Source organism: Streptomyces violaceusniger Tu 4113 (assembly GCF_000147815.2).
In the GTDB taxonomy this organism is placed as follows: domain Bacteria; phylum Actinomycetota; class Actinomycetes; order Streptomycetales; family Streptomycetaceae; genus Streptomyces; species Streptomyces violaceusniger_A.
Genome location: NC_015957.1, coordinates 225,165 through 282,835, shown reverse-complemented (window position 1 = coordinate 282,835; position 57,671 = coordinate 225,165). Strand labels below are relative to the sequence as shown.

The window sequence follows — 57,671 nt, the reverse complement described above, 5'->3', positions numbered from 1 at the left end:
CGACAAGACGACCCACACCCCGCCCGCCGGCCCGGATGCCGCCAACTCCAAGGCGCCCACCGGTGGTTCGGGCGGCGCGCCCGATCCGTCCGCGACCAAGCTGGACACGACCGGCGACGTGCCCACCGAGTATCTGGGCGCCTGGGAGGGCGAGATCAAGGAGAGCGGCTCATCCACCGGCAAGATCCGCCGGATCGTCCTCTCCCAGGGGCCGGTCGGCGCGTTCGTCGCCGAGACCCTGACCTCCGACTCGGACTCGTTCTGCCAGGACTCGGCCAAGCTCAAGTCGGCGGACAGCCTGCTGCTCATCGAGGACGACGAGGTCACCACCAGCATCCCCGAGGACAGTTGCAGCACGGTCGGCGAGCAGACCCTGCGGATAGGCAACGACGGCACCCTCGCCTGGAGTACCACGGACGGCTCCTACGAGGCGACGCTGCGCCCCTCGAAGAGCGGCGGCAAGCCGATTCCCTCCTCGTACGAGGGCACTTGGCTGGCGAAGGCCGCGTTCGGGAAGCAGGACGCCACGCTGAAAATCACCATCAAGCAGGGCGCGATCGGCAGCGCGGTGGCGCAAGAGGTCGCGGACAGTAAGAAGTACCACTGCGAGGGTGACCGGGTGCTGGCCTCGGTGGAGAAGGGCCTCGTCCTCAGCCCCTCGAAGTTCACCGGGGGTACCCCTAAGAATCTCTGTGGGCCCGGCACGTCACTGACGTTCACCTCTTCCGGACATGACAAGCTGCGTGTCGAGTATGACGACCCGGACGATTACAGCGATGAGACGATGACACAGACGTTCACCCGCCTCGACTGATCGGCCGATCGGCGCAGGGACTATCGGCACAGGGACAGGAGCCACACCGCGATGGAGAACCTCGGGGCCCAGGACCCGCGGTGGATCGGCGAGTACCGGCTGCTCGGCAAGCTTGGCGAGGGCGGAATGGGCCGGGTCTACCTCGCCCGCTCCGCCCGCGGCCGCACCGTCGCAGTGAAGCTCGTACAGGCCGAACTCGCACGACAGCCCGACTTCCGCGGCCGCTTCAAGCGGGAGGTGGAGGCGGCCACACGGGTCGGCGGCCAGTGGACCGCCCCCGTGCTCGACGCCGATACCGACGCCGAGGTGCCCTGGGTGGCCACCGGCTACATCGGCGGTCCGTCCCTGCACAGCGTCGTCGCCGAGGACTTCGGAGCGCTGCCCGAACGCTCGCTGCGGATCCTGGCGAACGGACTGGCCCTCGCGCTGCGCGACATCCACGGCGCCGGGCTGATCCACCGCGACCTCAAGCCGTCCAACATCCTCATCACCATCGACGGTCCGCGCGTCATCGACTTCGGCATCGCGCGCGCCCTGGACCCCGTGGGCTCCACCGCGGGCGGCAATCTGACGATGACCGGCGCGGTCGTCGGCTCGCCCGGGTTCATGTCGCCCGAGCAGGTGCGCGGCGAGCCGGTCACCGGCGCGAGCGATGTCTTCTGCCTCGGCTCGGTGCTCGCCTTCGCCGCCACCGGACGTCAGCCCTTCGGCAGCGTGGAGAGCGGTATCCATGCTCTGATGTACCGAATAGCCCAGGAGGAGCCCGATCTGACGGGGCTCCCCGAGGGGGCGCGCGGGCTGGTCACCGCGTGTCTGAACAAGGATCCGGCCAAGCGGCCCTCGGTGGACGATCTGGTCGCCGCCACCCAGCCGGTGACCGACGACGGCGAGCCCTGGCTGCCGGGCGGGTTGCTCGCCCGGCTCGGCCGGGACGCGCTGCAGTTGCTGGAGGTGGAGGCCGAGAACGCTCAGCCGGGCGCCGTGGCGACGCAGCAGGGCCCGTCGGCGTACGGCCACCCCCAGACCGGCCAAGTCCAGGCCGCCCCGCACACCCCGCCCGGCCCCTCCGCGTACGGCACGCCGTCGGCGTACGCGACACCCCACGCACACGCGGCCGGGGGGCCCGCATACCAGGTGCCGCCGCCCACCCAGCCCTGGCAGGGCGGCTATCAGACGCCGGTGGGCTATCCCGCCCCGGGCACCAGGCTGAAGCCGATACGGGGTCTGGCCACCGCCTTGATGAGCATGTTCGGCATCTGGCTGGTGCTGACCCTGCTCGATATGGCGCTGAACATCTCGCTGCTCGACACCTACTTCTCGCTCGACTCGGTCAACGACAACATGCTCAACAGCAAGAAGAGCGACGTCGAAGCGATGGACAGCGGCACGAGTGTCGCCGCGCTCGTGCTCGTCGTGCTGTGGCTGGTCTGGTTCCGGACCGCCTACATCAACTCCACGGTTCTCAACCCCGGCCGGCAGCGGTTCGGCAGCGGCTATGCCGTGGGCGCCTGGTTCATCCCGGTCGCCCAGTTGTGGCTTCCCAAGCAGATCGCCAACGACATCTGGACCTCGAGCACTCCCCCGGGGCCCGGCCGTCGCGGACGCGGGGTGCTGCACTGGTGGTGGACGTTCTTCGTGATCATGTTCCTCATGTTCCCGGTGAACGGGGCCAGCGAGATCGTCGGCGACAACATCCGGGAACAGCGGCCCAGGGTCGCCGTCAGCATCGCCGACGACCTCATCGGCATTCTGACGGCGCTGCTGGCCATCGCGGTGGTGCGGCGGATCACCAAGATGCAGGAGCAGCGGGCCACGGCCCCCGTCGGTCAGGCGCAGCAGCCCGCCGGAGTGTTCGGCCCGCCCGCGGCGTAGTGACGCCGACGGCCCGCCCGCGGCGTGGTGACGCCGGCGCGCGGGCCGCTCTCCCGTCCGAGGGTCAGAGGGATCAGAGGGTCAGAGGGTCAGAGGAACGAGTTGATCTGGATGGTCTCGTCGCGGCCCGGTCCGACGCCGATCGCCGAGATCGGGGCGCCCGACATCTCCTCGAGCGCCTGGACGTACTTCTGCGCGTTCTTCGGCAGCTCGTCGAAGGTCTTGGCCTGGGTGATGTCCTCCGACCAGCCCGGCAGGGTCTCGTAGATCGGCTTGGCGTGATGGAAGTCGGTCTGGCTGTACGGCAGCTCCTCGACCCGCTTGCCGTCGATCTCGTAGGCGACGCACACCGGGATCCGCTCCCAGCCGGTGAGCACGTCCAGCTTGGTGAGGAAGAAGTCGGTCAGGCCGTTGACCCGGGTCGCATAGCGCGCGATGACCGCGTCGAACCAGCCGCAGCGCCGGTCGCGCCCGGTGGTCACACCGCGCTCGCCGCCGATCGTGCGCAGCTTCTCGCCGTCCTCGTCGAGGAGCTCGGTGGGGAACGGGCCCGCGCCGACGCGGGTGGTGTACGCCTTCAGGATGCCGATCACGCGGTTGATCTTCGTCGGGCCCACTCCGGTGCCGGTGCAGGCGCCGCCCGCGGTCGGGTTGGAGGAGGTGACGAAGGGATACGTGCCGTGGTCGACATCGAGCAGGGTGCCCTGGCCGCCCTCGAAGAGGACGACCTGGCCCTGGTCGATGGCGTTGTTGAGGAGCAGGGTGGTGTCGGCGACATAGCCGCTGAGCGGGTCCGCGTAGCCCAGCAGCTCCTCGACGACCTGGTCGACCGCGATGGCACGACGGTTGTAGAGCTTGGCCAGCACCTGGTTCTTGTGGTCCAGGGCCGCCTCTACCTTCTGGCGCAGGATCGACTCGTCGAAGAGGTCCTGGACCCGGATGCCCACGCGGTTGATCTTGTCCGCGTAGGCCGGGCCGATGCCACGGCCGGTGGTGCCGATCTTCCGCTTACCGAGGAAGCGTTCCGACACCTTGTCGAGGGTCGTGTGATACGGCGTGATCAGATGGGCGTTACCGCTGATCAGCAGCTTGGAGGTGTCGACGCCGCGCTCATCCAGTCCGCTCAGCTCGGAGAGCAGGACCGCAGGGTCCACGACGACACCGTTGCCGATGACCGGGGTACACCCGGGCGACAGGATTCCGGACGGGAGGAGGTGCAGCGCGTACTTCTGGTCGCCCACCACCACGGTGTGGCCGGCGTTGTTACCGCCCTGGTAGCGCACTACATAATCGACGGAGCCGCCGAGCAGATCGGTGGCCTTCCCCTTGCCCTCGTCACCCCACTGAGCACCGAGCAGCACAAGTGCGGGCACAGGCGTACACCCCTTCCGGGCGGGGCATGTCCAACGTGCATGGTGACGTGCGCCACCACAAGAGCCGTCGAACCGGTGCCCCGGATAGACGAAGCCCCTGGCGCAACAGCGACAGGGGCTCTTGCACCGAGAGATTACCTGAGGAAGGACCGAGGTGTCGGCTCCAGATCCCCGGCCCCCTGCGCCGGACACCGTCCGGGGGCGCCCGCTGCTCATGGTCATCGACCCCAACGCCCGGCGAACGGACGGGGAGTCGGTGCGGATCGCGAAAGATGTGCTCTGCGCGGGCGCGCAGACGAAAATCTGCCTGCCGGACGGCCCGGAGGAAGTCGAGCGGGCACTGGCCCGCCGGGGCGCCCGCCGGCCGGTGCTGGTGGGCGACGACCGCGCCCTGCTGCGGATGGTGGAGCTGCTGCACCGGCGGCGGGAGCTGGCGGACGCGACGCTGTCGGTGGTCCCGGTCGGCGGCTCCGCGACGGTCGCCCTGGCCCATTCGCTCGGCGTACCGACGGACGCGGTCGCCGCGGCCCGTACGGTCCTCGACGGGACCGCGCGCCCGCGTGATCTGCTGGTGGACGAGAGCGGCGGGGTGGTCCTCGGCGGCCTGCGGATCCCCTCCGGACGCGCTTCTTACGGTGCGCACGGGACGCCGGGCGGCGGATGCGGCGCGGCGGCCGGGGCGGACGGGCACGACCCGGGCCCGCACGACGGCGGGGCGAGGGGCCGGGACTGCCGCTGCGATCCCTGCGACCGCGACCGCCGCCGCCGGGCCGAGGAGGATGGGGACGGCGGAGGCGGCGGAGACGGCGGGGGCCCGCCCGGCGGCGATCCGGACGGCGACGGCAACCAGCCGTGGTGGACCCCGGCGGCCCGCACCGCCCGCACCGCGCTGACGCTGCTCTCGCTCCCCGTGATCGGGTTGGCCGGCGGCGCCCGGCGGCCGGCGCATCCGCCGCCGCAGCGGCTGCGGATCGAGGCGGACGGGGTGCTGCTGACCGATCTGGACCGGCCAGTGGAGCGGGTCTCGGTGTCGACGGCCGCACCGGGCGGCGGACTGGCCGAGGTCGTCGTCCATCCCCACGCGGCGGACGGCCCGCTGCGCACCCGGGCGCGGGCCGTCACCGTCTCCGGCCCGGACTTCCGCTATCACGCGGACGCGCTGATCCGGGGCCCGGTGCGCAGCCGCACCTGGACGGTCCTGGCGGAGGCGTGGTCTCTGATGCTGCCCCACCGCCCTTGAGCCCCACTCGCGCCACCACCGGGCGGACGGCGCGATCGGGACACGAGGGCCACCGGCACCGGACCGGACACGACCGCCACCGGCACCGGCACCGGCACCGGGCCGGACAAGACGGCCCCCGGCACCAGGCCGCAAGCGACGGCCACCTGTGCCGGGCCCCACGCGACCACCACTAGCACGCGGCCACGGGCGACCGCCTCCGGCACCGGACCCGACACGACCGCCACCGGCACCAAGCCGCACGCGACGGCCACCTGTGCCGGGCCGCACGCGACCACCACTAGCACGCGGCCACGGGCGACCGCCTCCGGCACCGGACCCGACACGACCGCCACCGGCACCAAGCCGCACGCGACCACCACTGGCGCGCGGCCGGACACGACGGCCACCGCCGCCGGGCCGCATGCGACCACCACTGGCGCGCGGCCACGGGCGACCGCCACCGGCACCGGACCCGACACGACCGCCACCGGCACCAAGCCGCACGCGACCACCACTGGCGCGCGGCCGGACACGACGGCCACCGCCGCCGGGCCGCATGCGACTGCCACTTGCGCGCGGCCGCGGGCGACCGCCACCGGCGCGGGGCCGCGGGCGACCGCGTCCGGCGCCAGGCGGGACCGCCCGGCGACCCGCCCCCGGGCCGGGCGCCCCCGGCCCCGGCGTCTACGGGCCCGGGGGCGCCGCGCTCGGGGCGCCGCCCCGGCCGCTAGCCCGCCTCCGCCTCGCGCGCCTCGCGCGCCTCGCGCGCCTCCGCGGCGCGGTCCGCGGCCTGGTGGACGCGCCAGCGCTCCAGCATCTTGGGCAGCTCCTGCTGGACGAACTCGAAGAAGTCGGCGGTCTCGGTGATCCGCAGCCCCGCCGGGGTGCCCGGCCCGAGCACCTTCACACCGTCCCGCATGGTGCTCTCCCAGCGGGCCATCATCTGGTCGCGGCGGGTCAGGGTCTCGTACCAGACCTCGCTGTAGAGCCGGTAGCGATCGCGGCGGGAGCCCGGCTCGCGCTCGCGCACCACCATGTCCACCTGGGCCAGATAGCGGATCGCGCCCGAGACCGCGGCCGGGCTGATCCGTAGCTGCTCGGCGAGCTCGGCGGAGGTGAGGGCGCCGGCGTCGGAGACGAGAAGCGCCGCGAAGACCCGCGCCGCCATGCGCTGCATACCGGCCTCGGCCAGATCGGCCGCGAACCGCTCGACGAACCTGGACACCGCCGTTTCGTCGCGCGCGTCACCGGGCGCGTCCTCCGGTTCGATCATCTCCCTCACCGCTTCATCATCTCCTCTCTTCGTCACATCATCATAAGTTTATATGGTTCCTTAACTTCACAATTTTGTGAAACTAGCGTAGCTTCGAAATCATGAAAACGGCAATCTCCGTGTCCGGCCTCCACAAGTCCTTCGGCCGGACCCACGCGTTGGACGGCCTCGACCTCGAAGTCGAGGCAGGTGAGGTCCATGGCTTCCTCGGGCCCAACGGCGCCGGGAAGTCCACCACCATCCGGGTCCTCCTCGGTCTGCTCCGCGCCGACTCCGGTGCGGTGCAGATGCTCGGCAAGGACCCCTGGCACGACGCGGTCGACCTCCACCGCCACATCGCCTACGTCCCCGGGGACGTCACCCTGTGGCGCAACCTGAGCGGCGGAGAGGTCATCGACCTGTACGGACGGCTGCGCGGCGGGCTGGACTCCGCACGCCGTGCCGAGCTCCTGGAGCGGTTCGAGCTCGACCCCACCAAGAAGGGCCGTACGTACTCCAAGGGCAATCGGCAGAAGGTCGCCCTGGTCGCCGCGTTCGCATCCGAAGTGGAGCTGCTGATCCTCGACGAGCCCACCTCCGGGCTCGACCCGCTCATGGAGGAGGTCTTCCGCGAGTGCGTCGCCGAGGAGCGCGACCGCGGCCGTACGGTCCTGCTCTCCAGCCACATCCTCAGTGAGGTCGAGGCGCTCTGCCGGAGAGTGAGCATCATCCGCAAGGGCAAGCGGGTGGAGTCCGGCTCGCTCACCGAGCTGCGCCATCTGACCCGTACGTCGGTCACCGCCGAGCTCGCCGAAGAGCCGAACGGCCTGTCCGGCCTCCCCGGTGTGCACAACGTGGACATTCAGGGCCGCCAGGTCAAGCTCCAGGTCGACACCGACAAGATGGACGCCGTGCTGCGACAGCTCACCCAGGCCGGGGTGCGCAGCCTCATCTCCACCCCGCCCACCCTGGAAGAGCTCTTTCTCCGCCACTACCAGGACGACATCTCGCACACGGAAGCCGAGGCGATCGTCCGATGACCGCCGTAGCCGACGCCCGGGTCTCCCCCCGCACCCGCGGATCGGCCCGCGATCTGGCCGGCACGGGCACGCTGCTGCGGCTCGCCCTGCGCCGCGACCGGATCATGATGCCGGTGTGGGTGCTGTGCCTGGGGCTCACGGCCAGCAGCACCGTCGGCCGTCTGAAGAGCGCGTACGACACCCCCGCCCGCCGCGCCAACCTCGTCCACGACATGAACGGGAACGGCTCGACACGGGCCCTGTTCGGCGCCGCCTTCGACGATTCGCTCGGCGCGCTCACCGTCTGGCGCGTGGGTGCCTTCCTTACCGTGTTCGCCGCGATCATGAGCCTGCTGATCGTGATCCGGCACACCCGTGAGGAGGAGGAGACCGGTCGTCAGGAGGCGCTCTCCGCCGGCATGGTCGGCCGCCGCGCCGGTCTCACCTCGGCCCTGCTCGCCGTGGGCATCGCCAACGGCGCGGTGACCCTGCTCATCGCGGGCGGCCTCGCGGGCCAGGGCGGCACCGGCGCGCTCGCCCTCGGCCTCGCCGTCGGCCTGTCCGGTATGGCCTTCGGCGGGCTGGCCGCCGTCGCCGCCCAGCTCACGGAGAACGCACGGCTGGCCCGGGGCCTGAGCTCCGCCGCGGTCGGTGTCGCCTTCGTGCTGCGCATGGCGGGTGACGCCGCCGAGGACGGCACCAAGGGCTCCGGCCACGTCCTGGTCTGGCTCTCGCCGCTGGGCTGGGCCGAGTACGCCCGGCCGTACGGGGGCGAGCGCTGGTGGCCGCTGCTGCTGATCGCCGTGCTCGCCGCGGCCTCGATCAGCCTCGCGTACTCCCTCGCGGGCCGTCGCGACGTGGGCGCCAGCTTCTACGCCAGCCGTCCCGGCCCGCCGGCCGCGGGCCCGCTGCTGAACGGCGTGTACGGCCTGGGCTGGCGGCTGCAGCGCGGTGCCCTGCTCGGCTGGGCCGCGGGCTTCGTCTTCGCGGGCGCCATCTTCGGATCCATCTCCGACGGTGCCGACGACTTCCTCGGCGACAGCAACCAGACCCGCGACATCATCCAGCGGATGGGCGGCGCCCAGGGGCTCAACGACGCGTTCCTGGCCGCCATGGTCGGCGTCCTCGGCACCATCCTCACCGTCTACACCGCCAGCTCCGTGCTGCGGCTGCGCAGCGAGGAGACCGACCAGCGCGCCGAGCCCCTGCTGTCCAACGCCGTGGGCCGGCTCCGCTGGGCCGGGAGCCATCTGGTCATCGCCTACCTTGGCCCGGCCGTCATCCTCGCCATCGGCGGTCTGGCACTCGGCCTGGGGTACGGCGTCGCGGCGGGCGATCTGGCCGACCAGCTCGGCCGCTGCATGGGCGCCGCCCTCGCCCAGCTCCCGGCACTGTGGGTGCTCACCAGCGTGACGCTCTTCCTCGTGGGCGTCTTGCCGAAGTACTCGGCCGCGGCCTGGGCCTTCGTCGGCTGGGTGGTCGCCCTGGGCTGGATGGGCCCGGCGCTGGAGCTGTCCGATTCCGTCATGAACACCTCGCCCTTCAGCCATCTGCCGAAGCTGCCGGGCGATGAGGTGACGGCCGCACCGTTCCTGTGGCTGCTGCTTCTCTCGGTCGTTCTCGCCGCCGGAGGACTGGTGGGTTTGCGCCGCCGTGACATCGGCGGCTGACCCCCGTCGGCCCACCACACCCCGGCAATCGCCCCCTGTTGTCCACAGGCTGTGGACAACAGGGGGCACTTTCGTCTGCGCTATCTGCAGGGTGCTGTGTCTGCTGGCTGCTGTCTGCGTGTCTGCTGTCCGGCCGTCGTCGTCCGCTCAGAGCTCGACCAGCAGCTCCCGCAGCCCGCGGATCACGAAGTTCGCCTGCGGCTCCGGCTCCTTGACCAGCCGCATCCCGGGCGCCTTACGGAGCAGGGCCCCGAAGGAGGCGGCGAGCTCAAGACGGGCCAGCGGGGCGCCGAGGCAGTAGTGGATCCCGGCGCCGAAGCTGACATGCGGGTTGTCGGCGCGGGAGAGATCGAGGGCGTCGGGGCGGTCGAAACGGGCCGGGTCGCGGTTGGCCGACCCGAAGAGCAGGGCGACCTCGCTGCCGCGCGGGATGGCCGTGCCATCGACCTCGATGTCCTCCAGCACCCAGCGCTCGAAGAGCTGTAGCGGGGTGTCGAAGCGCAGGAGTTCGTCCACGGCGGTGGGCAGCAGCGCGTCCGGTTCGGCGCGGAGCCGGGCGAGCTGCTCGGGGTGGCGGAACAGCGCCCACCAGCCGTTGCCGGTGGAGTTGACCGTGGCCTCATGGCCCGCGTTGAGCAACAGCACACAGGTGGAGATCATCTCCTGCTCGGTGAGCCGGTCACCCTCGTCATGCGCGGCGATGAGCCCGCTGATCAGATCGTCCCCCGGGGCCTTGCGGCGCGCGCCGATCAACTCGCGCAGATAGCCGGAGAATTCGAGCGACGCGCGCACCGCCCGGCGCGCCGTCTCCTCGCTCGGCCCCAGCTCGTACATCCCGCAGATATCCGCCGACCAGGGCCGCAGGGCGGGGCGGTCGGCCGGTGGGATGCCGAGCATCTCGGCGATGACGGCGACCGGCAGCGGTTCGGCGACCGCCGCGATGAGATCGCCGCCGCCCGAGGCGACGAGGGAATCGACGAGTTCGTCCGCGAACCGCCGGATCGTCGGCACCAGCGCCTCGACCGTCCGCGGAGTGAACGCCTTGGAGACGAGCCGCCGCAGCCGGGTGTGGTCCGGCGGTTCGAGATCGAGCATGCCGTGGTCGTTGAGGGTGTGGAACGGCTCGTGCTCGGGCGGGGGTGCGGTGCGGCCGAACTCCTCATGGCTGAAGCGGTGCAGATAGGTGCGGCCGAGCCGGCGGTCCCGCAGCAGGGCGCTGACATCAGCGTGCCGCGGGATCAGCCACTGACGGGAGGGCTCGAACCAGTGCACGCGGCCGCGCTCGCGCAGGGCGGCGTACGCCGGATACGGGTCCGCGACGAACGACGGCTGCCACGGATCGAAGGCGGGGGCTTCCGCACGGCTGCTGCTCATCCCCGGACGCTACCGCCGGGGCCCCGCGGCCTCCAGGGCATGCTCAGCCTCTGGCGGCATGCTCAGCCTTCGGGGCCTGCTCAGCCTGGATCTGCTCAGCCGCCGGGGCCTCCTAGCCTCTGGCCTGCTCCGCCTTCGGGACCCGCTCAACGCTTGGGCCCCGCTCAGCCTATGGGGGCCGCTCAACGCTTGGGCCCCGCTCAGCCTATGGGGGCCGCTCAGCGTTTGGGCCCCGCTCAGCCTATGGGGGCCGGGGCCCGCTCAGCCTATGGGGGCCGGGGCCCGTTCAGCCTCTGGGGGCCGCGCAGCCTCTCGGGCCCGCCAGCCTTCGGGGCCTCCTAGGCTCCGGCCCCGCGCTGCCTCCGGGCCCGCGCAGTCTCCGGGCCCGCGCAGTCTCCGGGCCCGCGCAGTCTCCGGGCCCGCGCAGTCTCCGGGCCCGCGCAGTCTCCGGGGGGCCTCCTCAGCCTCCGGGGGTGACCAGGCGGGCCTCGTAGGCGAAGACCGCCGCCTGCGTGCGGTCGCGCAGCCCCAGTTTCACCAGGATCCGGCTGACATGCGTCTTCACCGTCGACTCGGCGACGATCAGCCGCTCGGCGATCTCGGCGTTGGAGCAGCCCTGGGCGACCAGCACCAGGACCTCGTTCTCCCGCTCGGTCAGCTCGGCCAGCCGCCCCTGCGGAGAGGGAAGCGGCCCACCGAGCCCGGCGGCCTCCCCGATCCGCGAGAACGTGGTGATCAGACGCTTGGTGACGGTCGGGGCGAGCAGCGCCTCGCCCGCCGCGACGACGCGTACCGCCTCGCCGAGCTGACGGGCGGAGGCGTCCTTGAGCAGGAAGCCACTCGCTCCGGAGCGCAACGCCTGGTACACGTATTCGTCCAGGTCGAAGGTGGTCAGGACGAGCACCTTGGCGTCCGCGTCCGCCGCGACGATCTCCCGGGTGGCCTCGAGGCCGTTGAGCTCCGGCATGCGGATGTCCATCAGAACGACGTCGGGGCGCAGGGCGGCGACCTGCGCGATGGCCTGGCGCCCGTCGACCGCCTCGCCGACGACCTCGATATCGGGCTGGGCGTTCAGCAGCACGGAGAAGCCCTCGCGGACCATCACCTGGTCGTCGGCGATCAGCACGCGGATGGGAGGGGGGACATCGGTCGTCATGGCTTCATCGTCTCCCCTTCCGGGGCGGGCCCCTTCGTCAGCCCCGGTGCCGCCGGTCCGGACGCCTCTGATCCGGAGGACCCGGAGGACCCGGACGGCCCGGAGGACCCGAACGACCCGGACGCCTCCGCTTCGGGAAGGGCCGCGGCCGGGATGAAGACCGCGACCTCGTAGCCGCCGTCCTCCTCCACCGTTCCCGCCGTCATCTCCCCGTTCAGCATCGCCACGCGCTCCCGCATCCCGAGCAGCCCATGGCCCATGCCCGGCGAGGGGCGTACGGGCTGGGTGGGCGGGCCGTTGACGATCCGCAGGCCCAGACCTCCGAGGACATACGCGATCTCGACGCGGGCGGTGGATCCGGGGGCGTGGCGCAGCGCGTTGGACAGCCCCTCCTGGACGATCCGGTAGGCGGACAGCTCCACACCGGAGGGCAGCGGGCGTACGGCTCCGGTGATGACGTGCTCGACGGTCAGCCCCGCCGCCCGGACCCCCGCGAAGAGCGTGTCGAGCGTGGCGAGGGTGGGCTGGGGCGCCTCGGGGTCGGCGTCGGCGTAGGCATCGGGGTCGTCGGCGCGGACGACGCCGAGGACGCGGCGGAGTTCGGTGAGCGCGGCGACCGCGTTCTCGCGGATGGTCGCGAAGCTGGTGGCCAGCTCCTCGGGCGGGTTCGCCACCCGGTAGGGGGCCGCCTCCGCCTGGATGGCGATCACGGACATGTGATGCGCGACGACATCGTGCAACTCGCGGGCGATGGTCGCGCGCTCCTCCAGCAGGGTGCGGCGGGAGCGCTCCTCGTAGGTGGCCGACTGCTGCACGGCCACCTGCTGCTTGGTCTCGCGCAGACTGCGCCGGGCGACGACGGCGCCCACGATGACGCAGGAGGCGACCACCATGGGGAAGGCGTTCGTGGGCCGCGCATTGATGCCGAGTTCACAGGCGAATCCGAACCCGGCCGTGAGCAGCAGCATCCGCCCGGCCACACGCGGGCGGTTCTGGGTCGCGACGATCACCATCACCGCGATGTGCGACGCGAAGAGGGTCGTCGGCCAGGGCCACATGCTCCCGCCGTACATGTCGGCGCCGCCCAGGCCCCAGACGAGGCTCGCCGCGAACGACAGCCACCAGGCACCGATCGGCCGGTAAAGCGCCAGCAACAGCGGCACACCACTGAGCAGGGCCAGCGCTGCGCCCTCGGTCTCGCCCGCCACGGCCATGAGATAGAAGGCGCAGGCCACGATCGCGGCCTGCGGCAACCACGGCGCGTACGGCCGCACCGCCCGGGGCATGTGCCGCACCAGCGGATGCGTGGCGGCCAGCGGCGGCACCGGGCGGAAGGCGAAGGCCCCGGTAATCATGTCCTTCCGCAGATGGGACAACGCCCGGCGGATGGTGCGGATTTCGGTCCGCGGAATCGTCTGGGTCACGCCGTCCACGGTAGAGAGCGCCTGCGGCGCCGTCGTCCCCGGGAATGTGGATTGTGCGGCATCCGCCTCAAGTACTACGCGACGGGGCGCGCGCCGCGGTGGGGCGTGGCCGGGGTGCGATGCGGCGCTGGGCGCCGGGTGTGCCACGGGTTGCGTGGCCGGGTGCCATGCGGCGCTGGGCGCCCGGTGTGCCACCGGTTGCGTGGCCGGGTGCCATGCGGCGCTGGGCGCCCGGTGTGCCACCGGTTGCGTGGCCGGGTGCCATGCGGCGCTGGGCGCCCGGTGTGCCACCGGTTGCGTGGCCGGGTGCCATGCGGCGCTGGGCGCCCGGTGTGCCACCGGTTGCGTGGCCGGGTGCCATGCGGCGCTGGGCGCCCGGTGTGCCACCGGTTGCGTGGCCGGGTGCCATGCGGCGCTGGGCGCCCGGTGTGCCACCGGTTGCGTGGCCGGGTGCCATGCGGCGCTGGGCGCCCGGTGTGCCACCGGTTGCGTGGCCGGGTGCCATGCGGCGCTGGGCGCCCGGTGTGCCACCGGTTGCGTGGCCGGGTGCCATGCGGCGCTGGGCGCCCGGTGTGCCACCGGTTGCGTGGCCGGGTGCCATGCGGCGCTGGGCGCCCGGTGTGCCACCGGTTGCGTGGCCGGGTGCCATGCGGCGCTACGGGGTGTCCGGCGAATCTTTTCCCCTCCCCGCCCCTTCCCGTAACCAGGGGCTTCGCCCCTGGACCCCAGGGTCTGGGGCGGAGCCCCACCACGCGGCGGGGCCGCAATCGATGTGCGGGAAAGGGCGGGGAGGGGAACAGCCCGTCGCAAGCCTCAAGGTCCGTCGGACACCCTCTAGGCGCCGGGTGTGCCGCGGGTCGCGTGGCCGGGTGCGCCCGGATGCTGGGTGGCCGGGAGCGCCCCGGTTACCCGGCCGGGTGCGCCCCGACACCACGTGGCCACGTACGCCCCCGGCACCACGCGGCCAGACGCGTCCCCGGAACAACACGCCCCATTGCCACGCGGTAATGCGCGGCCGGGCGCGGGCCGGTAGCACGCGCCGGGTGCGCTGCGGTGCTGCGCGGTCGGGGGCGCTGCGGTCTGGGGTGCGCCAACTACCTTGCCGGGCCTGTCCCGGCCACGTGGGCGATTTCCTCGGCGACGGTGTGGGCGACGGGCGTGGTCGGGTCGATGGGTGGGAAGTGTCCGCCCTCCGTCCTGACCAGCCGGACGTCCTGTCCGGCGCGGGTCGCGGCCGTCGCGAAGGCGTCCGCGACCGCCGGTGGCACGTCGATGTCGGTGCCGCCCTGCACGATGGTGGTGGGGATCGCGGTGGGCAGCAGCGCGGCGGGGTCGGCGAGGGCGAGCCGGGCCGTCAGTTCATCGCCGTCGCCGCCGAGTTCACCGAGGAGTTCGCCGACGGCGCCGGAGCAGACGTCCAGCGCACGGGCCGTGGCGAGGTCCGCGATCGGGGCGAGGGCGACGACACCGCGGAGCGGGGAGGGGGAGGGCAGATGCCAGGGAGTGCCGGACGGCAGCCGATGCCGGGCCGCCGCCCACAGCACGGCGTGCCCGCCCGCGGAGTGCCCGGTGAGCACCACGCGGTCCGGGTCGGCCCCGGGGAGCCCCAGCTCCCGGGCGAGGCCCGGCACGGTGTCCACGGCGGCCGCGATGTCGTCGAACGTCTCCGGCCACCGCCCCGCCCGCGCGGGTTCCGCCCCGCCCCGGCGGTATTCGACCGACGCCACCGCGAGCCCCCGCCCCGCCAGGAAGGCGGCGAAGGGCGACACATGGCGGCGGTCGTAGGGGGCGCGCCAAGCCCCGCCGTGGAAGAGGAGGACGAGCGGGGCGGGGCGGGCGGCCCCGCGCGGCCCGCGCGACCCGCGCGGAAGGTAGAAGTCCGCCACCTGGTCCGGGTGTTCGCCGTACGCGGCGGTCCGGTCCGGGGCCACGGGTGTGAGCCCGAGGACCGACGTCTCCTCCGCCGCTGCCCCGCCCATCGGTCAGCCCTCCTTCAGCAGCACGTCGGCCAGCACCCGCGCCGCCCGCTCCACCTCGGCGAAGCCCGTGTACAGCGGGGTGAAGCCGAAGCGCAGCACATCGGGGCGGCGGTAGTCGCCCACGACACCGCGCCGCGTCAGCTCCGCCATCACCTCCCCCGCGTCCGCGCACCGCAGCGCCACCTGGCTGCCGCGCTCGGTGTGCGCGGCGGGGGTGACGGACTGGACGCGGCCGGCCGGGACGTAGTCCTCGACACAGCGGAGGAAGAAGTCCGTCAGGGCCAGGCTCTTGGCTCTGACGTCCTCGATCGTCACGTCGTCCCACACCTCGAGGGCGGCCTCCAGCGCCAGCATCGAGAGGATGTCCGGGGTGCCGACGCGGCCGCGGGCCGAGCCGTCGGCCGGGGTGTAGGCGGAGGCCATGCCGAACGGGTCGGCATGCGAGTTCCAGCCGGGCAGCGGCGAGTCGAAGCGGGGCTGATGCGCACGGGCGACGTACAGATACGCGGGCGCGCCGGGCCCGCCGTTGAGGTACTTGTACGTGCAGCCGACCGCGAGGTCGACCCCATGGGCGTCCAGCCCGACCGGCAGGGCGCCCGCGCTGTGGCACAGGTCCCATACGACGAGTCCACCCGCCGCTTGTACGGCGGCCGTGGTCCCGGGCAGGTCGTTGAGGCGGCCGGTGCGGTAGTCCACGTGGTTGACGAGCGCGACGGCGGTGCGCGCGCCCACGGCGCTGGGCACGTCGCCCGCCGCGACCGGGCGCAGGGTGCAGCCGGTCATCCGGGCGGCGGACTCGGCGATATAGCCGTCGGTGGGGAAGGTGGTCTCGTCGACCAGGATCTGATCGCGGTGGGCGCCGCGCTCCTGGGCCATCCGTACGGCCGCGACGACCGCCTTGAAGACGTTCACGCTCGTCGAGTCGCCCACCACGACCTGGCCGGGGGCGGCGCCGACGAGCCCGCCGACGCGGTCACCGACCCGCTCCGGCGCGGTCCACCAGCCGCTCTCCTCCCAGGAACGGATGCGCAGCTCGCCCCATTCGCGGGCGACCACATCCGCCAGGCGGGACGGGACGGCACGCGGCAGCGCGCCCAGCGAGTTGCCGTCGAGGTAGATGACGTCGTCGAGGGTGAAGGCGTCGCGCTTGGCGCGCAGTCGGTCGGCCGCGTCGAGCGTGGTGGCCTCGTCGCTCAGCGCGGAGCGCGACAGCCGGGGCTCGACCGGACCGGCCTCGGCCACACCAGGCGCGGCCGGACCGGCCGCCGCTGCACCAAGCGCGGCCGGACCGGACTCGGCTGCACCAGGCGCGGCCACACCGGGTTGGACGCCGGTCGGCTCGTGCCCGGTCGGCTCGGTACCGGCCGCCGCGGTCTTGGTACCGGCCGCCCCGGCCCCAGTGCCGGTCAACTCCGTACCGGACGACTCGCCCGAAGTCGGCTCAGTACCGGCCGCCGCGGTCTTGGTACCGGCCGCCCCGGCCCCAGTGCCGGCCAACTCCGTACCGGACGACTCGGCCGCAGCCGGCTCGGGCCCAGTCGACTCGGCCCCGGCACCGGTCGGATCACCCGACTCCGTACCGGACGACTCGCCCGAAGTCGGCTCAGTACCGGCCGCCCCGATCCCAGTACCCGCCGCCCCGGCCCCAATGCCGGCCAACTCCGTACCGGACGACTCGGCCGCAGCCGGCTCGGGCCCAGTCGACTCGGCCCCGGCACCGGTCGGATCAGCCCCCGTCGCCCCGCACTCGGCACTCCTCGGCCTGGCGCCCGCCGACTCCGTCGGGATCGTCGCGTCAGACATGGCTGCGCGCCGTCCACAGCTCGGGGAAGACGGTCTTGCCCGCGCGCTTCTCCAGCCAGGCGACCCCGGCCGAGCCGCCGGTGCCGGTCTTGGCGCCCATCGCCCGCCGGGTCGCCACCAAGTGGTCGTTGCGCCAGCGCCACACCAGTTCGGCGACCTCGGTGAGTGCCTCGCCGAGCCGGACCAGCTCACCCTCGCGCGGACCGGAGTAGATCTCCTCCCAGACCCGCTCCACCCCCGGATCGGGCTCGTAGCGCAGGGCGGGATCGCGGTCCAACACGGCGGCCGGGACGGCGAGGCCGCGGCGGGCGAGATAGCGCAGCACCTCGTCGTAGAGGCTGGGCTCGGTCAGCGCCTTCTCCAGCTCGGCGTGGACCCGCGGCGCTCCCCGGTGCGGGACGAGCATGGACGCGGACTTCTCGCCGAGCAGGAACTCCAGCCGCCGGTACATCGCCGACTGGAAGCCGGAGCCCTCGCCGAGCGCGGAGCGGTACGCGTTGAACTGGCCGGGGGTGAGATGGGCCAGCGGCGTCCAGGAGGCGTTCAGCGACTCGAGCTCGTAGGCCGAGCGCTGGAGCGCGGCCATCGCCGTGGGCAGATCGTCCTCGCGCAGCGCCTGCGCGGCGGTGTGCCACTCATGGACGATGACGGTGAACCACAGCTCCATAACCTGGGTGGTGACCAGGAACACCATCTCGCCGGGGTCGTCGGAGAGGGGGCGCTGGAGGTGGGTGAGCACGGACGCCTGGACGTAGTCTTCGTACGGGGTGGTGCCGTCGAAGTCCAGATGGGGGGCCTCGAGTTCGGCCCCGCCCGGTGCGGTCCCGCTTGGAGCGGTCGGGCCTGGGGCGGTCGGGCCTGGTGCGGTCGGGCCTGGTGCGGCACTGCTCGGCGTGGTCCCGCTCGGGGCGGTCCGGCCGGGGGCGGCCCCACTCGGCGTGGCCTCGCCCGGTGCGGTCCCGCCCGGTGCGGTCCCGTCTGGGGCGGTCCGGCCTTGAGGGGTCCCGCCTGAGGCGGTCTGGGCCGGGGCGGCGTGGTCAGGGACAGGCTGCTGCGACATCGCATCTCCTGAGTACTGCTCGCTACCGGGTAGCGGTCCGCCCCATCCTTTCGGTCTCGGAGCCCCGGTCCCCTCGGGGCCCACATCCGAAGGGGCCCCGCACCGCATCATCCGCGCCGCACGGACGATCGGCAAGTACGGAAGGGGCCCGTGGGGCGTACGACACCCCACAGGCCCGGTACGCCTCGTTACGTCTCAGGAGAGCGTGTCCGCCGCGGTCGGGGAGCTCTCGCGCAGGAAGGTCGAGCAGCGCTCGTACTCCTCCTGCTCGCCGATGGACTGCGCGGCGCGCGCGAGCGCGTGCAGGGCGCGCAGGAAGCCACGGTTGGGCTCATGCTCGAACGGCACGGGACCGTGGCCCTTCCAGCCGCTGCGGCGCAGGGAGTCGAGTCCACGGTGGTAGCCGGTGCGGGCGTACGCGTAGGACTCGACCACCCGGCCGGCCTCGAACGCCTCGTCGGCAAGCTGGGCCCAGGCGAGCGAGGAGGCCGGGTACTTCGCGGCGACCTCGGACGGGGCCGCGCCGGAGGCGAGCAGCTCCCGTGGCTCCGGGTCGTCGGGCAGATGGGTCGGGGGCGGTCCCCCGAGCAGGTTCTCGTGAATGGCCATGGGTTCCAGTCTGCCTGGTCCGGGGCCCCACCCGACACGCTCAAGCCACGTGGTCCGCAGATCGGGGGGCACGTCCCGGGGCGCGTCCGGCGCGAAGCGGGGTGAAGAGGGCGCCGGACAGGTAGGTCAGGTATCGGAGCGTCTCTCGCCCGGGTTCAGGGGCGGCGGTGTGGACACGTCGCCCGGGTCCAGGGGCGGCGCCGCCACACCGCAGTGGTACGCGCACTCGGGGCGGCACAGCAGCCCCTCCGGCCGTACGGCGCCCTCGGCACGTTCCGCCGGCACGGCAGCCGGCTCGGCCCGCTCCGGCGCCGGGCCCACCTCCGCGCCCGCTTCGGCCCCTACTCCCGCGCCCGCCTCCAACCCCGTCGCCTCCAACCCCGTCGGCTCCAGCCCCACCGGCTCCAAGGCGTCCGAGCGCACCGTGCGCCACGCGAGGACCGCCCCCAGCACCAGCACCCCGGCGCAGATCGGCATCGCCCGCCGGAAGGTGTCCCCGAACGCGTCCGCCGACCGGTACGCCTCCGGGCCCATCCCCGCGAGCAGCGGCAGCGCCGCCACCGCGATCAGGCCCGCCGCGCGCGCCGCCGCGTTGTTGACGCCGCTGGCCAGACCCGCGCGGGCGACGTCCACCGAGGCCAGGACGGTCGCGGTGAGCGGGGCGACCACCACCACCATGCCCATGCCCAGCACCAGCAGCGCGGGCAGGATGTCCCGCCAGTAGACCGCTCCCACCCCGGCCCGGGTCATCAGCAGCATCCCCGCCGCGCACAGCAGCGGGCCCACGGTCAGCGGGATCCGCGGGCCGATGCGCTTGCCCAGCTCTCCCGAACGGGCCGACAGCAGCAGCATCAGCGTGGTCGTGGGCAGCAGTGCGGTACCGGCGGCGAGCGCGGAGTAGCCCACGACCACCTGAAGGTCGAGGACCGAGAGGAAGAAGAAGCCGCCGAAGGCCGCGTAGACGCACAGGGTCACCGCGTTGACGGCGCTGAACTGGTGGGAGGAGAAGATGGAGAGCGGCAGCATCGGCTCGTGCCGCCTGCGCTCCACGGCGACGAAGACCATCCCCAGCGCCAGCCCGGCGACGGCCGGAACCACCACGGCGGGCGAGGGGCCCTTCTGCGGCGCGGCGATCAGCGCATAGGTGATCAGGCCGAGGGTCGCCGCCCCCAGCAGGGCGCCGAGGACGTCGAACCGGCCGTGCGCCCGCGGATTGCTGGTCTCCGGTACATGGCGCAAAGCGACCGGCACGCACACCGCGGCCAGCGGCACATTGATGAAGAACACCCAGCGCCAGCCGGGCCCGTCCACCAGCCAGCCGCCGAGGAACGGCCCGATCGCCGCCCCGACGCCGCCGAAGCCGGACCACAGCCCGATCGCCCGCGCCCGGTCGTCGGGGTGGATCACCGACTGGATCAACGCGAGCGAGCCGGGGGTGAGCAGCGCCCCGCCGATGCCCTGCAGCGCCCGCGCGGCGATGAGCACCCCGGCGTTCGGCGCCAGCCCGCACGCCAGCGAGGCCAGCGAGAACCACACCACCCCGATGACGAACACCCGCCGCCGCCCGAACCGGTCCCCGAGCGCCCCGCCGAGCAGGATCAGCCCGGCGAGGGTGAGCATGTAGGCGTTGACGGTCCACTGCAGTACGGGGAGGTCGGCACCCAGGTCCAGCCCGATGCGGGGCAGGGCGACATTGACGACGGTGCTGTCGAGCAGGGCCATGGCGGAGCCCAGCACGGTGGTGAACACCAGCCACCGCCCGGCCGGCACGGAAAGCCTGACCGGCTGTCCGTTACCCGGAGCGCGGTCCGCTCCGGGCGTGGCGCCGCCCATACCTGGATCATCCCTCGGGCTGGCCCCGCGGGGCCAGCCCAGAACGCGAACGGGCCCGGCGACTCGCCGCATGGGCGAGCGCCGGGCCCGTAAGGGCGAGCCGGAGAACGAACTACTTCAGCTTCGTCCCCGTGGACCGAAGGTTCGCGCAAGCCTGGGTGACCCGCTCCGACATCCCCTTCTCGGCCAGCTTGCCCCAGCTCCGCGGGTCGTAGTGCTTCTTGTTGCCGACCTCGCCGTCGACCTTCAGCACCCCGTCGTAGTTGCGGAACATGTGGTCCGCGATCGGGCGGGTGAAGGCGTACTGGGTGTCCGTGTCGAGGTTCATCTTCACCACACCGTTCTCCAGCGCGGTGCGGATCTCCTCCTCCGAGGAGCCGGAGCCGCCGTGGAAGACGAAGAAGAACGGGTCCGGCTTGCCGTACTTCGCGGCCACACCGTCCTGGAGCTCACGCAGCAGCTCCGGGCGGAGGACGACATTGCCCGGCTTGTAGACGCCGTGGACGTTGCCGAAGGAGGCGGCCAGCAGGTAGCGGCCCTTGTCGCCCAGGCCGATGGCCTCGGCGGTGCGCAGGGCGTCGTCGACCGTCGTGTACAGCTTGTCGTTGATCTCGTGCGTGACGCCGTCCTCCTCGCCACCGGTCGGGGTGATCTCGACCTCGAGGATGATCTTCGCCTTGACGGCCTCGGCGAGCAGCTCCCGCGCGATGCGGAGGTTGTCGTCGAGCGTCTCGGCGGAGCCGTCCCACATGTGGGACTGGAACAGCGGGTTCTGACCGTTGGCGACGCGCTCCTGGGAGATCTTGAGCAGCGGACGGACATAGCCGTCCAGCTTGTCCTTCGGGCAGTGGTCGGTGTGGAGGGCGATGTGCACCGGGTACTTCTCGGCGACGACATGCGCGAACTCGGCGAGACCGACCGCACCGGTCACCATGTCCTTGCTGTACTGGCCGCCCAGGAACTCGGCACCACCGGTGGAGATCTGGACGATGCCGTCGCTCTCCGCCTCGGCGAAGCCGCGGAGGGCGGCGTGCAGAGTCTGCGTCGAGGTCACATTGATCGCGGGGTAGGCGAACTTGCCTGCCTTCGCCCGGTCGAGCATCTCGTTGTAGATCTCAGGGGATGCGATGGGCATCTGACCGCTCCTTGTATGTGCGGGTTAGTCGTACTCGGCCCTGACCTAGGGGCGACGTCATCGTCGGGGCCATAATCCCAGACTCCGTCGATTGCTCCACACGGCGCACGCGGAGACCACACGGACGGGGGTGGGTGGTTTCACGTGAAACGTCCGACCGCCCCACCCACCACGATTCAGCTCAGCTCGAGGTCGGCGAGCGAGTATGCCGGGAGGTACGGCAGCCCGGCGTCCGCGATGGCCGGCGCGGCGCCGCGCTCGACGATCGTCGCCACCGCGACGACCTCCGCGCCCGCCTCCCGTGCCGCCTCCACCGCGGTCAGCGGCGAACCGCCGGTGGTGGAGGTGTCCTCGACCACCAGCACCCGGCGGCCCGCGATGTCCGGGCCCTCGATCCGCCGCTGCATCCCGTGTGTCTTCTGGGCCTTGCGGACCACGAAGGCGTCGAGCCGGCGCCCGTGCGCGGCCGCCGCGTGCAGCATGGACGTGGCCACCGGGTCGGCGCCCAGCGTCAGACCGCCCACGGCGTCGTACTCCAGATCGGCCGTGGCCTCGAGCATGACCTGCCCGACCAGCGGCGCGGCCTCGGCGTCCAGGGTGATCCGGCGCAGGTCGATGTAGTAGTCGGCCTCACGCCCGGAGGAGAGGGTCACCTTGCCGTGGACCACGGCCTTGTCCTTGATCTGCTGCAGCAGGGCGTCACGCGCATCGCTCATGCGCATGAGCTTAGGCGGTGGCCCTCGGAACCCCTCAAGCCGCTCCGATCCGTCGGGCCGAGCCGCCCCGCTCCCCGCCCAAGCGCTCCGTTCCCTCAGGCCAGTGTGCGCCAGCTCCAGGTCATGGAGAGCTCCAGCGGATCGATGGGGGTGACCAGGCGCGGCAAGAGGTTGAGGCCGTTGGGCGGGCCGGACTGCGGTTCGACGCACACCGCCTCCGCCTGCTCGTCGTAGACGACCACCCACTCCGTGCGGCTGGTGACCTTCAGCTCGAGCCGGCCGGGCCAGGTGAGCGTGACGTCCACCCCCTGCGGCATCCCGAAGCAGTCGTCCCAGGGGCCGGGCTTCGGCGCGATCCGGCGGCCGGTGGGGAGGTGGTCCTCCCCGCGCTCCTCCTGCCATGCGGCGTCGAAGGCGATCTCGGCATCGGCGCCGCCGTCGCCCAGGTTCCGCAGGAACCACGGATGCCAGCCCGCCTGCGCCGGGAAGGAATCGCCCTCGGTCTCCACGCTCATGGTGACGGTCGCGCTGTCCGGGGAGAGCTCGAAGGTCTGGGTGACCCGGCCCTCGTACGGCCAGGGGTCGGCGAGGTCGTAGGTGAAGGCCGCGCTGGACTGGCCGCTCCTGACCTGGCTCCATGCGACGTTCCGGCCGGTCCCGTGGATCGCGTGCGGCGGGGAGTTGATGGGCAGTTGGTGGGTCTGCCCGCCGTTGCGGAACCGGCCCAGCCCGGTCCGGCCGCACCACGGCACCATCGGGAAAGCCCCGAACCGCGGGCCCTGTCGCAGCAGCTCCGTACCGCCGATGCGCAGTGAACCGATACGGCAGCCGTTCTCGGGTGAGACGGTCAGCTCGGCGTCCCCGGCGGTCAGCCGTACGCCCTTGGTCTCCGGTGTCTCTTCGGTGGTCACAGCTACCGACCCTATGCGCACACGCTCATCGGCGGCGGCGAAGTACGCGACGGCCCACGACGACGACGGAGGCGAGCACCACGGCCGCGGCGGGCGCGGCCCAGCGCAGCGTCGCGCTGGTGGAGACGGTCTGGGGCGCGGGGACGGGGGCGTAGCGGCCGCGCGGCGGAGCGTGGTCGACCTCCTCCGTGGAGCGGCCGATCATCGTGCGGCGGGCGTGGGCGGCCTCGGCCGGTGGCTCGTCGTCCAGATCGTCGAGATCGGCGAGGTTGCCGAAGCCGACGGGCTCCTCGACGGCGTCCGCGTCGTCGACGTCCTCGAGATCGCCGACGTCGTCGATGTCCATGTCGTCGGCCGACAGCGGAAGCTCGGCCTCGGTCGGCAGCCCGGACTCCTCCGCGGCGGCGGCCGTACCGGCGTCAGCGTCCCCGTCACCGGCCTCGTCGGTGGGCCTGCCAGGGGCCTCGTCCTCGGTGGCCGCGGTGATCGGGGACGTCTGCAGCCCGGCGGTGAGCGTCGAGGCGAACCGGTCCAGCATGCGGCGGGCCACGGTCGTGGACGCCTCGTCGTCGAACTCGGCCAGCCGCCCCTCGCTGTGGACCGTCCCGGCGCAGCTCAGCTCCGTACCGCCCTCGACGGGCTTCGGCGTCACGGTCAGGGCCAGCTTCACCGAGCCGCTGCCGCGCGCCTCGGTGCCCTCGCCCTCGATCTCGAAGACATCGGCGCGCCGCCCGACGCGCAGCACACCGCGGTAGGTGATGGTGGACCCGCCGATGCGCAGCCGCAACCGGCCGGAGAGCGGCCCGGCGGCCTCATCGGCGTCCCGCTGGAGCCCGGGAACGCAACGGGCGACGCGATCGGGCTCCGCGAGCGCCAGCCGGACGGTGTCGACGGGAAACGGAACGAACACCTCATGCTCCATAGCTCAAGACACTACCCATCGCTCGTTACCTGAGACCCGTTCCCGGTCAACTTTCCGCACCGGGCGCGCCGCCCACGGCCGGGCCACGGCGGCCTTGGCCCTGCAGCCTTGCCCCCTGCGGGGGCCTGCCGCGGCCGGCGGCGCGCACCCCGACAGGCACGCGCCGACGACGCACGCCCCCGGCGTGCGGGCGAGCACTCGCGCCCAGCCCCCGGAGGCTCAGCGCCCCCGGAGAGGGGTGCAGGGGCACACCACAAACGCGAGGTGTGCCCTGCCAAGACGCCTCACTCCCCATACCGCGGATGCATCAAGGTGGAGGGAGGCAGCCCCGCCTCCCGATGCCGCTCGGCCCTGCGGCGGGCCGCCCGCAGCCCCTCCTCCGTCAGCGAGCGCGGCCGCGGATCGTGCGAGGCCAGCCGCAGCCCCACCGGGGAGCGCGCCGCCAGCACAAAGCCCCAGTCGTGCGGGGAACCACGGCCGGGGCGCGGGGAGCCACGGCCCGGGCGCGGGGTGTCGATCACGTAGGGCGCGGTCCGCAGCCCGACCGAGCGCATCGTCGCGTCCACCGTCCAGAACGCCCGCGGATCGGGCCGCAGCGGCCCGGCGTGGACCACCAGCCGCCCGCCGGGCGCCAGCACCCGCTCGGCCAGGCCGTAGAACTCCTGCGAGTAGTACTTGGTGCTCGGGGTGAGCTCGCGGGCGGGCAGATCGCAGACCACCACGTCGTACGCCATGGACCGGCGCAGCCAGTCGAAGGCGTCCGCCGTCACCGCCCGCACCCGCGGATCGCGGTAGGCGCCGCCGTTGAGCTCGGACAGGCCCGGATCGCGCCGGGCCAGCCGCGCCACCTCCGCGTCGCGCTCCACGACGGTCACCGAACGGACCCCCGGGTACCGCAGGACCTCGCGCGCCGCGAGCCCGTCGCCCCCGCCCAGTACCAGGACCCGGCCGTGCGGTCCGGCGGCCATCGCCGGGTGGATCAGCGCCTCGTGGTAGCGGGCCTCGTCGCGCCCGCTGACCCGCAGCCGCCCGTTGACGAAGAGGGCCAGCGGCCGCCCGCTCGTTCCGCCGCCCACCAGCACGATCTCCTGCTCGCCGGTGTGCAGCGCGACCCGCACCCCCGGTCCGTAGACGGCCTGCCGGGCGGCCCGCTCGAAGGAGGGGGTCAGCACGGCACCGGCGGTCAGCGCGGCGAGCACCAGCCCATTGGCGACGATCAGCGTCCACCGCGCCCGTACGCTCAGATCGCGGCGGAACAGCCAGAGCACCAGCGCGCCGCCCGCGACCGCGTTGACCGCGCCGGTGACCAGCGCGCCGGTCAGCTCCCCGAACGCGGGCAGCAGCAGAAAGGGAAAGGCGAGCCCGCCGACCAGCGCGCCCACATAGTCCGCCGCGAACAGATCGGCCACCGCGCCGCCCGCGTCCTGCCGGCGCACCCGCTGGATGAGGGTCATCAGCAGCGGCACCTCGGCCCCGATGAGCACACCGATCGCGAACGAGAAGCCGACAAGCGCGGAGCGCGAGTGGCCTCCCCATGCGAAACACGCGTACAGCGCCATCGCCGAACAGCCACCGACGAGCGCGAGCACCGCCTCGACCGCGCCGAAGCCGACGGCGGCCCGGCAGCGCAGCCGCTTGGCCAGCAGCGAGCCGACGCCCATGGCGAAGACCATCACGGACAGCACCACGGATGCCTGGGTGACCGAGTCACCCGCCAAGTACGAGGCCAGCGCGACGAGTTCGAGCTCGTAGACGAGGCCGCAGGCGGCACAGACGAAGACGGAGCCGAGAACGAGGAAGCGGCCGAGCGCCGCCCTCACGGGCAGCCGCGCCGGAGGGCCGGACTCCGGCGACGACGGCGCATCCGAGACGGCAGACATCGGCGAATCGATCACAAAGGGAACGCTACGTTACATATCGCTTACACCTCGTCCCCCACACGAGTGCATTGCCGTTCACGCATCGGGCATCGATGGCCTCGCGAACACCTGGACCCCCTTTAGGCACACGGCACTTGAGGTGACCGCCCATCGGGCAGGCCACCTATCTCGAGCCCGCCCGCACCCGGCGGCCGGAGCGCGGCCGGCACCCGGGCCCCCACGCAGGTGCGGGTGGTGACCAACCGCCCCTCCTGGGGATAGGCATGCCAGGTCCGCCACCCCACCGTGCCCTCGTGCCACTGCGCGAGCAGCGCCGTGAACGCGTTCGGACTGCCGGGAAACGTACCGGCCAGCCCGTGCGGATGGTCGGCCACCAGCGCGAGCAGCTCCTGCGCGCGCCCGGCGAAGGCCCCTTGCGACAACTCCTCGACGCGCGCCGCGAATTCGTATTCGCGGCCGTCGACGAGCGTGGAAACCCCCAGCGGAAGCGCGGTGCTGTTGCCGGACATGCAGGCCACGGTCTCCGAGCAACGGCTGCCCTCCCCTTCGAGGAGGACCTGATGCGAGGCTCCCAGGAGCCTCAACTGGACGTCGAAACCATGAAGTTGAAGATCAAGCACGGCGAGGGCGGGAAGCGGTTCCCGTCCCAGGCCCCAGGCGAGGTCAGCGGCGCGGGTATCGGTGTAGGCAGTCTTGAGGGTCGTGAGCATGGATCGGCTCCGCAAGCACGCAATGGAAAAAAGATGGGCCGACTCGCCCCGCGGTGGGCCAGGGGCATGCGCATACGCCGGCTCGTGCCCACGTGGGGCCGTAAGGTCGATGGTGGTATACGGAATCATGAAATGCTGGGCGCCACATCGTTTTTACCCATCTTCGCCGGGTTTCCACCCCCTAGGGCGCCTTCTAGGTCAAGTGTTCAACAAGCCCGCGCCCGGCGCACGTTGGCGCGCCGGGCGCGGGCTCATTGCTTCACGGCCGTAAGAACGGCGTGGCGACCATATGGACGGCGTGACCGTAAAGACGGCATGGCGACCGTAAGGGCGGCGTGACCGTCAGCACGGCGTGGCGAGCGTAAAGACGGCGCGACCGTCAGCACGGCATGGCGACCATAAGGACGGCGTGGCGGCCGTAAGGGCGCGCAGTGGCCAGGGGGTCAGGCGCCCCCTCCGCAGCCACCGCCGCCACCACCACCACCGCAGCCGCCTCCACCACCACCGCCGCAGCCACTTCCGCCGCCGCAGCCGCCGCCACCGTGGTGCCCACCCCCGTGATGGCCACCACCGCCGTCGCCACCGGCCCACCAGCTACCACCGGCCGCCCCGCCGGACCCCGCGCTCCAGGACCGCTTGCGCCGCCCGCTGTACCCCTTCGACCGACCGGCGCCCAGCGCGGCGAGCGCCGCGAACGTGAACGCCACCACGACCAAGATGACGACAGGACCCATGGTCCTCACTCTCCTTCCCATCCCCCGTAGCGAGGTACCGCTTCGTACCTGTCGTCTCCCCTGCCCGACCTCGTCCGGGTCGAAAGCGAAGTTGAGGAAGTCCAGAGGTTCGGCGAGGCGCGACTGACCGTCGGCTCAGGTGGGTAATTTGCCGTGCATGCACAGGAGCCGTGTGTACGCCGTATTGATCGACACGCCCAAAGCCGAGGCCGACCGGGCGACCGCCTTCTGGTCCGCGGCTCTCGGCGTCACCGCCGAGCCGTTCGCGCCCGAGCCGCAGTTCACCACGCTCCATGAGGCTCTGCCGGGGCTGGTCACCGCCGTCCAGGCGGTCGACGACGCACCCCGTATCCACCTGGACTTCGAGACCGACGACGTCGAGGCGGAAACCGCGCGCCTGCTCGCCCTGGGCGCCGAGCAGATCGCGCAGTGGCAGGAGTGCCGGGTGCTCCGCGTCCCCGGCGGCCACTTGATGTGCGTACTGCCCCTGGAGACCGACCCCGAGACCTTCCGGGCACAGGCCAATGTCTGGCGCTGACACCGGCGTGAGGACGCGCCGCTAGCGGTGCTCCCAATGATGCGGGTCGGCTTCCAGCACTGCGCGATCCCAGTCGGCCAGTTCGGCGGCCGCCTCGTATGTGCTGTGCAGGAATTCGCTCAGCGTCCGGTCCGGATCGGCCGCGGTGGCGACCGTTTCGTAGGGCAGCACGAACTCACCGACGTCCCGCCGGTACGAGGCCGTCGCGGGCTGGACCGGCTGGTCGGCGAATCCGGCGGGCTCGGGGTAGGCATAGGAGTAGAAGCCGCCCTCATCGCCGCCGCCGGGCCAGAAGCCGCAGCTGGACAGCTCGACGGAGTACGCCTCCTGTGTCACCCGGTCCGGCAGATTCGGCACACCTCCGGGGGGATGCGGCGGCGCGGTGCGGCCGGAGAAGCGGGTGACGGCCAGGTCCATCGCACCCCAGAAGAAGTGCACGGGGCTGGCCTTGCCGACGAAATGGGACCGGAATTCCCCGAACACCCGGTGCGCGTTCAGCAATTGGCCCCAGAAGAGCCGGGTGGCGTGTGGGTCGTACGCCGCGTGCCGGTGATCCTCCGGGAAGGGGATCGACACGGGCACCTCGTTCGGGCGGGGGTACACCCGGGTCTGGATGCCCAGGTCTCCCAGCACACCCATGATCTCGGAGTAGAACTGGGACACCGGTTTGGACTCCAGCGTCAGCTCGCGCCGACTCCCGTCACTGACCCGAATCCCCAGCCGCTGATCGACAAAGTCGAACTCGATATCGAACGCCCCGCTCCGGTACGGAATCGTCGACGTACTCAGCCCGCGCGGGGTGACATACAGGGTCACCTGCCACCACTGATTGGCCGGTGGCGCATGATCCAGCCGGATCTTGCCGACGATCTGGGTCCACATATGCAGCGTGTCCCGCGCCTCGGCCCAGTCCTCCAGCCGAAGCCGCGGCCAGGCGCCCGCCTGCTGTGTCATGTGCTCGGCCATCTCGCCTCCCGCGGGGCCTCACGACTCCGGCAAACGCGCAATCGATCGCAGTCAATACATTCCGACCCGGCCGAATACCCGTCCATCGCGCCGATGAAAACCCCGGATCGACGCCAGGTGCCCGAGTCCGTCGGTGAGCTGCCGCGACCCGGGCAAAAGCGAGGTTGAGGAAGTCCGGATGTTCGGCGGAGTATGGGCGCCATGGGACGACCGCCGCTCAATCGCCGACTGGCCGCCTTCGGGACCACGATCTTCGCCGAGATGTCCGCCCTCGCCGTGCGCACCGGCGCCATCAACCTGGGCCAGGGCTTTCCGGACACCGACGGGCCCGAGGAGGTGCGCGAGGCCGCCGTCCGGGCGCTGCGGGACGGGCGGGGTAATCAGTACCCGCCCGGGCCGGGGGTGCCCGAGCTGCGTACCGCCGTCGCCGAGCATCAGCGGCGCTGGTACGGGCTGGGCTTCGACCCCGACACGGAGGTGCTGGTCACCGCGGGCGCCACCGAGGCCATCGCGGCGTCGCTGCTGGCGCTGGTGGAGCCGGGGGACGAGGTGGTCGCGCTGGAGCCGTACTACGACTCGTACGCCGCCTGCATCGCCATGGCGGGCGGGGTGCGCGTCCCGGTCACCCTCCGCCCCGACGGAGACACCTTCCGGCTGGATCTGGACGAGCTGCGCGCCGCCGTCACCGATCGCACCCGGCTCATCCTGCTCAATACCCCGCACAACCCCACCGGCACCGTGCTCACCCCCGATGAGCTGGCCGCGGTCGCCGAGCTCGCCGTCGAGCGCGATCTGCTGGTGGTCACCGACGAGGTCTACGAGCATCTCGTCTTCGGCACCGCGCACACCCCGCTCGTCTCCTTTCCCGGGATGCGCGAGCGGACCGTCACCATCAGCAGCAGCGGAAAAACCTTTTCGTTCACGGGGTGGAAGGTCGGGTGGGTGACCGGCGCTCCCGAGCTGGTCACGGCGGTGCGCTCGGCCAAGCAGTACCTCACCTATGTCTCGGCGGGGCCCTTCCAGTACGCGGTCGCCGAGGCGCTGCGCCTCCCCGACGCCTATTTCCACGGCATCCGCGAGGATCTGCGCGCCAAGCGCGATCTGCTGGCCGATGGGCTGACCGACGCGGGCTTCCAGGTCTTCCGCCCCTCGGGCACCTACTTCATCACCACCGACATCCGGCCCCTCGGCGAGACCGACGGCTTCGCCTTCTGCCGCTCCCTCCCCGCGCGCTGCGGCGTGGTCGCCGTCCCGAACGCGGTCTTCTACGACCACCAGGACCAGGGCTCCCCCTTCGTCCGCTTCGCCTTCTGCAAGCGCGATGAGGTCCTTACGGACGCCGTCGCCCGCCTGAAGACGCTCGGCGCCGGCTGACGCGGCGCCTCCGGTCACCCGGGTAGGCCCGTCACCCGGGTAAGCCCGGGAAGCCTCCCCCGGATGGGCCTGCCAGGTCGCGGGCAGCCGCGGCCTGGCGGATGGTCGGTGTGTCCGCCGAGCCCCCTGGTCCGTCCCCTCCTGGGGGCTCGGCGCATGTCCGTCGAGGGCCCGCACCGGAGGTTTCCGTGTCCACCGACACCGCCGCGTCCACACGGGCCCCGGAGCCGCCAGGTCGACCGGCCACCCGGCGGGGTGTGCGGGCGTCGCTGGCGCGGGCGTGGCTCGCGCTGGCGGTGTACGCGACGGTGCGGGCCGCCGGGATCGGGTGCGTGGCGGTGGAGGCCTGGCGGACCGGGAAGCATCCGCGGACGCAACTCGGGCACTACTGGGACAGCCTCTGGTACGTGGGCATCGCCCAGCATGGCTACGGCACCAGCCGGCCCTCCGTCACCCACCCCGGCCTGACCTTCAGCGATCTCGCGTTCTTCCCGCTCTACCCGGCGCTGATCAGGGCCGTCACCAGCGTCGTCCCCCTGAGCGCGGTGACGGCGGGGCTGCTGATCGCCTGGGTCACGGCCGGGCTGGCCGCCTGGGGCATCCACGCGGTCGGGGAGCTGCTGTACGGGCGGCGGGTGGCCCTGATGCTGGTCGTGCTGTGGGGGCTGCTGCCACATGCGGTCGTGGAGTCCATGGGGTACACGGAGTCGCTGCTGACGGCGCTGGCCGCCTGGTCGCTGTACGCGCTGCTGACCCGGCGCTGGCTGTGGGCCGGGGCGCTCGCGCTGTGTGCGGGGGCCACCCGGCCCAACGGGATCGCGGTCGCGGCGGCGGTGTGCGCGTGCGCGGCCGCCGAGGTCTGGCGGCGCCGTGGGCGTACGTCCTGGCAGGTGTGGGCGGGCGCGGCGCTCTCACCGCTCGGCTGGCTCGGCTACACCGGCTGGGTGGGAGTGCGGCGCGGCACCTGGCGCGGCTATCTGGATGTCCAGGGCCGCTGGGGCACCTCTCTCGATCTCGGCGCGAGCGGCTTCCGCTCCGCCCGCGGCCTGATCATGGGGGGCGGCTCGCTGCCGCACTACATGTCCCTGATCGTCATCGGCGCCTCGCTGGTCTCGCTGGTCTGGCTCGCGCTGCGCCCGCCGCCGCTGCCGCTGGTCGTCTACACCCTCGTCCTGGTGTTCATCGCGCTCACCGGCTCGCACTATTTCGCGTCCAAGCCGCGCTTTCTGCTGCCCGCCTTCCCGCTGCTGTTCCCGGCGGCGCTGGCGATGGCAAGAGCCCGGCCACGCACCGCCGTCCTGGTGGGCGGCGCGCTGGCCGGGCTCTCCTGTCTCTATGGGGCGTATCTGCTGACCATGGCCGACAGCCCGGCCTGACCGCGATACGGGCGATCCGGGCCCGGGACCGGCCGGGACCGACCGCGCGCCAGGCCCTGGGCCCGCCGCGATACGGCTCGATGCGGCGGGCTCGGTACGGCTCGATACGGCCGGCCCGATACGGCTTCCGGCTCAGGCCTGGCCGTCGCCGTCGCCGTCGTCCGGCTTGTCCTCGCCGTCTGACTCGATGTCGGCCTCCAGACCAAGCTGTTCGACCAGCCAGCGGTCGAACTCGATCGAAGCCCGCACCCAGCTCACCGTGCTGGATACGAAGTGCTCAAGGCTGACGCCGGTGCCGATCAGCATCTGCGCCTCGCCGATCAACCGGACCGTGCCGTCGTCATTGGTGTGGGTATAGACCTTCGGCCACAACGTGCGGCGGTTCCAGTCGTCGAGCGCCTCGAGCAGCCGCGGCTTCTCATCGATGCCATGCGGCCGGTCGTAGAACGTACGGACGGAGAAGACCTGCTGCTCCTCCTCCCCGCGGAACATGAAATAGGTGCGGAACTGCTCCCACGGCGCGGCGAGGTCCCCCTCCTCGTCGACGACGTACTTCAGCTCCATCTGCTCCAGTAGCTGCTTGACCAGATCCTGGTCGGGCAGCACGGGGCCGCTCGGACCCGTCGGTTCGGGCTCGGGCTGACCCCCGAAATTCGGAATCGAGGACGGGTCGATGCTCACCGTGGATTTCCCTTCGTATGGAATACCGCCATCCTCCCTCACACCCGCCCCCGCCGTGCAACCCCGGCCGTACATTGCCCGATCCGGCCGAACAAGGACCGGCGGGACCTATTGCCGGGACGTGACCGGCGGGACCTATTGCCGGGGCTTGCCGGGACGTGCCGGGACCTATTGCGCGGGGCCCACCAGAAGGCCGTCGCCGACCCGGTCCACCCGGACCTTGTCGCCGTCGCGGATCTCCCCGGCGAGGATCTCCTTGGCGAGCTGGTCGCCGATCGCGGTCTGGATCAGCCGGCGCAGCGGGCGCGCCCCGTACGCCGGGTCGTTGCCCTCCTCCGCCAGCCATTCCAGCGCGGCCGGGGTGATGTCGAGGGTCAGCCTGCGGTCGGCGAGGCGGCGGGCCAGCCGGGCGATCTGGAGCTCGGCGATCCGGGCCAGCTCCGGCCCGCTGAGCGCGGAGAAGACGACGAGATCATCCAGGCGGTTGAGGAATTCCGGCTTGAAGGAGGTCCTTACGGTCTCCAGGACGCTCTGCTTCTTCTCCTCCTCGCCGAGCAGCGGATCCATCAGGTACTGGCTGCCCAGGTTGGAGGTGAGCACCAGGATGGTGTTGCGGAAGTCCACCGTCCGGCCCTGGCCGTCGGTGAGCCGCCCGTCGTCGAGGACCTGCAGCAGGATGTCGAAGACCTCGGGGTGGGCCTTCTCCACCTCGTCCAGCAGCACCACGCTGTACGGGCGGCGGCGCACCGCCTCGGTGAGCTGACCGCCCTCCTCGTAGCCGACGTACCCGGGCGGGGCGCCGACCAGCCGGGCCACGCTGTGCTTCTCGCCGTACTCGCTCATGTCGATGCGGACCATGGCCCGCTCGTCGTCGAAGAGGAAGTCGGCGAGCGCCTTGGCCAGCTCGGTCTTGCCGACGCCGGTGGGGCCGAGGAAGAGGAACGAACCGGTGGGCCGGTCCGGGTCGGCGATGCCCGCGCGGGTCCTGCGCACGGCGTCCGATACCGCCCTTACGGCTTCCAGCTGGCCGATCAGCCGCTTGCCCAGCTCGTCCTCCATGCGCAGCAGCTTCTTGGTCTCGCCCTCCAGCAGCCGGCCGGCGGGGATGCCGGTCCAGGAGGCGACCACGTCGGCCACGTCGTCCGGGCCCACCTCCTCCTTGACCATGGTGGGGCGGTCCTGCTGGACCTCGGCCTCGGCCTCCGACGCCTCGGCCAGCTCGCGCTCGACGGCCGGGATCTCCCCGTACAGCAGCTTGGAGGCGGTGTCGAAGTCGCCGTCGCGCTGGGCGCGCTCGGCCTGGCCGCGCAGCTCGTCCAGCCGCTCCTTGAGCTCACCGACGCGGTTGAGGCCCTGCTTCTCCTTCTCCCAGCGGGCGGTGAGCCCGCGCAGCTCCTCCTCCTTGTCGGCGAGGTCGCGGCGCAGCTTGTCCAGCCGCAGCTTGCTGGCCTCGTCGGTCTCCCGGGCCAGCGCCATCTCCTCCATCCGCATCCGGTCCACCGACCGCTGGAGCTCGTCGATCTCCACGGGGGAGGAGTCGATCTCCATCCGGAGCCGGGAGGCCGCCTCGTCGACCAGGTCGATGGCCTTGTCGGGCAGGAAGCGGGAGGTGATGTACCGGTCGGAGAGGGTGGCGGCGGCCACCAGCGCGCCGTCGGCGATCTGCACCTTGTGGTGGGCCTCGTAGCGGCCCTTGAGCCCGCGCAGGATGGCGACGGTGTCCTCGACGGTCGGCTCGGCGACCAGCACCTGCTGGAAGCGGCGCTCGAGCGCGGCGTCCTTCTCGATCCGCTCGCGGTACTCGTCGAGGGTGGTGGCGCCGACCATGCGCAGCTCACCGCGGGCCAGCATCGGCTTGAGCATATTGCCCGCGTCCATCGCGGTGTCGCCGCCGGCGCCCGCGCCGACCACGGTGTGCAGCTCGTCGATGAAGGTGATGATCTGGCCGTCGCTGGACTTGATTTCGGCCAGGACGGTCTTCAGCCGCTCCTCGAACTCACCGCGGTACTTCGCGCCCGCGACCATCGCGCCGAGGTCGAGGGCGACCAGGCGCTTGTCGCGCAGGCTCTCGGGGACGTCGCCCTTGACGATCCGCTGGGCGAGGCCCTCGACGACGGCCGTCTTACCGACGCCCGGATCGCCGATCAGCACCGGGTTGTTCTTGGTGCGCCGGGAGAGCACCTGCACCACCCGGCGGATCTCCTGGTCCCGGCCGATGACCGGGTCCAGCTTGCCCTCGCGCGCGGCGGCGGTGAAGTCCGTGCCGAACTTCTCCAGGGCCTTGTACGTGCCCTCCGGATCGGCCGTCGTCACCCGCTGTCCACCCCTGACCTTCTCGAACGCGGCGAGCAGCTTCTTGGCGCTCGCCCCCTGCTGGTCGAGCAGCTCCCCGGCCTGGCCGCCCTTGGCGGCGATGCCGATGAGCACATGCTCGGTGGAGACATAGTCGTCCCCCAGTTCCCTGGCCCGCTGGGTGGCGTCCGCGATGACGGCGAGCAGCTCGCGGCTGGCCTGCGGCGGGGCCACGGTGGAGCCCTGGACGCTGGGCAGGGCGGCGAGCAGCCGCTCGACGCCGCTGCGCACGAGGGCCGCGTCGGCCTCTACGGCTGCCAGCAGATCCATGACGTTCTCGTTGTCCTGGCCCTCCAGCAGGGCGAGCAGGAGATGCGCGGGCGTCATATCCGCGTGCCCGGAGGACACCGCCCGGTCATTGGCGGCGCTCAGCGCCGCCCGGCTCTTGTTGGTCAGCTCGGCATCCACGTCCCTGTGCTCCTCCTCGCTGCGATCTTCCCATCCTGCCCTACCCAACCTCCGCAAAGTTGAGTCTAGTCCACTCAATCTCGCTGACGCCACTCCCCTGGCCTGAGGTTCCGGGCCATGTCGGTAGGTTCTGGGCCATGTCTGTCGATCCCCGCAACCCCGAGCCCGGGTACCTCGATTTCTGGCGCGAACGCCATGTGTGCACCCTGACCACCCCCCGCCCGGACGGCACCCCGCATGTCGTCCCGGTCGGCGTCACCTACGACCCCGAGGCCGGGCTCGCCCGCGTCATCGCGAACCGCCACAGCCGTAAGGTCGCCCATGTCCGGGCGGCGGGCGAGGGCGGTGCGCGGGTCGCGGTCTGCCAGATGGCGGGCAGGCGGTGGGCCACGCTGGAGGGGCTCGCGGTCGTACGCGAGGAGCCCGAGCTGATCGCGGAGGCGGTACGCCGCTACGCCGAGCGCTACGAACGCACCCCGCGCCCCAACCCCGACCGCGTCCTCATCGAAATCACCCTCACCCGCGCCATGGGCAAGGGCTGAGTCCACGCCACGGGCAAGGGCTGAGGCCACGCCACGGGCAAGGGCTGAGGCGCGGGCCGCGTCACTCCTCGTCCTCCTCCTCCCGGTGGCCCGCCCCCGCCCAGGGGTGGCGCAGCCGGATCCAGACGTCGCGGGCGTGCCGCCCGGCCTCCGTACGGCTCTCGGCCACCGCCGTACGCGCCTCCTCCTCGGTCTCCACCATGGGCCCCGAACCGCGCAGCGGCTTCCCCGCCGTCTCATGCAGGAACAGCGTGGCGATCAGCCCGATCACCCCCGCCGCCATCAGGTAGAAGGCGGGCACCAGCGTGTTGTGCGTGGTGGCCACCAGCCACGAGGCCAGCAGCGGCGTCGTCCCGCCGAACAGCGACACGGAGAGGTTGTACGAGATCGACAGCGCGCCGTAGCGCAGCCGGGTCGGGAACAGCGCGGGAAGCGTGGCGGCGCTCGTCCCCGCGAAGGTGACCAGCATCGCGCCCAGGATCAGACAGCCGATCGCGGGCATCAGCACGCCGCCCGCCCGGATCAGCAGGACCGCCGGAATGGCCAGCGCCACCAGGCCCAGGCTGCCGACCAGGAACAGCGGCCGCCGCCCCCAGCGGTCGGAACCGCGCCCGACCACCGTGATCGCCAGCACCACGAACAGCATGGTGCCCAGCACCAGCACCTGGGCCGTGGTGGCGTCCTGGCCGAGCGTGGAGGTCATGTACGTCGGCAGATACGACGTCACCATGTAGTTGGTGACGTTGTACAGCAGCACCAGGCCCATGCAGATCAGCATCGCCTCCCAGTGCCGGGTGAAGATCTCCCTCAGCCGCCCCCTCCCGGACTGGCGGGCCTCCTCGATCGGCACGGTGTCGCCGTGCGCCTCCGCCGCCTCCGCCGCCTCGGCCGCCCGCTCGGCCTCCTGCTGGAACGCCGGGGTCTCCTCCAGCCGCAGCCGCATATACAGACCGATCAGCCCCAGCGGCCCCGCCACCAGGAACGGCACCCGCCAGCCCCACTCCACCATCCCGGTCTCACCGATGGTGGCGGTGAGCACGGTGACCAGACCGGAGCCCAGCGAATAGCCGATGAAGGTGCCGAAGTCGAGCCAGCTACCGAGGAAGCCACGGCGCTGATCGGGCGCGAACTCGGCGATGTACGTGGTCGCCCCCGCGTACTCACCGCCGGTCGAGAAGCCCTGCACCACCCGGCAGGCCAGGAGCAGCAGCGGGGCGGCGAAGCCGATCTGGGAATAGCCGGGCAGCAGACCCACCGCGAAGGTGCCGATCGCCATCATGATCATGGTGGTGGACAGCACCCGCCGCCGCCCGATCCGGTCGCCCAGCGGCCCGAACACCAGCCCGCCCAGCGGCCGCACCAGGAACGCCACGGCGAAGGTGGCGAACGTGGAGACCACCTGGGTGGCGGGGTCGTCGCCGGGGAAGAAGACCTTGCCGAGGGTGACCGCGACATAGGCGTAGACACCGAAGTCGAACCACTCCATGGTGTTGCCGACCGCGGTCGCCGCGACCGCACGGCGCATCCCCGGCTTGTCGACAACGGTGACTTCCTCGATGGCCAGCGGCTCCTTGCGGCGCCGCAGCAACGTCCGGATGAGCTGGTCGGTACGGGCACTCCGGTGCGGCCACCCTCTGCGGGATCCACGCGGTGGTGTCCGACCGGTACTCATCTCGTCCCCTGCCGACGGCTGAACCGCTGCAAGAGGCCGCTGCCGCCCCCCGCGTCAGGCCCCGGCCTCACTCGACTTCGCATACGTCAACGCCATCTGCCCGGCGACGTCGTACACCACGACCTGCTCATCGCCGACGACCCAGGCGTCATGGCCGGGCGCCACCACATACACGTCCCCGGGCCCCACCTCGGTCTCCGCGCCATCGGCCGTGCGCAGCCGCATCCGGCCCTGGACCACGATCCCGCTGTGGTGGACCTCGCACAGATCGGTCCCCACGATCGGCCGCACCGACTCCCGCCAGCGCCATCCGGGCTCGAAGGTGCCCACGGCGAAATCCAGCCCGGTCAGATGCAGGGCTTCGATATGGCCTCCGGGAAAGTCACGCCGTTCATCCGGCTTCTCGATCGTCTTGACTTCCACCATGGCGATACCTCCTCCCATATCTCCATGGTGCGCCCGGGACGCCGCATCGGCGCGCCCGGCCGACGGCCCCAGCGGGCAGGCACTGGGCAGGCGCGGAGCAAGGCTCCGGGCACGCGAAAGCCCGGTGGCCGTAAGGACGGTCACCGGGCCTGCGATCAGCGGCGCGCCGGGGTGCTACTCCGGGCGCCTGGGGCGCCAGACCACCAGAGCGCTGCTCTGCTGGACGTCCTGGTAGCGGACCAGGTCGCGGCGGTAGGAGGCGTGGACCTGGGCCTCGCGCTGCTGCATGGCGGTCGCGGCGCCCTCGACCGCGGCCTGGAGCTCGGCGACATGGGCCTGGAGAGCCGCGACCTGGTTCTCCAGTTCGATGATGCGCTTGATCCCGGCAAGGTTGATGCCCTCGTCCTGGGACAGCTGCTGCACCTGGCGGAGCAGCTGGATGTCGCGCGCGGAGTACCGCCGGCCACGGCCGGCGGTACGGTCGGGGGAAACCAGGCCGAGGCGGTCGTACTGACGCAGGGTCTGCGGGTGCAGCCCGGAGAGCTGAGCCGCCACCGAGATGACGTACACCGGCGAATCCTCGGTCAGCTCATAAGGGTTACGGGGCCGGCCGGCGCCCGTGCCTCCGATGCCTCCTCGGCCGTGCGACTCCATTGGGGTCACGCTCCCTTCGCGGCCTTGAACAGCTCCGCCCGTGGGTCCTCTCCCACGGTCGCTTCGCGATACGACTCCAGCGCGCCCCGCGCCGTGTCGCTCAGCTCCTGCGGCACCGTGACCTCGACGGTGACCAGCAGGTCTCCGCGCGTGCCGTCCTTACGGACCGCGCCCTTGCCACGGGCGCGCATCGTCCGTCCGTTGGGCGTGCCGGGCGGCAGCTTCAGGGTGACCGGCGGGCCGCCCAGGGTCGGGACCTTGATCTCGCCGCCGAGCGCCGCCTCCGGAAGGGTGACGGGCACGGTGACGGTCAGGTTGTCGCCCTTACGGCCGAAGACCGGATGCGCGTCCACGTGCACGACCACATACAGATCGCCGGCCGGGCCGCCGGTCTCGCCCGGGGCGCCCTTGCCGCGCAGCCGGATCCGCTGGCTGTCGCTGACACCCGCGGGGATCCGGACCTGCATGGTGCGGGCGGAACGGGCCCGTCCGCTGCCCTTGCAGGTCTCGCACGGGTTCTGCGCGATCAGGCCGCGGCCGCGGCACTCCACGCACGGGTCGGTGAGCGAGAAGCCGCCCCCGCCGCCCCGGCTGACCTGGCCGGTGCCGACACAGGTCGGGCAGACCCGCGGGGTGCCGTCCCGGTCGCCGGTGCCCGAGCACGCCTTGCACGGGGCCTGGCTGGACATCCGCAGCGGGACCGTGGCCCCCTCGACGGCCTCGGTGAAGCTGAGCGTCACCTCGGACTCGATGTCCTGGCCCCGGCGGGGCTGGGCACGGGTGGCGCCGCCGCGGCCGAACAGCCCGCCGAAGACATCCCCGAGCCCGCCGCCGAAGCCGCCGGCGCCACCGCCACCGGCACCGCCGCCGCCCTGGGCGCCGCCGAAGAGGTCGCCCAGGTCGAAGTTGAAGTTCCCGGTGCCGCCCGGACCGCCGGGACCGGGGCGGAATCCGCCGTTCCCGAAGAGCGAGCGGGCCTCGTCGTACTCCTTGCGCCGCTTGGGGTCGCCGAGGATGTCATTGGCCTCGGAGATCTCCTTGAAGCGGTCCTCCGCCTTGGCGTCGCCCTTGTTGGCGTCCGGGTGGTACTCGCGAGCGAGCTTCCGGTACGCCTTCTTGATCTCCGCCTCGGTCGCGTCCTTGGGGACGCCGAGGACTTTGTAGTAGTCCTTCTCCACGAAGTCCTTGGTGCTCATCCTCGACGTCCCTCCTCTCCTGCTGCTCCCGCGATCACCGTCACGTCAGCCCTCTTCCGGGCCACCGCTCTCCTCGTCCGGCGCCGCGGCCTCGCCTTCGCCACCCTTGGCGGTGGCTCCCGGCTGGGGCTCGGCGACCGCGACCCGCGCCGGGCGGATCGTGCGCTCGCCGATTCGATACCCCGGCTGCAGAATCTGCACGCACGTGGTCTCGGTGACATCCGGTGCGTACGAATGCATCAGCGCCTCGTGCACCAGCGGGTCGAAGGGCTCGCCCTCCTTGCCGAACTGCTGCAGGCCCAGCTTCGACGACACCGCCTCCACCGATTCGCCGACCGACTTGAAGCCGCCGACGAGCTCGCCGTGCTCACGGGCGCGGCCGATGTCGTCGAGCACGGGCAGCAGCTCGGACAGGAGGCTCGCCACGGCGATCTCCTTGACCGTCACCCGGTCCCGCTCGACCCGGCGCCGATAGTTCTGGTACTCCGCCTGGAGCCGCTGGAGGTCGGCCGTCCGCTCGCTGAGGGCGGTACGCACCTGGTCCAGCTGTGCCTGAAGGGCTACCTGCTCGAGGTCCCCGGCCGGGGCTGCCGGGCCCGCCTTGTCGGCGGACCCGGCGCCCTTCGCCGCGTCGTCGGGGGTCTGCGCGGCCTCGGAGGGGACGTCGGGCTGCTCCTCGAAGCCCGGGGTCTCCTCCGTCACGCCGCACCACCCCGGCCCTTGTCGGCCTTGTCGTCGTCGACGATCTCGGCGTCCACCACATCGTCATCGGCCTTGGCCTGGCCCGCGGCACCGGCGTCACCGGCGTCACCGGCGGCGGCACCGGCCGCGTCCGCGCCGTCCGCCTGGGTGTTGGCGTACATGGCCTGGCCCAGCTTCTGGCTGACCGCGGCGACCTTCTCGGTCGCGGTGCGGATCTCGGCGGTGTCCTCACCCTTGAGCTTCTCCTTCAGCTCGGTGAGGGCCTCCTCGACCTCGGTCTTGACCTCGCCCGGGACCTTGTCCTCGTTGTCCTTGAGGAACTTGTCCGTCTGGTAGACCAACTGCTCGGCCTGGTTGCGGGTCTCGGCGGCCTCGCGGCGCTTGTGGTCCTCCTCCGCGTACTGCTCGGCCTCGCGCATCATGCGGTCGATGTCGTCCTTCGGCAGCGCGGAGCCGCCGGTGACGGTCATCTTCTGCTCCTTGCCGGTGCCGAGGTCCTTCGCGCCGACGTGCATGATGCCGTTGGCGTCGATGTCGAAGGTGACCTCGATCTGCGGCACGCCGCGCGGGGCCGGCGGCAGGCCGGTCAGCTCGAACATCCCGAGCTTCTTGTTGTACGCCGCGATCTCGCGCTCGCCCTGGTAGACCTGGATCTGCACGGACGGCTGGTTGTCCTCGGCCGTGGTGAAGATCTCCGAGCGCTTGGTCGGAATGGTCGTGTTGCGCTCGATCAGCTTGGTCATGATGCCGCCCTTGGTCTCGATACCGAGGGACAGCGGGGTGACGTCCAGCAGCAGGACGTCCTTGACCTCGCCCTTGAGGACACCGGCCTGGAGGGACGCGCCGATGGCGACGACCTCGTCCGGGTTGACGCCCTTGTTGGCCTCCTTGCCGCCGGTCAGCTCCTTGACGAGCTCGGCGACGGCGGGCATGCGGGTCGAGCCACCGACCAGGACCACGTGGTCGATCTCGGACAGCGAGATGCCCGCGTCCTTGATGACGTTGTGGAACGGGGTCTTGCAGCGCTCCAGCAGGTCGGAGGTGAGCTGCTGGAACTGGGCGCGGGTGAGCTTCTCGTCCAGGTGCAGCGGGCCCTCGGCGGACGCCGTGATGTAGGGCAGGTTGATGGTGGTCTCGGACGAGCTGGAGAGCTCGATCTTCGCCTTCTCAGCGGCCTCGCGGAGGCGCTGCAGGGCCATCTTGTCCTTGGACAGGTCGACGCCGTGGCCGTTGTTGAACTGCTTGACCAGGTAGTCGACGACGCGCTGGTCCCAGTCGTCACCACCGAGGTGGTTGTCACCGTTGGTGGCCTTGACCTCGACCACGCCATCGCCGATCTCCAGCAGCGAGACGTCGAAGGTACCGCCGCCGAGGTCGAAGACCAGGATGGTCTGGTCGTCCTTCTCCAGCCCGTAGGCGAGCGCGGCGGCGGTAGGCTCGTTGACGATACGCAGGACGTTGAGGCCCGCGATCTCACCGGCTTCCTTGGTGGCCTGGCGCTCGGCGTCGTTGAAGTACGCCGGGACGGTGATGACCGCGTCCGCGACCTTCTCGCCGAGGTACGACTCCGCATCCCGCTTGAGCTTCTGCAGGATGAAGGCGCTCATCTGCTGCGGGTTGAAGTCCTTGCCGTCGAGGTTGACCTTCCAGTCGGTGCCCATGTGGCGCTTGACCGACCGGATGGTGCGGTCGACGTTGGTGACCGCCTGGCGCTTGGCCACCTCGCCGACGAGCACCTCGCCGTTCTTCGCGAACGCCACAACGGACGGCGTGGTCCTGGCGCCCTCGGCGTTGGTGATGACGGTGGGCTCACCGCCCTCGAGAACACTGACGACGGAGTTCGTCGTACCCAGGTCGATGCCGACCGCACGTGCCATTTCGGGATCCTCCAGCTACAGCATTGAGTGGAACAGGCTCAAGCGTGCATCAGCCCGATCGCCGCTGTCAACAGACCTGAGTCGCATGGGCTCAAGTTTTATATGAGGCTTATGCCCAACCAAGCACGGATGAGAGGGAGAAGGGGCCAAGTGAGCGACACAGATCACCGGCTCGTCGACTACATACGCCCCCGTCCGGGCGGGTAATCTCGGTCAGGCCATATTAAGTTACTGCTTAGTAATCCAGCTCGCAGGTTCGAGGAGCCCCATATGCAACTCGCCGCGATCATCGTGTCGCTGGTCCTCACCGCGGTCGGCGTTGCCCTGCTCGGCCGGGCCGTCGCGCAGTTCGTGCGCTTCTTCAAGCTCGGCGCACCGGTCCCAGCGGGGGCCAGGACCGACAACCCCTACCAGCGCAGCGTGACCCTGGCCCGGGAGTTCCTCGCGCACACCCGCATGAACAAGTGGGGCGTGATCGGCGTCGCCCACTGGTTCGTGGCGATCGGCTTCCTGACCCTGCCGCCGACCATCATCAACGCCTACGGCCAGCTCTTCCAGGCGGACTGGACGCTGCCGATCCTCGGCGGCTTCCTCCCCTACGAGCTGTACATCGAGTTCATCGGCACGATGACCACCCTGGGCATCCTGACGCTCATGGCGATCCGGCTGCTCAACCTGCCCAGCCGGGCCGGCCGCAAGTCCCGGTTCGCGGGCTCCACCGCCTGGCAGGCGTACTTCGTCGAGTACGTCATCCTCATCATCGGCGTCGCGATCATGGCGCTGCGCGGCACCGAGGGCGCGCTGCACCACGTCGACACTTACGAGCCCGCGTACTTCGCCTCGTATCCGCTGGTCCAGCTCTTCGACGGGCTCAGCGTGGACACGGTGCAGAACCTGACCTACCTGTTCGCGATGATCAAGCTCGGTACGACCATGATCTGGATGATCACGGTCAGCACCAACCTCGACATGAGCATCGCCTGGCACCGCTTCCTGGCCTTCCCCAACATCTGGTTCAAGCGCAACGCGGACGGCGACGTGGCGCTCGGCGCGCTGCAGCCGATGGTGAGCGAGGGCAAGCCGATCGACTTCGAGGACCCGGACGAGGACGCCCAGTTCGGCGTCTCGCAGATCGAGCACTTCTCCTGGAAGGGCATCCTCGACTTCTCCACCTGCACCGAATGCGGCCGCTGCCAGTCGCAGTGCCCCGCCTGGAACACCGGCAAGCCGCTGTCGCCCAAGCTGCTGATCATGGCGCTGCGCGACCATTCGCACGCCAAGGCGCCGTATCTGCTGGCCGGTGGCGGCGCTGTGACATCAGCGGCTGGCGCCGCGGGCATGGAGGGCGAGGAGAAGGCGAGCGAGGGGCAGCTCGCGGACGTGCCCGCGTCCGCGCTGGCCGAGGCCGAGCGCCCGCTGATCGGCACGCTGGAAGAGAATGGCGTCATCGACCCCGACGTGCTGTGGTCCTGCACCACCTGCGGTGCGTGCGTCGAGCAGTGCCCGGTGGACATCGAGCACGTCGACCACATCGTGGACATGCGCCGCTACCAGGTGATGATCGAGTCCTCGTTCCCTTCCGAGGCGGGCACGATGCTCAAGAATCTGGAGAAGAAGGGCAACCCCTGGGGGCTGGCCAAGAAGCAGCGCCTCGCGTGGACCAAGGAGCTCGCAGCGGACACAGGCTTCGAGGTGCCGGTCGTCGGCAAGGACATCGAGGACCTCACCGAGGTCGACTACCTGTACTGGGTCGGCTGCGCGGGCGCCCTGGAGGACCGGGCGAAGAAGACCACCAAGGCCTTCGCGGAGCTGCTGCACATCGCGGGCGTCAAGTTCGCGATCATGGGCGGCGACGAGGCGTGCACCGGTGATTCCGCCCGCCGCCTGGGCAATGAGTTCCTCTTCCAGCAGCTCGGCCAGCAGAACGTCGAGATGCTGAACATGGCCTTCGGCGAGGACGACGAGGACGAGTCGTCGAAGAAGCCGAAGTCGGCGAAGAAGATCGTCGCGACCTGCCCGCACTGTTTCAACACCATCGCGAACGAGTACCCGCAGCTTGGCGGCGAGTTCGAGGTCATCCACCACACCCAGTTGCTGCAGCACCTCATCGACGAGGGCAAGCTGGTCCCGGTCACCCCGGTCGAGGGTCTGATCACCTACCACGACCCCTGCTACCTGGGCCGCCACAACAAGGTCTACACCCCGCCGCGCGAGATCATCGCCAAGGTGCCGGGGCTGCGGAACGAGGAGATGCACCGCCACAAGGAGCGCGGCTTCTGCTGCGGCGCGGGCGGCGCCCGGATGTGGATGGAGGAGCGGATCGGCAAGCGCATCAACAACGAGCGCGTGGACGAGGCACTGTCCCTCAACCCGGACATCATCTCCACCGCCTGCCCGTTCTGCCTGGTGATGCTGACCGACTCCGTCAACGGCAAGAAGGCCGCGTCTGACAGCGGCTCCGCCGCGGGCGGGAAGGCGAAGGAAGAGCTGCAGGTCGTGGACGTGGCGCAGCTCCTCCTCGACTCGGTGAGGACCCCGGCGGCGCCGGAGGACGGCGGCAAGAACGCCGAGGAGCCGGAGCCGGCCCCGGCCAAGTAACGCCGCAACGGATGCGCTGAAGCCCGCCCACGGGGTCCGTGGGCGGGCTTCTGGCTGTACTGAGGGCCGTAAGGCGGCCCTGACAGTTGTAAGGCGGCCACGTTGCCCTTTGCCGGCCCTCAGGAGCGCCTACGGCCCCGTGAGCGCCTTACGGCTTTCATGCGAGCCCTATGCGAGCCCTGGAGCGCCCTGAGGCCCTGAGGCCCTTAGGACCGCGGCTTGACGCTCTTCGACAGCGGCAGCGCCTGCTCGGTCCAGATGACCTTGCCGTCCGAGGTGTAGCGGGTGCCCCAGCGGTCGGCGAACTGCGAGACCAGGAAGAGCCCCCGGCCGCCCTCGTCCGTCGTCCCCGCGTACCGCAGATGCGGGGAGGTGCTGCTGGTGTCGAAGACCTCGCAGATCAGGCTGCGGTCGCAGAGCAGCCGGACCCGGATCGGGCCGGTCGCATAGCGGATCGCGTTGGTGATCAGCTCGCTGAGGATGAGCTCGGTCGTGAACGCGACATCGCCCAGATCCCACTCCGCCAGCTTCCGCGCCACCGCGGCCCGCACCGCGGCCACCTGCGACGGGTCGGAAGCCACCTCCCAGTCGGCCGTCAGACCGGGCTCCAGCACCCTCGTACGGGCCACGATCAGCGCGATGTCATCGCTCGGGCGGTCGGGCAGCAGCGCGTCCAGCACGGCCGTACAGGCGTCCTCGGGCGTCCGGCCGGGGTGGGACAGGGCATCGCGCAGCATCTCAAGACCGGTGTCGATGTCCCGGTCGCGCTTCTCGATCAGCCCGTCCGTGTAGAGCACCAGATGGCTGCCCTCGGGCAGGTCCAGCTCCGACGTCTCGAAAGGCAGCCCGCCCAGGCCCAGCGGCGGCCCGGCCGGGAGATCGAGGAACTCCACGGAGCCGTCCGGACGCACCAGCGCGGGCGGCGGATGACCGGCCCGCGCCATCGTGCACCGCCGCGTCACCGGATCGTAGATCGCGTACAGACACGTCGCCCCGGTGATCCCCTCACTCCCACCGCCGTCACCGTCCAGTCCGCCAGGGCCCTCGTCCTGGTCGATCCGGGCGATCAGGTCATCGAGGTGGGACAGGATCTCATCGGGCGGGAGATCGAGCGTGGAGAAGTTGTGCACCGCCGTCCGCAGCCGCCCCATCGTCGCCGCCGCATGGAGACCATGCCCCACCACATCGCCCACCACCAGCGCCACCCGCGCTCCGGGCAACGGGATGACGTCGAACCAGTCGCCCCCGACCCCCGACTCGGCCGGCAGATAGCGGTACGCCACATCCAGCGCGTTCTGCTCCGGCAGCATCCGGGGCAGCAGGCTGCGCTGGAGGGTGACCGCCATGGTGTGCTCGCGGGTGTAGCGCCGGGCGTTGTCGATGCTGACGGCGGCCCGGGTGACCAGCTCCTCGGCGAGGGAGATGTCGTCCTCCTCGAAGGGCTCCGGCTTCTCCGCGCGCATGAAGCTGGCCACGCCCAGGACGACGCCCCGGGCCCGCAGCGGGACCGTGATCATCGAGTGGATGCCGTAGTCGACGATCCGCCGGGCGTGCTCGGGGTCCTGGTCCTGCCAGCCGGCGAAGTCGCTCAGGACCGGCTCGACCGTCACCGCTCCGCTGCGGAAACCGCGGGCCTGGGGCGCGCTCGGGCCGAAGTCGATCAGCATGCCGAGGGGGTAGAGCGGGCCGTCGTCGCGGATGCCGCTGAGGGCCGTACGGCGCAGGACGGTACGGCCGCCGTCGGCGACCGCCACAGCGCCCCACGGGCCCGAGTCCGGGGCGCCGAAGCCCGCCGCTCCGTCCGGGGGCTCCTCGCCGCGCAGCACCGAGTCCGCGAGGTCCACCGAGACGTAGTCGGCGAACCGGGCCACCGCGTACTCCGCCAGCTCCTGGGCGGTGCGCACCACGTCCAGCGTGGTGCCGATGGAGACGCCCGCGTCGTACAGCAGCTTGAGCCGGTTGCGCGCGAGGTCGACCTTGCCGGACAGCGCGCGCAGCTCCGTGGTGTCGCGCAGGGTGGCGACGCTGCCGGGCGGGCCGCCGTCGCGGTCGGTGGGGCGGTGGCTGACGGACAGCAGCCGCTCACCGGCCGTATGGACCTCGTCGGTGGCGGGGCGCCCGGACACCAGCAGGGCGGCGGTGTGCGGATCGAAGCCGAGCTCGGACACCAGCCGGCCCTCGGCGTCAGGCGGGAGATCGAAGAGCCGGCGCGCCTCGTCGTTGGCGAGCACCAGCCGCCTGTCGCCGCCGACGATCAGCACGCCCTCGCGCACCGAGTGCAGCACCGCGTCATGGTGCTCGTACATCCGCGTCATCTCGGCCGGGTCCAGCCCGTGGGTCTGGCGCCGCAGCCGCCTGCTGACCAGGGCCGTGCCCGCCGTGGCGAGCGCCATCGCGGCCGCGGCCGCGCCGAACAGCAGCGGAAGCTGATGGTCGGCCGCACCGCTGACCTTCTTGATCGTGATACCGGCCGCGACCAGGCCGACGACCTTCCCGTGGCTGTCCTTGACGGGCACCACGGACCGCACGGACAGGCCGAGCGTGCCGGTGAAGGTCTCCTGAACCGTCCGGCCCTCCGCCGCCGGGCGGATGCTGCCCATGAAGTGCTTGCCGATCCGGGCGGGGTCGGGGTGGGTGAAGCGGATCCCCTGGGGCGTCATGACGACGACGAAGTCGACGTGGGAGCCCTGACGGGCACGCTCGGCGAGCGGCTGCAGCACGGCGCTCGGATCGGGGCCGCGGATCGCGCTCACCATGCCCGGCGCGCTCGCGAAGCTCTCGGCGACCGCCATGGAGCGGTTACGGGCCTCCCGCTCGCTGTCGTAGCGGGACTGCAGGACGAGCGCCACCACGGCGGCGACGACCAGCAGCAGCACGACCCCCACCTGCAGGACGAAGACCTGGCCGGCCACGGTGCGCACACCGCGCACCGGGTTCCGGCGGGGCTGCCCGTAGCCGCGGCCGTGAGCGGTGCCGTGGCCGGAGCCGGGACCGGATCCGCCGCCGGTCCGGCCGATGCGCACCGGCGACCGCTCCTGCGGGCCCCGCTGGGCGTACGCGCCCTGCCGACTCTGCGGATCCCAGTGGTCATGGGAATCCGGCGAGACCTGCGGATCGGATTGATCGCGCTGATCTCGCTGACCCTGCTGGTCCTGCTGAACGCGCCGCCCACGTCGCTCCCACGCCGAGCGGGGCCCCTCACGCCGACCCCGTGGGCGCCAGTCGTTCATCGTGCGGGCCAGCGGAACTCGTGGGCGACCGAAAAGTCCGGCCATGTCGTTATTTCTAGCACCCTCGCTCAGCGGCGGGCGAGCGGCATCCGCCGCCGGGCGCCGAGCGCTCCCGTCCGACATCGCGGCTACACCCCGCCCGAGCCCTCTTTCGCCGGTCTCGCCGCTTCACCCGTCACCCGCACACCGTGCGTTAAGCACATGACTGCCCCCGTTTTTCCGCGTTGAAGTTCCGCGTCGACCGACTACCGATACTGGCCGTGAAGTATCCCTTCTCACAACGACGTTACGAATTCCCTACAGGATCATGCCCGACGGCGCATAGGTAAATGTCCTGGACAGACCTTGTGCCCTAAAGGTCATCTTTACAGCCAAGCGGACTGATCGGTCCCGCGTCCTCGCGCCTACAACCATCGAGCGGACGAGGACGAAACGCCAGGCATCACCCTCGTAACGAAGTGCCGCGCCCCTTGGCCTCAGCCGCCCTGATGGGTTGAGGTGGCCCGATGACGCCCGCACCTCCCCCCACCGCACCACCCGGCCGCGTCCCGGGCCCCCGACGCCGCGCCCTCCTCCGCACCCTCCTCCGCGTCCCCACCGCCTCCACCGCCTCCATCGCCGCAGGTACGGCCTGCCTGGCGCTGCTGCTGGCCGCCTGCGGCCCCGGCGACGGCGGCGCACGGGGTGGGCGCGACGGCTCCTCCTCCGCCAGCGGGTCCGTCATCACCCCCACCGCCACCACGCCCGTCCCCCACGGCAAGGGCAGCCGGCTGCCGGATGACGTCAACGGCGACGGCTATCCCGATCTGCGGCTCCCCGTCCCGTCCGGCAAAGGGGGCCTGCCCAGCCGGATCGCCTTCGTCCACGGCTCGTCCCACGGCCTGAATCCCGCCACCCGCACCGTGCTGCGCCACCGCGACCTCGGCCTGCCGTCCCAGGACGTCACCGTCGCGGGCGCGACCGAGGTGGCCACGGCCGACCTCGACGGCGACGGCTACGCCGACGTCACCACCACTGCGGGCGAGGCCCTCGGCGAACGCGAGACGGAGCGCACCCGGGCCACCGTCCGGACGGTCCCCTACATCTCCTGGGGCGGCCCAGGCGGCCCCCAGAGGACCCGCTCGGCCGCCCGCGTCCAGCTGACCGGCCCGGACGACGGTGTGGACGCCCAGCGCCCGACCGTCGGCGACTTCGACGGCGACGGTCACCACGACCTGGCCCTGATCCGCGAGGATCGCCATTCGCTGCTGGTGCTGTACGGGCCGTTCAACCGGGCGGGCAAGGCCGCCCGGACCGTTCCGTACGCGAGCCCGCTGGACGGCCACGGCGAGATCGGCGATCTCATCGCCGACACCATCGCGGACAGCCACTCCGCGGATGGCACCGCCGACGGCCACCGCGCCACCGACGGCCACCGCTCCGCCGACGGCCACCGCGCCACCGATCTGGTGGTGCACGCGGTCAACGACAACGACCAGTCCGGCTCCACCCTCCTCGCCGCCGGCTCCCACGGCCTCAGCGCAGAGGGCCGCAGTCTGCGCGAGGGCAACGCGATCACGTTCGGCGACTTCGACGGCGACGGCCGCCGCGATGTCGCGGTCGGCGACAGCGGCACCCGCAACGACGAGCCGGGCGTCGAGACGGAGCGGCCGGACATCGGTAAGACGGTGAGCGTCTACTACAAGCGGACGGCGCAGCCGGGGCGTGCCGATCCGCGCCCTCTCGAACCACGCCCCCTCAAGATGCCGGGGATGTCGGGCAAGCTGGCCGCCGCCGATACCGACGGTGACGGCACCGATGAGCTGGCCGTCTCGCTCGGCCGGGGCGGCGTCGAGCTGCTCACCCTGCGCCGGGCCTCCCACACCGCCACACCCCGCGTCGCCGGGCGTCACCTCCTGACCCGCGCGGCACCTTCCGTCGTGGACGGCAAGACGATCCGTAAGGGCGAGCGCGCGGCCCGGCTCTACGACGTCGCCGACTTCGATCATGACGGTAAGGACGAGGTCGTCCTGGCGTGGGGCCCCGGCCTGGCCTTCTCGCGGTACGGCGAACGTCCCGAGTGGTGGTGGATCACGGACGGTAAGGCGGACAGGACGGCCTTCAGCAGCAAGCCGTTCGGGTCGGACGCGGACTAGAACTAGGCGGACGCGGACCAGGGCGGCGGGCCGAGGGAGCGAGGGAGCGAGGGCGGTCGAACGCCGGGGGAACGCCGGGCGGGTACACCAGATACCCTCAGGAACCGCCGGGGGAAAACCCATAAGGGACCCCCTAAGGGATGTCACAGCTCGGCCGCAAAGCCTGGTCCGCCACACAGCTCCCGCACCCGGCCCGCTACGACCGGGTACGTTCGAATGGTGGCTGGATTCAGGATCGGACGCGGACGGGACTCCCACTCCGCGCAACAAGGGCAGCAGCAGCGGCCGCCGCAGTCGCCGTACGGACAGCAGGAGCCGTACGGCGGTCAGCAGCCGCCGCAGTGGCAGCAGCCCTCCTCACAGGGAGAGCCGGAGTACTTCGGCGGCCAGGACCCGCACTACGGCCCCGGGCACGGCCCTGGTCCCGGGCACGGAGGCCATGGCCAGGGGCAGAGACCGTACGGACAGGGCGGCGGGTACGCCGACAACAACGCGGGCCATACACAGCAGTTCAGCGTCGGCGAGGCGCCCGACGCGTACGACCCGTACGGCCAGGCACCCGGCTCGTACGACGACGGCTACGGCGGGCAGACGTACCGCGCCGGCTCCTCCACCGCCCCGCCCGCCGGCCCCCGGCTGCACTGGCAGCAGTTGCTGAGCGGCATCGTGCTGCGCCCGTCGGCCACCTTCTGGCAGATGCGGGACTACGCGGTGTGGGGCCCGGCGCTGATCGTGACCTTCGTCTACGGTCTGCTGGCGGTCTTCGGCTTCGACGACGCCCGTAAGGACGTCCTCAACGCTTCTATGGGCAACAGCATCCCGTGGGTGCTCACCGCGGGCGTCGCCATGGTGATCAGCGCGCTGATCCTGGGCGCCGTCACCCACACCCTCGCCCGCCAGTTGGGCGGCGACGGCACCTGGGCACCGACCATCGGCCTGTCAATGCTGATCATGTCGATCACGGACGCGCCGCGGCTGGTGTTCGCGCTCTTCCTGGGCGGCGACAGCTCGCTGGTGAAGGTGGTGGGCTGGCTGACCTGGCTGGCCGCGGGCGCGCTCTTCACCACGATGGTGAGCAAGTCGCACGACCTGCCGTGGCAGAAGGCGCTGGGCGCGTCGGCGCTTCAGCTGATCGCCCTGCTGAGCCTGCTGAAGCTGGGGACGCTGTAAGGCAGCCACCGCATCCCGCACGACCAAGGGGCCCGCACCGCGGGCCCCTTCCTCATCTCCTGCGCCACCTCACGGGTTTGACACCCGTAAGGCGTCCACCACCCATCAGGCGTCCCCCCGCACCCATCACGCGTCCCGTACCTGCCCCTCCCGCCGCACGACGGGCGGTTCGACGCTCCAGGGCAAGTGAACTGAATGATCGTAGTAATCTCTTCCTGCACCGTCGAAGCAGGTCAGAGCAGGGGGAGCGTGCATTCGTGGCGCGGAAGGTGGGGATCTACACCCGCATCTCACGGGACGATGAGGGCGATGCGCTCGGCGTGGCTCGCCAGCGTACCGACTGCGAGCGGCTGGCGGATCTCCGCACATGGCAGCCTGTGAAGATCTACGAGGACAACGACGTATCCGCGTTCAAACGCAACGTCGTGCGCGACGAGTTCGAGCTCATGCTCAAGGATCTCCGCGCCGGGCTGATCGATGGCGTCGTGGCGTACGACCTCGACCGGCTAGCGCGCCAGCCCCGAGACCTTGAACGACTGATCGAGATCTTCGACGAGCGCCCGCGACTGGAGTTCGCGACCGTCACCAATGACGTCAACCTCGGCACGGCGGACGGACGGACCATGGCGCGCATCATGGTGGCTTTTGCCAACAAGTCGTCACACGACACGTCGCGGCGGATCAAGCGCAAGCACCTTGAGCTGGCCCAGCAAGGAAAGGCCAACGGCGGTCCGGCGCCCTACGGGTGGCTGAAGGACGACCGGAACAAGGTCGATCCGGAAGCGGCGAAGCACATCCGCGAGGCGCAGAAGGAAGTTCTCGCCGGGGTCCGTATCGGCACCATCCGGACCCGATGGCAGGAACAGGGCCTAGGGAACCCCCGCCAGGGCACCAAGCGGATGGCCCACCACCACGTCGAGCACATCCTCACCAACCCTCGATTGGTGGGGTACCGCACCTACCACGGTGAGATTCTGCACGGCGACGACGGGCAGCCCGTCATGGGCGAGTGGGACCCGATCAACATCGTCGAGGAGTGGGAGGCGGTCTGCGCAGCCATCGCCGAGCGCAAGCAGACGAAGGCTGGACAGATGCTCGCCCGTAGGTACCTGCTCTCGGGCATCGCACGCTGTGGCCTGTGCAAGAACAAGATCCGGGGCCAGGTGAACCACAAGTGGAAGCCCGGCTCCAAGGGAGCGCAGTACAAGTATCAGTGCTCGAAGGTCAACGGCGGGTGCGGCAAGGTCGGCCGCGTCGGCGAACCCGTGGACAAGCTGATAGCCCGGCTCGTACTCAAGGAGCAGCGCGAGAAGGCCACCACCACAGGCGTACCGGTTGAGGCGCGATGGCCCAGGGAACGTGAGCTGGAGGACTTGCTCCAGGACATTGCCCAGCTCATCGAGGCGGAGAAGGCAAAGACCATCACCGTGTCCACCCTCCTCCAACTGCTGCCCGCCAAGGAACAGGAGCGGGACGCGCTGAGGTTGGAGCGAGCCCGTTTCTACAAGGAGCGGAAGCAGGCGGAGGCCAAAGGAAATGCTGGCGACCTGACTGAAGAGGAGTTCTTCGCTCTCCCGATCGAGCGCCAGCGCGAGATCGTATTGCACAGTCTCACTGCTGTGGTCATCCATCCCGCAGGCCGGGGCAAGCGCAAGTTCGATCCCGACTTGATCGATCCGATTTGGCGCTGAACGAGGGAGCCCCGGTTTCGGCCGGGGCTCCCTCGTGTTCTCTGTCCCTATGTCCTGCCGTGGAGCAGACGGGCACGCCGTATCCACTCCTCATCCCGCTCAGGCGCACGGGCCAGGTGCTTCCTCAACCACTCCGCCTCACGGGCAGCGCCGTCCTCATGCGTGCCCCCTCGTCGAGCGCGGGATTCAGTCGCGGTGGTCACAGCCACGGGGCTCCTTCCGTCCTGAGGCGTTCGGCTTGGGCGATGTCGTGGCGTACCTGTGCGGCTAGCAGTTCCTCACCGGGGCTGTAGCCGGAGGCCAGGTATTGCCAGTGGGAGACGACGAGGGTCGTTTCCTCGTCCACCTCGGGCCGGTCGTCTGCGGTGCGTGCTTGCTCGGTGCGCCAGGTGCGGCGGATGTCGCGCAGGGCGCCGAGGGTGGTGGAGTAGCGGCGGGATTTGCTGGAGAAGTGGCCCCGGAAGCCGAGCATGTGGGCCCACTTCCAGAGCTTGAGTTCGGCGAACTCGGGCAGGTGGCCGAGGCTCCAGGCGGTGCGGATCATCTGGCGGACGTGGCTGTGCACGGGCAGATCCGCGATGGGTTCGGACTGGCCAGTGCCCTCGCACTCGTCGCACAGGTCCCGGAAGCCGTCAGGGCCGCGCTGGTAGCCGCGTCCAGTGCAGTGGGTACAGCGCAGGGAGCGATCTACTGTTCCGGAGTCCTCGGCGCTCTTCGTGGCGTACTTCGCGACGTAGGCGGCGACCTTCTGATCGGTCAGTTCACCGTCGCCCAGGGCCGCGATCTCGCGGATGTCGAGCTGGGAGCCCCAGGTGAGTCGGCGTTCGCCGATGGCGTCGGAGGCGACCGTGAGCACGGCGCGTTCGGCCGCCTCAGTGACCGCGTGGGTGAGGGCATCGGCGGTGGCCCACCGGGGCGGGGGCTCGTTGCTGCCCTCGGGACCGTCGAGGCGGATCACGGCATGGAAGTGGACCAGGCCGCGCCGCTGGTACTCGGCGACCTTCGCGAAGGAGACGCGCAGCGCCGCGTTCAGCGCCTTCTGCGTCATGCCGAGGTGCGCGGCCAGCTCACGGCGCAGGTAGGTGGTGAAGCGTGCCCACAGGGCTCCGGCGTGGGCGTTCCAGAGCACGGCGCCGGTGTAGTCGTAGGTAGCCGGGGACAGCGGCGTGCCCAAGGCGGAGTCGTCGGCCGGGTGGCGTTCGCCGCAACGGCAGGCCAAGGTCTTGCCCGCGTCGGTGGTGCGACGGTTGTGCACCGGCCCGAACGACGGGGCCGTGAGCGTGACGAACAGGCGCGGGTGCGTGCGCACGGTCTCCGGCACGCTCTTGCCGCCCGAGAGCCCGGCCTTGATCAGGTGGTAGGTGTCGGCGGCGTACAGGCGCGAGCAGGACGGGCAGCGGGAGGAACGGCGGTTGCCGCAAGTGGTCAGCAGCCGCCCAGTGGGCTCGTCAGCAGTGCTGTACGCGCGGACAACGGTGTCCGTCGCCATGTCGCGCGTTTCGGTGGAGCCGACGAGCTGAACCGGCCGGGTGCAACCGCGGATTCGGCTGATCTGGTCTTGGATGCGGTCGAAGTCGGGGAGATGGGCGAGGTGGACGAGGTCCCGCAGGGCCAGGCTCGCCACGTGGCGCAGGTCCAGGGGGGCTTTCACGGGTGACGCATCCTTTCGAGGAAGAGGGCCCCGGGCAGCACTGGGCCAGGGCTGCGGGTGCTGCTCGGGGCATGACGAATCCGGGCCCGGTCGGGGCGGGGTTTCTGGATTGCCGGAACGGCCGGCACGGGGTCAGAGCTGGGCGTGCGCGGCGGTAGCCAACGGCAGTGCGACGCCGAGGCGAGTCCGGAGCTGAGCCGGGGTGATGGGCTCGCCGTGTTCAGCCCGGTAGGTGTCGGCGATGGTGCGCGCCGCGTTCAGCAGCGGCACGGGCACCGTGACCACCGGGGAAGACTCTCGCTTCGGCGTGGCTGGTGGCGAGACCGGTTCGGGGGCCGGGGCAGGCTCCGGCGCGGGGGCCGGTGCCTTCTCCACCGGAGCGGGCGACGAGGCTGAAGCCGGGGCGGCGTGGGCGACGGTGTGGAAGTGGCGCAGGAGTTGCGGGCCGACGGCTCCCCAGCCCAGGAGAAGGAGCGGGGCAACCGCGTCCACGGCGGCCCGGCCGTAGTGCCCGGCGACGATCGGTTCGGCGACGTTGAGGGCCAGGGTCAGCAGCCCGGACAAGTGCATCAGCCGGGTGGCGCCCTTGATCTGTTCGGCCGGGACGCCGCGCAGGGACAGGTAGCGCAGGGCGACCAGGAGGCCGACGACGGACAGGTCGACCATCGGGGCGATCAGCGGTGCGACCGGGGCGGGGACACCGAGGCGCAGGGCCAGGGCCCAGACGTTGCCGAAGGAGAAGACGAAGGCCAGGGCCGCGATGATGCCCATGATCACGGTCACGGTGCGCTGAGTGATCCGGTCCTCAGACATGAGGGATTCACCTCCTTCCAGGTCTCGTGACGAGCGGGCCGGGGACGGGTCAGGCTGCCTCCCGCTTGGTGAACGGGTCGTCCATCCGCATCGCGGAGACCGCCAGTTCCTCCAGCAGCTCGGCGGGGTCGCGGGTCAGGTGGGCGGTGTCGGTGGCGATGCGGGCAGCGTCCGCGTCGGCGACGTACGGGGTGCGGATGCGGGCGAAGCCGGGACGCCCCTGGTGCGCCATGGCAGCCACGCCGACATAGGCCGGGTCCTGGAGCGCGGTCGGGCTGGCGTCCGGCCAGTTCCGGATGTCCTCCCCCAGCGCGACCACGGCCGCTTCAGCGGTCTTCTGGGCGAAGGACAGGCCCACCGGGCACACGTCCCGGATGAAGGTGGGGATGGCGTCCCCGGTCGCCTTCTGCGTCGCGATGATCACCAGGATGCCGACGTTACGGCCCTTCTTCACCAGGTCCTCCACCAGCCGCGCATTCTCGGCAGCCAGCGCGGCGAGCTTCTTCGTCCGCGTGTCCGACCCCTTGTAGTCGCGGAAGTAGGTGTGTGCCTCGTCCACGATGAGCACGGTGAGCGGCCAGGCCGCCGAGGGCCCGACGTGCCACATGTTCTTCACGCCCAGCAGGGCACGGATGGACGCCGACCGGTCCCGCCGCAGCTTCACCAGCCGCGTGAACAGCGCGTTCGCCTCTTCGAGATCGTCACCGACGAACGCGAAGATCCGGTCTGTCAGGTCGGCGTAGTCGCCCTCATGGGAGGAGGTCACCTTCCCGTCGGCCACCGCGTACTGCACCGCATCGGACGGCGCCGTATCGCACATGAACCGGTTGACCAGAGACGTCTTACCGAAGCCCGGCAGCCCGGCCACGGTGACGCCCGGCACGTTGGCCAGGCTCACGCTCACCGGCAAGGCGTACTCGTCCAGGCCCAGATCCCACACCGCCAGATCCTCCGGCACAGTCCCGGTCGGGGTGTGCTCGGTGGGGACGATCAGCGGATCAACCCGCACGCCACGGATCACGAGCTGTCCCGGCTTGTCCGGCAGGACCGAAACCCGCGTGCACCGCCACGCGTCAGCCAGATACGGCGCCGCCCGCTGGAACTCCGCCAGCCCCACCTTGGGCAGGCACACCGCGTGCACCAGCACCCCGTACCGGTCGGCGGCCACCTTGATCTTCGGGATCAGGACCCGTGGCTTGGGGACCTTCCCGTCCGGCGCCACGATCACGGCCGGAGGGGTCTTGTCAGTCACCGACAGTCCGACCATCGGGGCCAGCCGACGCCAGCGACGCCGTACACCGATCGCCTGCCGCATGCTCGCCCGCGTCATCGTGTCGGCACGCACATAGCGCACCAGCCACCACAGGGCCCATATGCCGATCAGGGCCAGGGCCGCCCCGGCAACAGCCGGGGCAGACCCGATGACCTCTCCCACAGTCACAGCGCGTCCTTGTCCATGTAGAGGAATCGGTAGAGGGATATCCGCAGTTCCAGCAGGTCACGGCCGGATGCGAGCTTCGGGTAGCCGTGCGACTCGATCACCTTGACCACATCGAAGAGCAGGCCGTTCGTGAACCGCGAGTCGTCATCCCCGCTCTCCGGCGCCACCGGATAGACCGGGTCCGGTCCGGTCGGGGACGTCACTTGACCAGCTCCAACGCCGCCGCCCGGTAGGCCACGCCATCGGAGAGCTGGCCGTTGAAGAGCCGCGCCCACGGAGTGGCGAACAGCTCCGCCACCCGCACCGGCATCCCCGGCTGGAGACCACCCGGCAGGCCGCTCTCAGGAACGGTGATCTTCATCTGCTCGGCGCGGCCCTCTTCCATGAGGAAGACGGTCAGGGTGTGCAGGGTCTCCCCGGTGTCACGGTCGGTGGCGACCTCACCCGTGTTGGGGTCCTTCACCTTCGGCACCGGGAGGGTGCCAGCGATGAACTGGGTGGAAGGCAGCAGCCCCACGCGAATACGCGTCATAGCCATGCTTCTTGCTCCTGTTCGGTCGGTAGCCGCTCGTTGCGGCACGACCAACAGTGCACTACGTGCGCTAGCGCGTCAAGCACATAGCGCACCATGAGCATGAGCCAGCTAGCCCAGCAGGCTTCACGGAGAGGCAACATGCGTTCTAGTGCGATGGGTGGGCTTAGCGGGCTAC

Annotated in this window: 44 protein-coding genes; 12 read left to right on the top strand and 32 right to left on the bottom strand. The window is 71.3% G+C overall.

All coding sequences use genetic code 11. From position 1 onward, the window contains the following. The first annotated feature begins 865 nt into the window (after window positions 1-865). Complete coding sequence (locus STRVI_RS01305) at window positions 866-2,686, top strand: protein kinase domain-containing protein (protein WP_014053813.1); 1,821 nt, start codon at window positions 866-868, stop codon at window positions 2,684-2,686. A gap of 89 nt (window positions 2,687-2,775) precedes the next feature. On the opposite strand, the gene STRVI_RS01300 is transcribed toward STRVI_RS01305, so the two are convergent. Continuing rightward, window positions 2,776-4,059, bottom strand: coding sequence for an adenylosuccinate synthase (locus STRVI_RS01300; RefSeq protein ID WP_014053812.1), 1,284 nt, complete (start codon window positions 4,057-4,059; stop codon window positions 2,776-2,778). Between the two features lie 214 nt (window positions 4,060-4,273). Here STRVI_RS01300 and STRVI_RS01295 point away from each other — a divergent pair, with 214 nt between their 5' ends. After that, entirely contained in the window at window positions 4,274-5,299 is a 1,026-nt protein-coding gene (locus STRVI_RS01295) for a hypothetical protein (RefSeq protein WP_014053811.1), read from the top strand. 709 nt (window positions 5,300-6,008) lie between these two features. Here STRVI_RS01295 and STRVI_RS01285 read toward each other — a convergent pair. Next, the gene (locus STRVI_RS01285; RefSeq protein ID WP_043235229.1) at window positions 6,009-6,554 is read right to left on the bottom strand and encodes a GbsR/MarR family transcriptional regulator; all 546 of its coding nucleotides are present in this window, start codon (window positions 6,552-6,554) and stop codon (window positions 6,009-6,011) included. A gap of 101 nt (window positions 6,555-6,655) precedes the next feature. On the opposite strand from STRVI_RS01285, the gene STRVI_RS01280 reads away from it, so the two are divergent. Together STRVI_RS01280 and STRVI_RS01275 are read left to right on the top strand one after the other, a co-directional pair. Then, complete coding sequence (locus STRVI_RS01280; protein WP_014053808.1) at window positions 6,656-7,573, top strand: ABC transporter ATP-binding protein; 918 nt, start codon at window positions 6,656-6,658, stop codon at window positions 7,571-7,573. Then, window positions 7,570-9,222, top strand: coding sequence for an ABC transporter permease (locus STRVI_RS01275; protein ID WP_014053807.1), 1,653 nt, complete (start codon window positions 7,570-7,572; stop codon window positions 9,220-9,222). Before STRVI_RS01280 ends, STRVI_RS01275 begins: the two co-directional genes overlap by 4 nt. Before the next feature lie 147 nt (window positions 9,223-9,369). Here the strand turns inward: STRVI_RS01275 and STRVI_RS01270 are convergent, their stop codons facing one another. The 15 genes from STRVI_RS01270 to STRVI_RS52440 form a co-directional block, all read right to left on the bottom strand. Then, window positions 9,370-10,596, bottom strand: a complete 1,227-nt coding sequence (locus STRVI_RS01270; protein ID WP_014053806.1) for a cytochrome P450 — start codon at window positions 10,594-10,596, stop codon at window positions 9,370-9,372. Between the two features lie 460 nt (window positions 10,597-11,056). After that, window positions 11,057-11,752 (bottom strand): response regulator, encoded by a 696-nt coding sequence (locus STRVI_RS01265; protein WP_014053805.1) that lies wholly within the window; start codon window positions 11,750-11,752, stop codon window positions 11,057-11,059. Further along, the gene (locus STRVI_RS01260; RefSeq protein ID WP_014053804.1) at window positions 11,749-13,185 is read right to left on the bottom strand and encodes a sensor histidine kinase; all 1,437 of its coding nucleotides are present in this window, start codon (window positions 13,183-13,185) and stop codon (window positions 11,749-11,751) included. Before STRVI_RS01260 ends, STRVI_RS01265 begins: the two co-directional genes overlap by 4 nt. A gap of 1,085 nt (window positions 13,186-14,270) precedes the next feature. Continuing rightward, on the bottom strand, window positions 14,271-15,155 hold the full coding sequence (locus STRVI_RS01255) for an alpha/beta hydrolase (protein ID WP_014053803.1): 885 nt from the start codon (window positions 15,153-15,155) through the stop codon (window positions 14,271-14,273). 3 nt (window positions 15,156-15,158) lie between these two features. Then, the gene (gene kynU / locus STRVI_RS01250) at window positions 15,159-16,367 is read right to left on the bottom strand and encodes a kynureninase (RefSeq protein WP_043237641.1); all 1,209 of its coding nucleotides are present in this window, start codon (window positions 16,365-16,367) and stop codon (window positions 15,159-15,161) included. A 583-nt stretch (window positions 16,368-16,950) separates the two neighbouring features. Then, window positions 16,951-18,018, bottom strand: a complete 1,068-nt coding sequence (locus tag STRVI_RS01245; RefSeq protein WP_014053801.1) for a tryptophan 2,3-dioxygenase family protein — start codon at window positions 18,016-18,018, stop codon at window positions 16,951-16,953. Between the two features lie 195 nt (window positions 18,019-18,213). After that, entirely contained in the window at window positions 18,214-18,627 is a 414-nt protein-coding gene (locus STRVI_RS01240; protein WP_014053800.1) for a DUF3151 domain-containing protein, read from the bottom strand. Between the two features lie 126 nt (window positions 18,628-18,753). After that, complete coding sequence (locus tag STRVI_RS01235) at window positions 18,754-20,460, bottom strand: MFS transporter (RefSeq protein ID WP_014053799.1); 1,707 nt, start codon at window positions 20,458-20,460, stop codon at window positions 18,754-18,756. Between the two features lie 112 nt (window positions 20,461-20,572). Next, on the bottom strand, window positions 20,573-21,595 hold the full coding sequence (gene fbaA / locus STRVI_RS01230; protein WP_014053798.1) for a class II fructose-bisphosphate aldolase: 1,023 nt from the start codon (window positions 21,593-21,595) through the stop codon (window positions 20,573-20,575). 176 nt (window positions 21,596-21,771) lie between these two features. Further along, the gene (gene pyrE / locus STRVI_RS01225) at window positions 21,772-22,317 is read right to left on the bottom strand and encodes an orotate phosphoribosyltransferase (RefSeq protein ID WP_014053797.1); all 546 of its coding nucleotides are present in this window, start codon (window positions 22,315-22,317) and stop codon (window positions 21,772-21,774) included. 89 nt (window positions 22,318-22,406) lie between these two features. Beyond that, window positions 22,407-23,222 (bottom strand): aldose 1-epimerase, encoded by an 816-nt coding sequence (locus STRVI_RS01220; protein WP_014053796.1) that lies wholly within the window; start codon window positions 23,220-23,222, stop codon window positions 22,407-22,409. A gap of 25 nt (window positions 23,223-23,247) precedes the next feature. Further along, window positions 23,248-24,144: an SRPBCC domain-containing protein gene (locus STRVI_RS01215; protein ID WP_043235225.1), complete on the bottom strand. Its 897-nt coding sequence runs from the start codon at window positions 24,142-24,144 to the stop codon at window positions 23,248-23,250. Window positions 24,145-24,428: 284 nt separating this feature from the next. Continuing rightward, on the bottom strand, window positions 24,429-26,024 hold the full coding sequence (locus STRVI_RS01205; RefSeq protein WP_014053794.1) for a polyamine aminopropyltransferase: 1,596 nt from the start codon (window positions 26,022-26,024) through the stop codon (window positions 24,429-24,431). A gap of 119 nt (window positions 26,025-26,143) precedes the next feature. Further along, complete coding sequence (locus STRVI_RS01200) at window positions 26,144-26,734, bottom strand: DUF2617 family protein (protein ID WP_014053793.1); 591 nt, start codon at window positions 26,732-26,734, stop codon at window positions 26,144-26,146. 443 nt (window positions 26,735-27,177) lie between these two features. Next, entirely contained in the window at window positions 27,178-27,468 is a 291-nt protein-coding gene (locus tag STRVI_RS52440; protein WP_078505061.1) for a hypothetical protein, read from the bottom strand. 157 nt (window positions 27,469-27,625) lie between these two features. Between STRVI_RS52440 and STRVI_RS01190 the strand changes: the two genes are divergently transcribed. Beyond that, window positions 27,626-28,006, top strand: a complete 381-nt coding sequence (locus STRVI_RS01190) for a VOC family protein (protein WP_043235219.1) — start codon at window positions 27,626-27,628, stop codon at window positions 28,004-28,006. A 21-nt stretch (window positions 28,007-28,027) separates the two neighbouring features. Here the strand turns inward: STRVI_RS01190 and STRVI_RS01185 are convergent, their stop codons facing one another. Beyond that, the gene (locus STRVI_RS01185) at window positions 28,028-28,972 is read right to left on the bottom strand and encodes a DUF5996 family protein (RefSeq protein WP_014053791.1); all 945 of its coding nucleotides are present in this window, start codon (window positions 28,970-28,972) and stop codon (window positions 28,028-28,030) included. Between the two features lie 192 nt (window positions 28,973-29,164). Here STRVI_RS01185 and STRVI_RS01180 point away from each other — a divergent pair, with 192 nt between their 5' ends. Both STRVI_RS01180 and STRVI_RS01175 read left to right on the top strand, forming a co-directional pair. Continuing rightward, window positions 29,165-30,346 carry a pyridoxal phosphate-dependent aminotransferase gene (locus STRVI_RS01180; RefSeq protein WP_043235217.1) on the top strand — a complete coding sequence of 394 codons (1,182 nt, stop codon included), beginning with the start codon at window positions 29,165-29,167 and terminating at the stop codon, window positions 30,344-30,346. A 188-nt stretch (window positions 30,347-30,534) separates the two neighbouring features. Next, window positions 30,535-31,722 (top strand): membrane protein, encoded by a 1,188-nt coding sequence (locus STRVI_RS01175; RefSeq protein ID WP_014053789.1) that lies wholly within the window; start codon window positions 30,535-30,537, stop codon window positions 31,720-31,722. A 132-nt stretch (window positions 31,723-31,854) separates the two neighbouring features. Here STRVI_RS01175 and STRVI_RS01170 read toward each other — a convergent pair whose 3' ends face one another. Next, window positions 31,855-32,403, bottom strand: coding sequence for a YbjN domain-containing protein (locus STRVI_RS01170; RefSeq protein ID WP_043235214.1), 549 nt, complete (start codon window positions 32,401-32,403; stop codon window positions 31,855-31,857). Between the two features lie 168 nt (window positions 32,404-32,571). Next, complete coding sequence (gene clpB, locus STRVI_RS01165) at window positions 32,572-35,163, bottom strand: ATP-dependent chaperone ClpB (protein WP_014053787.1); 2,592 nt, start codon at window positions 35,161-35,163, stop codon at window positions 32,572-32,574. Window positions 35,164-35,300: 137 nt separating this feature from the next. Between clpB and STRVI_RS01160 the strand changes: the two genes are divergently transcribed. After that, the gene (locus STRVI_RS01160) at window positions 35,301-35,705 is read left to right on the top strand and encodes a pyridoxamine 5'-phosphate oxidase family protein (RefSeq protein WP_014053786.1); all 405 of its coding nucleotides are present in this window, start codon (window positions 35,301-35,303) and stop codon (window positions 35,703-35,705) included. 61 nt (window positions 35,706-35,766) lie between these two features. Here STRVI_RS01160 and proP read toward each other — a convergent pair whose 3' ends face one another. From proP to dnaK, 6 genes are all read right to left on the bottom strand, one after another. After that, complete coding sequence (gene proP / locus STRVI_RS01155) at window positions 35,767-37,377, bottom strand: glycine betaine/L-proline transporter ProP (RefSeq protein WP_014053785.1); 1,611 nt, start codon at window positions 37,375-37,377, stop codon at window positions 35,767-35,769. Between the two features lie 54 nt (window positions 37,378-37,431). Beyond that, window positions 37,432-37,803, bottom strand: a complete 372-nt coding sequence (locus STRVI_RS01150; RefSeq protein ID WP_014053784.1) for a cupin domain-containing protein — start codon at window positions 37,801-37,803, stop codon at window positions 37,432-37,434. Window positions 37,804-37,977: 174 nt separating this feature from the next. Next, complete coding sequence (locus STRVI_RS01145; protein ID WP_014053783.1) at window positions 37,978-38,457, bottom strand: heat shock protein transcriptional repressor HspR; 480 nt, start codon at window positions 38,455-38,457, stop codon at window positions 37,978-37,980. A gap of 5 nt (window positions 38,458-38,462) precedes the next feature. Next, window positions 38,463-39,653, bottom strand: a complete 1,191-nt coding sequence (gene dnaJ / locus STRVI_RS01140) for a molecular chaperone DnaJ (RefSeq protein WP_014053782.1) — start codon at window positions 39,651-39,653, stop codon at window positions 38,463-38,465. A 45-nt stretch (window positions 39,654-39,698) separates the two neighbouring features. Continuing rightward, window positions 39,699-40,355, bottom strand: a complete 657-nt coding sequence (gene grpE / locus STRVI_RS01135; protein ID WP_014053781.1) for a nucleotide exchange factor GrpE — start codon at window positions 40,353-40,355, stop codon at window positions 39,699-39,701. Then, window positions 40,352-42,232: a molecular chaperone DnaK gene (gene dnaK / locus STRVI_RS01130; protein ID WP_014053780.1), complete on the bottom strand. Its 1,881-nt coding sequence runs from the start codon at window positions 42,230-42,232 to the stop codon at window positions 40,352-40,354. The genes grpE and dnaK overlap by 4 nt, the downstream gene beginning before the upstream one ends. Before the next feature lie 270 nt (window positions 42,233-42,502). Here dnaK and STRVI_RS01125 point away from each other — a divergent pair, with 270 nt between their 5' ends. Next, a complete protein-coding gene (locus STRVI_RS01125; RefSeq protein WP_014053779.1) occupies window positions 42,503-44,830 on the top strand; it encodes a (Fe-S)-binding protein in 2,328 nt (775 codons plus the stop codon). Window positions 44,831-45,036: 206 nt separating this feature from the next. Here STRVI_RS01125 and STRVI_RS01120 read toward each other — a convergent pair whose 3' ends face one another. Continuing rightward, window positions 45,037-47,853, bottom strand: coding sequence for a SpoIIE family protein phosphatase/ATP-binding protein (locus STRVI_RS01120; RefSeq protein WP_014053778.1), 2,817 nt, complete (start codon window positions 47,851-47,853; stop codon window positions 45,037-45,039). A 713-nt stretch (window positions 47,854-48,566) separates the two neighbouring features. On the opposite strand from STRVI_RS01120, the gene STRVI_RS01115 reads away from it, so the two are divergent. The 3 genes from STRVI_RS01115 to STRVI_RS01105 all read left to right on the top strand — a co-directional run bounded on the left by STRVI_RS01115 (window position 48,567) and on the right by STRVI_RS01105 (window position 53,056). After that, window positions 48,567-50,195 (top strand): FG-GAP repeat protein, encoded by a 1,629-nt coding sequence (locus STRVI_RS01115; protein ID WP_014053777.1) that lies wholly within the window; start codon window positions 48,567-48,569, stop codon window positions 50,193-50,195. Between the two features lie 216 nt (window positions 50,196-50,411). Beyond that, entirely contained in the window at window positions 50,412-51,365 is a 954-nt protein-coding gene (locus STRVI_RS01110; RefSeq protein WP_014053776.1) for a Yip1 family protein, read from the top strand. Window positions 51,366-51,622: 257 nt separating this feature from the next. Beyond that, window positions 51,623-53,056: a recombinase family protein gene (locus STRVI_RS01105; RefSeq protein WP_014053775.1), complete on the top strand. Its 1,434-nt coding sequence runs from the start codon at window positions 51,623-51,625 to the stop codon at window positions 53,054-53,056. Between the two features lie 199 nt (window positions 53,057-53,255). Here STRVI_RS01105 and STRVI_RS01100 read toward each other — a convergent pair whose 3' ends face one another. From STRVI_RS01100 to STRVI_RS01080, 5 genes are all read right to left on the bottom strand, one after another. Beyond that, window positions 53,256-54,707, bottom strand: coding sequence for a replication initiator (locus tag STRVI_RS01100; RefSeq protein WP_014053774.1), 1,452 nt, complete (start codon window positions 54,705-54,707; stop codon window positions 53,256-53,258). 132 nt (window positions 54,708-54,839) lie between these two features. Next, complete coding sequence (locus STRVI_RS01095; RefSeq protein ID WP_014053773.1) at window positions 54,840-55,520, bottom strand: DUF2637 domain-containing protein; 681 nt, start codon at window positions 55,518-55,520, stop codon at window positions 54,840-54,842. Window positions 55,521-55,569: 49 nt separating this feature from the next. Next, entirely contained in the window at window positions 55,570-56,961 is a 1,392-nt protein-coding gene (locus STRVI_RS01090) for an FtsK/SpoIIIE domain-containing protein (RefSeq protein WP_014053772.1), read from the bottom strand. Further along, window positions 56,958-57,164 carry a hypothetical protein gene (locus STRVI_RS01085; protein WP_014053771.1) on the bottom strand — a complete coding sequence of 69 codons (207 nt, stop codon included), beginning with the start codon at window positions 57,162-57,164 and terminating at the stop codon, window positions 56,958-56,960. Before STRVI_RS01085 ends, STRVI_RS01090 begins: the two co-directional genes overlap by 4 nt. Continuing rightward, the gene (locus tag STRVI_RS01080; RefSeq protein ID WP_014053770.1) at window positions 57,161-57,499 is read right to left on the bottom strand and encodes an SCO3933 family regulatory protein; all 339 of its coding nucleotides are present in this window, start codon (window positions 57,497-57,499) and stop codon (window positions 57,161-57,163) included. The genes STRVI_RS01085 and STRVI_RS01080 overlap by 4 nt, the downstream gene beginning before the upstream one ends. Window positions 57,500-57,671: the final 172 nt, after the last annotated feature.

Excerpts from the sequence above, each read along its gene's own strand:
- STRVI_RS01305 (WP_014053813.1), top strand. The coding sequence starts at position 866 with ATGGAGAACCTCGGGGCCCAGGACCCGCGGTGGATCGGCGAGTACCGG.
- STRVI_RS01295 (WP_014053811.1), top strand. The coding sequence starts at position 4,274 with ATGGTCATCGACCCCAACGCCCGGCGAACGGACGGGGAGTCGGTGCGG.
- STRVI_RS01285 (WP_043235229.1), bottom strand. The coding sequence starts at position 6,554 with ATGATCGAACCGGAGGACGCGCCCGGTGACGCGCGCGACGAAACGGCG.
- STRVI_RS01280 (WP_014053808.1), top strand. The coding sequence starts at position 6,656 with ATGAAAACGGCAATCTCCGTGTCCGGCCTCCACAAGTCCTTCGGCCGG.
- STRVI_RS01275 (WP_014053807.1), top strand. The coding sequence starts at position 7,570 with ATGACCGCCGTAGCCGACGCCCGGGTCTCCCCCCGCACCCGCGGATCG.
- STRVI_RS01270 (WP_014053806.1), bottom strand. The coding sequence starts at position 10,596 with ATGAGCAGCAGCCGTGCGGAAGCCCCCGCCTTCGATCCGTGGCAGCCG.
- STRVI_RS01265 (WP_014053805.1), bottom strand. The coding sequence starts at position 11,752 with ATGACGACCGATGTCCCCCCTCCCATCCGCGTGCTGATCGCCGACGAC.
- STRVI_RS01255 (WP_014053803.1), bottom strand. The coding sequence starts at position 15,155 with ATGGGCGGGGCAGCGGCGGAGGAGACGTCGGTCCTCGGGCTCACACCC.
- STRVI_RS01245 (WP_014053801.1), bottom strand. The coding sequence starts at position 18,018 with ATGTCGCAGCAGCCTGTCCCTGACCACGCCGCCCCGGCCCAGACCGCC.
- STRVI_RS01240 (WP_014053800.1), bottom strand. The coding sequence starts at position 18,627 with ATGGCCATTCACGAGAACCTGCTCGGGGGACCGCCCCCGACCCATCTG.
- STRVI_RS01235 (WP_014053799.1), bottom strand. The coding sequence starts at position 20,460 with ATGGGCGGCGCCACGCCCGGAGCGGACCGCGCTCCGGGTAACGGACAG.
- fbaA (WP_014053798.1), bottom strand. The coding sequence starts at position 21,595 with ATGCCCATCGCATCCCCTGAGATCTACAACGAGATGCTCGACCGGGCG.
- pyrE (WP_014053797.1), bottom strand. The coding sequence starts at position 22,317 with ATGCGCATGAGCGATGCGCGTGACGCCCTGCTGCAGCAGATCAAGGAC.
- STRVI_RS01215 (WP_043235225.1), bottom strand. The coding sequence starts at position 24,144 with ATGGAGCATGAGGTGTTCGTTCCGTTTCCCGTCGACACCGTCCGGCTG.
- STRVI_RS01205 (WP_014053794.1), bottom strand. The coding sequence starts at position 26,024 with ATGTCTGCCGTCTCGGATGCGCCGTCGTCGCCGGAGTCCGGCCCTCCG.
- STRVI_RS01200 (WP_014053793.1), bottom strand. The coding sequence starts at position 26,734 with ATGCTCACGACCCTCAAGACTGCCTACACCGATACCCGCGCCGCTGAC.
- STRVI_RS52440 (WP_078505061.1), bottom strand. The coding sequence starts at position 27,468 with ATGGGTCCTGTCGTCATCTTGGTCGTGGTGGCGTTCACGTTCGCGGCG.
- STRVI_RS01190 (WP_043235219.1), top strand. The coding sequence starts at position 27,626 with ATGCACAGGAGCCGTGTGTACGCCGTATTGATCGACACGCCCAAAGCC.
- STRVI_RS01185 (WP_014053791.1), bottom strand. The coding sequence starts at position 28,972 with ATGGCCGAGCACATGACACAGCAGGCGGGCGCCTGGCCGCGGCTTCGG.
- STRVI_RS01180 (WP_043235217.1), top strand. The coding sequence starts at position 29,165 with ATGGGCGCCATGGGACGACCGCCGCTCAATCGCCGACTGGCCGCCTTC.
- STRVI_RS01160 (WP_014053786.1), top strand. The coding sequence starts at position 35,301 with ATGTCTGTCGATCCCCGCAACCCCGAGCCCGGGTACCTCGATTTCTGG.
- proP (WP_014053785.1), bottom strand. The coding sequence starts at position 37,377 with ATGAGTACCGGTCGGACACCACCGCGTGGATCCCGCAGAGGGTGGCCG.
- STRVI_RS01150 (WP_014053784.1), bottom strand. The coding sequence starts at position 37,803 with ATGGTGGAAGTCAAGACGATCGAGAAGCCGGATGAACGGCGTGACTTT.
- STRVI_RS01145 (WP_014053783.1), bottom strand. The coding sequence starts at position 38,457 with ATGGAGTCGCACGGCCGAGGAGGCATCGGAGGCACGGGCGCCGGCCGG.
- dnaJ (WP_014053782.1), bottom strand. The coding sequence starts at position 39,653 with ATGAGCACCAAGGACTTCGTGGAGAAGGACTACTACAAAGTCCTCGGC.
- dnaK (WP_014053780.1), bottom strand. The coding sequence starts at position 42,232 with ATGGCACGTGCGGTCGGCATCGACCTGGGTACGACGAACTCCGTCGTC.
- STRVI_RS01125 (WP_014053779.1), top strand. The coding sequence starts at position 42,503 with ATGCAACTCGCCGCGATCATCGTGTCGCTGGTCCTCACCGCGGTCGGC.
- STRVI_RS01115 (WP_014053777.1), top strand. The coding sequence starts at position 48,567 with ATGACGCCCGCACCTCCCCCCACCGCACCACCCGGCCGCGTCCCGGGC.
- STRVI_RS01110 (WP_014053776.1), top strand. The coding sequence starts at position 50,412 with ATGGTGGCTGGATTCAGGATCGGACGCGGACGGGACTCCCACTCCGCG.
- STRVI_RS01095 (WP_014053773.1), bottom strand. The coding sequence starts at position 55,520 with ATGTCTGAGGACCGGATCACTCAGCGCACCGTGACCGTGATCATGGGC.
- STRVI_RS01080 (WP_014053770.1), bottom strand. The coding sequence starts at position 57,499 with ATGGCTATGACGCGTATTCGCGTGGGGCTGCTGCCTTCCACCCAGTTC.